51 protein-coding genes, 2 pseudogenes and 1 riboswitch (1 of these 54 running past the window's edge) are annotated in these 56411 nt (G+C 72.1%); of the genes and pseudogenes, 35 read left to right on the top strand and 18 right to left on the bottom strand.

The window, feature by feature from the left end:
* The 3 genes in view from G5C51_RS42465 to G5C51_RS01970 are tightly spaced (at most 58 nt apart) and all read left to right on the top strand, a layout consistent with a single transcriptional unit that may run on beyond the window.
* A protein-coding gene (locus G5C51_RS42465; RefSeq protein WP_206313310.1) for a hypothetical protein crosses the window boundary here: on the top strand, positions 1–309 show its 3' portion. 636 nt of this gene lie to the left of the window's left edge; the window shows 309 of its 945 coding nt (coding positions 637–945); its start codon lies off the left edge, out of view; its stop codon occupies positions 307–309.
* A 58-nt stretch (positions 310–367) separates the two neighbouring features.
* Positions 368–994 (top strand): TetR/AcrR family transcriptional regulator, encoded by a 627-nt coding sequence (locus tag G5C51_RS01975; RefSeq protein WP_165230453.1) that lies wholly within the window; start codon positions 368–370, stop codon positions 992–994.
* 48 nt (positions 995–1042) lie between these two features.
* Positions 1043–1633 carry a hypothetical protein gene (locus G5C51_RS01970; protein ID WP_165230450.1) on the top strand — a complete coding sequence of 197 codons (591 nt, stop codon included), beginning with the start codon at positions 1043–1045 and terminating at the stop codon, positions 1631–1633.
* Between the two features lie 20 nt (positions 1634–1653).
* Here the strand turns inward: G5C51_RS01970 and G5C51_RS01965 are convergent, their stop codons facing one another.
* The gene (locus tag G5C51_RS01965) at positions 1654–5121 is read right to left on the bottom strand and encodes a WD40 repeat domain-containing serine/threonine protein kinase (RefSeq protein WP_165230447.1); all 3468 of its coding nucleotides are present in this window, start codon (positions 5119–5121) and stop codon (positions 1654–1656) included.
* 82 nt (positions 5122–5203) lie between these two features.
* Here G5C51_RS01965 and G5C51_RS01960 point away from each other — a divergent pair, with 82 nt between their 5' ends.
* From G5C51_RS01960 to G5C51_RS01925, 8 genes are all read left to right on the top strand, one after another.
* On the top strand, positions 5204–5947 hold the full coding sequence (locus tag G5C51_RS01960; protein WP_165230444.1) for a TetR/AcrR family transcriptional regulator: 744 nt from the start codon (positions 5204–5206) through the stop codon (positions 5945–5947).
* An 83-nt stretch (positions 5948–6030) separates the two neighbouring features.
* Positions 6031–8364, top strand: coding sequence for an AAA family ATPase (locus tag G5C51_RS01955; protein WP_165230441.1), 2334 nt, complete (start codon positions 6031–6033; stop codon positions 8362–8364).
* Positions 8361–9722 (top strand): protein kinase domain-containing protein, encoded by a 1362-nt coding sequence (locus G5C51_RS01950; protein ID WP_165230438.1) that lies wholly within the window; start codon positions 8361–8363, stop codon positions 9720–9722. Before G5C51_RS01955 ends, G5C51_RS01950 begins: the two co-directional genes overlap by 4 nt.
* Complete coding sequence (locus G5C51_RS01945; RefSeq protein ID WP_165230434.1) at positions 9719–13150, top strand: protein kinase domain-containing protein; 3432 nt, start codon at positions 9719–9721, stop codon at positions 13148–13150. Before G5C51_RS01950 ends, G5C51_RS01945 begins: the two co-directional genes overlap by 4 nt.
* Positions 13151–13252: 102 nt before the next feature.
* On the top strand, positions 13253–13588 hold the full coding sequence (locus G5C51_RS01940) for a DUF4260 domain-containing protein (protein ID WP_240929315.1): 336 nt from the start codon (positions 13253–13255) through the stop codon (positions 13586–13588).
* Between the two features lie 37 nt (positions 13589–13625).
* Complete coding sequence (locus G5C51_RS01935) at positions 13626–14261, top strand: hypothetical protein (protein WP_165230431.1); 636 nt, start codon at positions 13626–13628, stop codon at positions 14259–14261.
* A 105-nt stretch (positions 14262–14366) separates the two neighbouring features.
* Positions 14367–15806 carry an outer membrane protein assembly factor BamB family protein gene (locus tag G5C51_RS01930; protein WP_165230428.1) on the top strand — a complete coding sequence of 480 codons (1440 nt, stop codon included), beginning with the start codon at positions 14367–14369 and terminating at the stop codon, positions 15804–15806.
* 33 nt (positions 15807–15839) lie between these two features.
* A complete protein-coding gene (locus G5C51_RS01925; protein WP_165230425.1) occupies positions 15840–17087 on the top strand; it encodes a PQQ-dependent sugar dehydrogenase in 1248 nt (415 codons plus the stop codon).
* A gap of 15 nt (positions 17088–17102) precedes the next feature.
* Here the strand turns inward: G5C51_RS01925 and G5C51_RS01920 are convergent, their stop codons facing one another.
* Positions 17103–17756 (bottom strand): TetR/AcrR family transcriptional regulator, encoded by a 654-nt coding sequence (locus G5C51_RS01920; RefSeq protein ID WP_165230422.1) that lies wholly within the window; start codon positions 17754–17756, stop codon positions 17103–17105.
* Positions 17757–17800: 44 nt separating this feature from the next.
* Here G5C51_RS01920 and G5C51_RS44225 point away from each other — a divergent pair.
* The 4 genes and pseudogenes from G5C51_RS44225 to G5C51_RS01905 form a co-directional block, all read left to right on the top strand.
* Positions 17801–17899, top strand: a pseudogene (locus tag G5C51_RS44225) (Hsp20/alpha crystallin family protein); the annotation flags it as partial.
* Positions 17900–18089: 190 nt separating this feature from the next.
* On the top strand, positions 18090–19892 hold the full coding sequence (locus tag G5C51_RS01915; protein ID WP_165230419.1) for a glycoside hydrolase family 2 protein: 1803 nt from the start codon (positions 18090–18092) through the stop codon (positions 19890–19892).
* 26 nt (positions 19893–19918) lie between these two features.
* The gene (locus tag G5C51_RS01910) at positions 19919–21706 is read left to right on the top strand and encodes an exo-alpha-sialidase (RefSeq protein ID WP_165230416.1); all 1788 of its coding nucleotides are present in this window, start codon (positions 19919–19921) and stop codon (positions 21704–21706) included.
* Positions 21707–21869: 163 nt separating this feature from the next.
* A complete protein-coding gene (locus G5C51_RS01905; protein ID WP_165230505.1) occupies positions 21870–22583 on the top strand; it encodes an NPP1 family protein in 714 nt (237 codons plus the stop codon).
* Between the two features lie 11 nt (positions 22584–22594).
* Here the strand turns inward: G5C51_RS01905 and G5C51_RS01900 are convergent, their stop codons facing one another.
* On the bottom strand, positions 22595–24214 hold the full coding sequence (locus tag G5C51_RS01900) for an alpha/beta hydrolase (RefSeq protein WP_165230413.1): 1620 nt from the start codon (positions 24212–24214) through the stop codon (positions 22595–22597).
* 281 nt (positions 24215–24495) lie between these two features.
* Between G5C51_RS01900 and G5C51_RS01895 the strand changes: the two are divergent.
* Both G5C51_RS01895 and metE read left to right on the top strand, forming a co-directional pair.
* Positions 24496–25662: pseudogene (locus G5C51_RS01895) on the top strand (Cmx/CmrA family chloramphenicol efflux MFS transporter); the annotation flags it as partial.
* Positions 25663–25665: 3 nt separating this feature from the next.
* A riboswitch (cobalamin riboswitch) is annotated at positions 25666–25889 on the top strand.
* Positions 25890–26052: 163 nt separating this feature from the next.
* The gene (gene metE / locus G5C51_RS01890; protein WP_165230409.1) at positions 26053–28368 is read left to right on the top strand and encodes a 5-methyltetrahydropteroyltriglutamate--homocysteine S-methyltransferase; all 2316 of its coding nucleotides are present in this window, start codon (positions 26053–26055) and stop codon (positions 28366–28368) included.
* A 112-nt stretch (positions 28369–28480) separates the two neighbouring features.
* Here metE and rpmF read toward each other — a convergent pair whose 3' ends face one another.
* Genes rpmF through rpmB form a run of 3 tightly spaced genes read right to left on the bottom strand, consistent with a single transcriptional unit; the run spans position 28481 to position 29205 of the window.
* Positions 28481–28651 (bottom strand): 50S ribosomal protein L32, encoded by a 171-nt coding sequence (gene rpmF, locus G5C51_RS01880; protein ID WP_165230406.1) that lies wholly within the window; start codon positions 28649–28651, stop codon positions 28481–28483.
* Positions 28652–28663: 12 nt separating this feature from the next.
* The gene (gene rpsN / locus G5C51_RS01875) at positions 28664–28969 is read right to left on the bottom strand and encodes a 30S ribosomal protein S14 (protein WP_165230403.1); all 306 of its coding nucleotides are present in this window, start codon (positions 28967–28969) and stop codon (positions 28664–28666) included.
* Positions 28969–29205, bottom strand: a complete 237-nt coding sequence (rpmB, locus tag G5C51_RS01870; protein ID WP_165230400.1) for a 50S ribosomal protein L28 — start codon at positions 29203–29205, stop codon at positions 28969–28971. The genes rpsN and rpmB overlap by 1 nt, the downstream gene beginning before the upstream one ends.
* 90 nt (positions 29206–29295) lie before the next feature.
* Between rpmB and rpmG the strand changes: the two genes are divergently transcribed.
* From rpmG to G5C51_RS01855, 3 genes are read left to right on the top strand one after another with little or no spacing between them, the layout of a single operon-like run.
* Positions 29296–29460, top strand: a complete 165-nt coding sequence (rpmG, locus tag G5C51_RS01865) for a 50S ribosomal protein L33 (protein WP_165230397.1) — start codon at positions 29296–29298, stop codon at positions 29458–29460.
* A gap of 15 nt (positions 29461–29475) precedes the next feature.
* Complete coding sequence (locus G5C51_RS01860) at positions 29476–29730, top strand: type B 50S ribosomal protein L31 (RefSeq protein WP_165230394.1); 255 nt, start codon at positions 29476–29478, stop codon at positions 29728–29730.
* Between the two features lies 1 nt (position 29731).
* The gene (locus G5C51_RS01855) at positions 29732–30898 is read left to right on the top strand and encodes a GTP-binding protein (RefSeq protein ID WP_165230392.1); all 1167 of its coding nucleotides are present in this window, start codon (positions 29732–29734) and stop codon (positions 30896–30898) included.
* 29 nt (positions 30899–30927) lie between these two features.
* Here the strand turns inward: G5C51_RS01855 and G5C51_RS01850 are convergent, their stop codons facing one another.
* Positions 30928–31185 carry a hypothetical protein gene (locus G5C51_RS01850; protein ID WP_165230390.1) on the bottom strand — a complete coding sequence of 86 codons (258 nt, stop codon included), beginning with the start codon at positions 31183–31185 and terminating at the stop codon, positions 30928–30930.
* 287 nt (positions 31186–31472) lie between these two features.
* Between G5C51_RS01850 and G5C51_RS01845 the strand changes: the two genes are divergently transcribed.
* The gene (locus G5C51_RS01845; RefSeq protein WP_165230387.1) at positions 31473–32246 is read left to right on the top strand and encodes a cyclase family protein; all 774 of its coding nucleotides are present in this window, start codon (positions 31473–31475) and stop codon (positions 32244–32246) included.
* Positions 32243–33892 carry a thiamine pyrophosphate-binding protein gene (locus G5C51_RS01840; RefSeq protein WP_165230384.1) on the top strand — a complete coding sequence of 550 codons (1650 nt, stop codon included), beginning with the start codon at positions 32243–32245 and terminating at the stop codon, positions 33890–33892. Before G5C51_RS01845 ends, G5C51_RS01840 begins: the two co-directional genes overlap by 4 nt.
* A gap of 10 nt (positions 33893–33902) precedes the next feature.
* Here the strand turns inward: G5C51_RS01840 and G5C51_RS01835 are convergent, their stop codons facing one another.
* A complete protein-coding gene (locus G5C51_RS01835; RefSeq protein WP_165230381.1) occupies positions 33903–34313 on the bottom strand; it encodes a Rid family hydrolase in 411 nt (136 codons plus the stop codon).
* Between the two features lie 96 nt (positions 34314–34409).
* Between G5C51_RS01835 and G5C51_RS01830 the strand changes: the two genes are divergently transcribed.
* Both G5C51_RS01830 and G5C51_RS01825 read left to right on the top strand, forming a co-directional pair.
* Complete coding sequence (locus G5C51_RS01830; protein WP_165230378.1) at positions 34410–34928, top strand: PH domain-containing protein; 519 nt, start codon at positions 34410–34412, stop codon at positions 34926–34928.
* Positions 34925–36442 (top strand): PH domain-containing protein, encoded by a 1518-nt coding sequence (locus G5C51_RS01825; protein WP_165230359.1) that lies wholly within the window; start codon positions 34925–34927, stop codon positions 36440–36442. The genes G5C51_RS01830 and G5C51_RS01825 overlap by 4 nt, the downstream gene beginning before the upstream one ends.
* A gap of 281 nt (positions 36443–36723) precedes the next feature.
* Here G5C51_RS01825 and G5C51_RS01820 read toward each other — a convergent pair whose 3' ends face one another.
* The 8 genes from G5C51_RS01820 to G5C51_RS01785 all read right to left on the bottom strand — a co-directional run bounded on the left by G5C51_RS01820 (position 36724) and on the right by G5C51_RS01785 (position 45424).
* Entirely contained in the window at positions 36724–38037 is a 1314-nt protein-coding gene (locus tag G5C51_RS01820) for a cation:proton antiporter (RefSeq protein ID WP_165230345.1), read from the bottom strand.
* A 10-nt stretch (positions 38038–38047) separates the two neighbouring features.
* Positions 38048–40405, bottom strand: a complete 2358-nt coding sequence (locus tag G5C51_RS01815; protein WP_165230342.1) for an arylsulfatase — start codon at positions 40403–40405, stop codon at positions 38048–38050.
* A gap of 85 nt (positions 40406–40490) precedes the next feature.
* Positions 40491–42806, bottom strand: a complete 2316-nt coding sequence (locus G5C51_RS43920; protein WP_338117977.1) for a winged helix-turn-helix domain-containing protein — start codon at positions 42804–42806, stop codon at positions 40491–40493.
* A 161-nt stretch (positions 42807–42967) separates the two neighbouring features.
* Positions 42968–43639, bottom strand: coding sequence for a GAP family protein (locus G5C51_RS01805; protein WP_165230336.1), 672 nt, complete (start codon positions 43637–43639; stop codon positions 42968–42970).
* 34 nt (positions 43640–43673) lie between these two features.
* Entirely contained in the window at positions 43674–44099 is a 426-nt protein-coding gene (locus G5C51_RS01800; protein WP_165230333.1) for a DUF7144 family membrane protein, read from the bottom strand.
* A gap of 32 nt (positions 44100–44131) precedes the next feature.
* Complete coding sequence (locus G5C51_RS01795) at positions 44132–44638, bottom strand: DUF6325 family protein (protein WP_165230330.1); 507 nt, start codon at positions 44636–44638, stop codon at positions 44132–44134.
* A 9-nt stretch (positions 44639–44647) separates the two neighbouring features.
* Positions 44648–44917 carry an SHOCT domain-containing protein gene (locus G5C51_RS01790; RefSeq protein ID WP_240929314.1) on the bottom strand — a complete coding sequence of 90 codons (270 nt, stop codon included), beginning with the start codon at positions 44915–44917 and terminating at the stop codon, positions 44648–44650.
* A 12-nt stretch (positions 44918–44929) separates the two neighbouring features.
* Positions 44930–45424 (bottom strand): DUF1269 domain-containing protein, encoded by a 495-nt coding sequence (locus G5C51_RS01785; RefSeq protein WP_165230327.1) that lies wholly within the window; start codon positions 45422–45424, stop codon positions 44930–44932.
* Positions 45425–45590: 166 nt separating this feature from the next.
* Here G5C51_RS01785 and G5C51_RS01780 point away from each other — a divergent pair, with 166 nt between their 5' ends.
* The 10 genes from G5C51_RS01780 (at position 45591) to G5C51_RS01735 (ending at position 53953) form a co-directional block, all read left to right on the top strand.
* On the top strand, positions 45591–47321 hold the full coding sequence (locus G5C51_RS01780; RefSeq protein ID WP_165230324.1) for a SulP family inorganic anion transporter: 1731 nt from the start codon (positions 45591–45593) through the stop codon (positions 47319–47321).
* A gap of 87 nt (positions 47322–47408) precedes the next feature.
* Positions 47409–47945 (top strand): hypothetical protein, encoded by a 537-nt coding sequence (locus G5C51_RS01775; RefSeq protein ID WP_165230321.1) that lies wholly within the window; start codon positions 47409–47411, stop codon positions 47943–47945.
* 185 nt (positions 47946–48130) lie between these two features.
* Positions 48131–49219: a lysylphosphatidylglycerol synthase transmembrane domain-containing protein gene (locus tag G5C51_RS01770; RefSeq protein WP_165230318.1), complete on the top strand. Its 1089-nt coding sequence runs from the start codon at positions 48131–48133 to the stop codon at positions 49217–49219.
* Positions 49216–49767 (top strand): potassium channel family protein, encoded by a 552-nt coding sequence (locus G5C51_RS01765; RefSeq protein ID WP_165230315.1) that lies wholly within the window; start codon positions 49216–49218, stop codon positions 49765–49767. The genes G5C51_RS01770 and G5C51_RS01765 overlap by 4 nt, the downstream gene beginning before the upstream one ends.
* 67 nt (positions 49768–49834) lie before the next feature.
* Positions 49835–50890 (top strand): AI-2E family transporter, encoded by a 1056-nt coding sequence (locus G5C51_RS01760; RefSeq protein WP_165230312.1) that lies wholly within the window; start codon positions 49835–49837, stop codon positions 50888–50890.
* Positions 50891–50921: 31 nt separating this feature from the next.
* A complete protein-coding gene (locus G5C51_RS01755) occupies positions 50922–51191 on the top strand; it encodes a hypothetical protein (protein ID WP_206313308.1) in 270 nt (89 codons plus the stop codon).
* On the top strand, positions 51184–52149 hold the full coding sequence (locus tag G5C51_RS01750) for a YhjD/YihY/BrkB family envelope integrity protein (RefSeq protein WP_206313307.1): 966 nt from the start codon (positions 51184–51186) through the stop codon (positions 52147–52149). The genes G5C51_RS01755 and G5C51_RS01750 overlap by 8 nt, the downstream gene beginning before the upstream one ends.
* A gap of 66 nt (positions 52150–52215) precedes the next feature.
* A complete protein-coding gene (locus tag G5C51_RS01745; RefSeq protein ID WP_206313306.1) occupies positions 52216–52710 on the top strand; it encodes a DUF6069 family protein in 495 nt (164 codons plus the stop codon).
* Positions 52711–52715: 5 nt separating this feature from the next.
* Complete coding sequence (locus G5C51_RS01740; RefSeq protein WP_165230306.1) at positions 52716–53513, top strand: hypothetical protein; 798 nt, start codon at positions 52716–52718, stop codon at positions 53511–53513.
* Positions 53510–53953 (top strand): RDD family protein, encoded by a 444-nt coding sequence (locus G5C51_RS01735; RefSeq protein WP_165230303.1) that lies wholly within the window; start codon positions 53510–53512, stop codon positions 53951–53953. The genes G5C51_RS01740 and G5C51_RS01735 overlap by 4 nt, the downstream gene beginning before the upstream one ends.
* 16 nt (positions 53954–53969) lie before the next feature.
* Here the strand turns inward: G5C51_RS01735 and G5C51_RS01730 are convergent, their stop codons facing one another.
* Entirely contained in the window at positions 53970–55373 is a 1404-nt protein-coding gene (locus tag G5C51_RS01730) for a DUF2252 domain-containing protein (protein WP_165230300.1), read from the bottom strand.
* A 150-nt stretch (positions 55374–55523) separates the two neighbouring features.
* On the opposite strand from G5C51_RS01730, the gene G5C51_RS01725 reads away from it, so the two are divergent.
* Positions 55524–55907, top strand: a complete 384-nt coding sequence (locus G5C51_RS01725) for an SHOCT domain-containing protein (RefSeq protein ID WP_165230296.1) — start codon at positions 55524–55526, stop codon at positions 55905–55907.
* A gap of 19 nt (positions 55908–55926) precedes the next feature.
* On the opposite strand, the gene G5C51_RS01720 is transcribed toward G5C51_RS01725, so the two are convergent.
* Positions 55927–56391 carry a DUF7144 family membrane protein gene (locus G5C51_RS01720; protein WP_206313305.1) on the bottom strand — a complete coding sequence of 155 codons (465 nt, stop codon included), beginning with the start codon at positions 56389–56391 and terminating at the stop codon, positions 55927–55929.
* Between the last annotated feature and the right edge of the window lie 20 nt (positions 56392–56411).

The raw sequence follows: 56411 nt of genomic DNA, 5'->3' as shown, positions 1-56411 counted from the left end.
GACGTCCCCTGGTGCGAAAAGGTCACCCTCACCGTCCGCAACACCGGCGGCCGCACCATCTCCGGCGCCGACGTCACCTTCACCTCGCACATCGTCGGCGCCATCGGCGTCGACTGGGTCACCGAGACGTCGCGCCGCGAACTGCCGGACCTGAAGGCGGACGACGACGTCACGAAGACCTGGAGGGTCTGCGTGGACGAGAAGCACGCGCCGAGGTTCCTGCTCGGCCGGCATCTGGAGCACGAGGCGGCGGTCGACTACCCGGGCCCGGGCAGTGCGGGAGAGCCGGTGCCCGTCCCGTACCCGTGAGTTCCGTACGCCAAGGGCCTCGTGTACGCGGTTGTTCTTCGACTGTTAGGGTCCGTCCATGTCCAGCGCGCCCCTGCCCAGCGGCAGGCACCATCTCTCCCGTGAGCAGGTCGTCGCCTCGCAGCGGAGCCGGATGCTGGCTGCCATGGCGGAAGCAATGATGGAAAAGGGGTATGTCGGCACGCCGGTGGCCGAGATCATCCGGCGGGCCGGCGTCTCCCGCGAGACGTTCTATCAGCAATTCCGCTCCAAGCAGGACTGTTTCATCCAGGCCCTCGACACCGGCACGGACGTGCTCGCCCGGCTGCTGGAGCTGGCCGCCGACGACCGTCTCGAGCAGGCCGCCGCCGGCGGGCCGCTCGCGCCGCCGGCGCAGTTCCGCCGCCTGCTGCACATCTATCTGCGTACGCTCGCCGACGAGCCCGCGCTCGCCCGCGTCTTCCTCGTCGAGGTGTACGCGGCCGGGCCCGAGGCGATGGAGCGCCGCCGCGAGGTGCAGGGCCGCTTCGCGGAAGCCATCGCCGACATCTTCGACGCCCGCACCCCGGACGCCCGCTTCGCCTGCGACGCCCTGGTCGCCGCCACCGCCCAACTGGTCACTACCCACCTGGTCACCGGCGACCTCGACGCCCTCCGCGCTCTTGAGGAACCCCTGGCCGAGCTGGCGGACCGGCTGCTGGGCTGAGTCTGCTCCCGGGACGGATTGCAGTAGCCTCCACGGATCTGACAGCGCATGATGGGGGACCTGTTCGTGATCGGCCTCGGTATCTTTCTCGGTCTGCTGGCCCTTGCCTTCCTTGGCATGGCCTTCGTCGACCAACGGAAGCTGTGGTGGAACTGGCGGGCGCGCTGGTACCGCAACCCCGAGGCGAACGAACCCTCGGACCTCGCGCTCGGCCGGCAGCGCCTGTCCTTCGTCGCAGCGGCGGCGATGATGGCCTTCGCCACCTATCAGGTGCTCAGCGCCGGGATCGTGGTGCATGACGAATCCAAGTGGAGTCAGGACGAGGTGCGTGCGGCAGCCGAGCAGGCGGGCCGTGACCTGGAGAGCTCCCCGAAGATGCAGCACGACGCGGTGGACGTCGGCGACGTCGAGCTGGCGCTGCCCAACGACACCGAGTTCGCGGCCGAGGAGCAACTGACGGTGGAGGAGTCGGGGGCCGACTCGTACGTCATCTCGGCGGAGGGGCAGTACCCGCAATGCCTGACCCTCAAGACCTCTCGCGGCAGTGACTCGATCACCGTCCCGAACGGGTCCGGGGACGGTGCTGAGACGGTGCCGCTGGACCGGATCAAGGCGGAGGTCGCACAGGGGGCATGCTGAGAGGTCGTAGACGGACGTTCTCAGCTTTCGTCGTCCGCGGCCAGTTCCCAGTCGAGTTCCCACAGGCGTAGCAGGCCGTCGTGGGAGCCGGTCAGCAGGTAGCGGTCGTCGGCGCTGAGGGCCAGGTCGTACAGCTCGTCGTCGTGCTCTTCCAGGGTGTGAACGCAGCGGCCGGTGGCCGTCTCCCAGATGCGTACGGTCCCGTACTCGTCTCCGGTGACCGCGAAACGGCCGTCGGAGGTCAGGCGGCCCACCCCCACCTCGCCCGACCGGTCGTCGGGGTCGTCGAGCTCGTCAGGGTCGATCACGTCGTCGAAGCCCCTGATGAACGTCCCGGTGCGGGCGTCGGCGAGCCACGTGGTGTGGCCGAGATGGTCGCCGGTGAGGAGCACCGTGCTGCCGTCGGGGCTGAGGCAGGCGGAGCCGACCCAGGAGTCCGGGTGCTCGATGGTCACGCAGGCGCCGCTGACCACGTTCCAGATGCGTACCGTCTTGTCCATGCCGAAGGAGACGGCCTGCCGCATGTCGGCGCTGACCCACAAATGCTCCACGAGCTTGCTGCCCCCGTTCGCCAGCGTCCGCAGGCATGTGCCCGTGCCGAGGTCCCACAGCCGCAGCGCGTCGTCCCCGCAGATGCCGAGCGCGACCCGTCCGTCGTAGGCGAAGCCGACCGAGCGGCGGAGCGCCGTGCCGTATCCGGCGCGAAGGTCCGGCACCCGGCCGCCGGTCTTGCGAGTGTCCAGGCGGTACAGCCACGGGCCGCCGGACGTCCGCCAGACGCCCATCAGGTGGCCGCTGCCGGCGGCCAGTTGCTCGCCGTCCGCGCTGAGCCAGAGCGAGCTCACGCTGCTGATCTTCTGCTCGCGCAGCAGGGTGCCGTCGGCGGTGTTGTACAGGCGGATCGGCCCCTGGCCGCGATCGCCCGCGCAGGCCACGATCCGCCCGTCGCCGGAGATGGCGAGCGAGGAGCCCTGGAACGCGCCGGGCCAGCTGCGGGCCGCGGATACGGCGCGCAGCCCGACGCGGCGCGTCCGCGTACCGAGCTTGCGCCAGGCGGCCAGCACCTGCGGGGAGCGCTCGTGCCCCGGCACGCCGCGGGCCTGCCGGAGGACGTCGAGCGCGGTGGCCTTCCTGCCCTCCGACATCGCCTGCTCGGCCGCGGCCACCAACTCCCGTGCCCGGCGGCCGTGATCGCCGAGTTCGCGCGGCGCCCGCGGCCGGCTGAGCAGCGGTGCCGCGGTGAACTCGGCGGGCAGATGCCATTCCCACCGGCGCACTTCGCCGCCGCCGAAGGAGACCGCCGAGCGGCCGTCCGGGGCCATCTGGACGCGGTCGACGCCCTCTTCATGCCCGTGGAAGGTGCGCAGACAGCGCCCCGTGGCCGTGTCCCATAGCCAGATGGCGGGGTGATCGTCACTCGCCGCCAGCAGGAAGCGGCCGTCGCGCCCGAGCGCAAGCGCGGAGATGTAGTGCATCATTCCCTGCGGTCCGAGCAGGGTGCGGATCAGCCGGCCGGTGTCGACGTCCCACAGCTGGATCGCGTAGCGCAGCTTGTCCGTTGTCGCCACGGCCAGGCTGCGGCCGTCGGAGCTCAGGCAGACGCCGCTGACGTAATGCACGTCGGGCACCTTCCAGATGGCCTTTCCGGTTTCCAGGTCCCATACGCGGACGCTCTCGTTCAGCTTGCCCGCCAGGGTCACGGCCCGGCGGCCGTCGGCGCTGATCTCGACGCGGGACTGGGCCTCTTGGACTTCGTTCCTGAAGGTCTGCCGCCGGCCGAAGGGGAACTCCCAGGCCGCGAGCCTGCCGTTGAACAGCGTCGCGGCCATCCCGCCGTCACCGCTCAGCCGCAGGGACTTCCACCGGGCCAGGCTCGGACTGCCCTGCGGCAGCGCGGCCCCCAGGCTCCGGCCCGCCGCGAGATCCCAGGAGCACAGCACGCCGTCCTGGTCGACGGATACGCCGAACCGGCCGTCGGCGCTGACGTCGAAGGCGACGACCTTCTTGCGGTGTCTGTCGAAGGTGTCCCGGCATGCCCCGCTGTCCAGATCCCACAGCAGCAGCGGCCCTTCCCCGCCGCTGGACAGCGCCAGTGCCCCGTCCGCGCTCGTACGGAAGTCGTCCCGCTCGCCCCACGGCAGCGGGCGCCGCTCGAGCCCGCGGACCTCGCCGCCCCAGCCCGACTCCAGCGCGTCGCGCACCGGTCCGGCCGCGTCGGCGGCGGGCCGCTCGCGCTCCATGTCCTGCAGCAGCCGCCGCGCGTTGAGGCGGTCGCCGCGCTCCAGATGCAGCTGGGCGAGCAGATTGCGGATCTCCCAGTCACCGGCACCGGTACCGGTCCCCACGTCCGCGTCCGCCTGCAGCGAGGTGACGGCCGCGATCGCCTCCGCGTCCGTGATCGTCCCGCTCCGCCAGCGATGCAGGGCCTGGTTGTACGTGGCCGCCAGATGCCGCGGGTCGGCGGCGAGGGCCGCGGCGAAGGCCTCCTCGGCCTCCGCGGTCCGGCCCAGGTCGAGCAGCGACAGGGCCCGGTTGCCGAGCTCATCGGCCCGCAGGTCGGCGGCGGTCGGGGCGGGGCGGCCGTACGGCGTGCCGGTACTCCGGGCGTAGATCCCGGTCAGCTCCCGCGCGCACTCCGCCAGCGACGCGGGGCGCTGCTCCGGCTCCTGGGCCAGGCAGCGCGCGAGCAGCCCGGCCAGTTCGTCCGGCATGCCGGGCCGCCCGTCCGCGGGACCCTCCTCCCGGTACGCGTCCAGCGCCGCCCCCGCCACCGGCCCGGCCATCCAGGTCACGCCGCCGGTGAACATCTCCAGTACGGACACGGCGTAGCTGTAGACGTCGGTGCGCCGGCCGAGGCGGTCGCCGGCGAGCTGCTCGGGGGACGCGTACGGGAGGGTCATGCCGGCGCGTGTGACGAGGGGGTCCGGAGCGGATTCCGGCGGGGCGCCGAGGCCGGCCGCGCCCCTGGCCAGACCGAAGTCGGTCACCTTCACCGTGCCGTCGGCCTCCAGCAGGGCGTTCGCGGGCTTTACGTCCTGGTGCACCAGGCCACGGCTGTGCGCGTGGTCGAGGCCCCAGGCGAGCTGGATCGCGATGTCCAGGATCCGCGGCGTCGCCGCCTCGCCGTCCGCGTACAGGCGGCCGTCCGCGATCCACTCGGCGAGGCTGCCGCCGCCGACGTACTCGGCGAATACCCGCGGCACGCCGTCGAGCAGCCGCACGTAATGGCAGCCGCAGACATGCGGATGCAGGCCCAGCGCCACCCAGTTCTCCGCCTCGGCGACGAAGCTCTCCAGGAACCCCGGCGCGGAAAGCAGCTCCGGGCGCGGTGCCTTCACCGCCAGGTCGATGCCCCACTCCCGGTGCCGCACCCGGTGGACCACGCCCATGCCGCCCTGCTCGTGCCGGTGCAGCACCTCGTAGCGGCCGGCGACGACATCGCCGACCTGCCAACTGCCACCGGCCTGGTGGCCGTACGCTTCCCGCATCGTTCGGTCTCCCCGTTCCGGTCTGTGCGAAGGTCGCCAGGCGGATGATTCCTCAACCACCGCTGGCAGGTATAACTGCGTCATGCCACGTCGTAAGGAGCCGCCGACCCGGGACCGTCTCGTCGACGCGGGCCTGCGGCTGCTCGAGGACGGCGGGCCCGAGAGCCTGTCGGCGCGCAAGGTGTGCGCCGAGATCGGGGCGTCGAGCATGGCGGTCTACACGTACTTCGACGGCATGGCCGGGCTGTACGAGGCGCTGACGCTGGAGGCGTTCGCCCGCTTCGACCGGCGGCTGGCCGAGGCGCCGCGGACCACCGACCCGGTGCAGGACGTCTTCGCCATCGGCCTGGCCTACCGGGATTACGCGCTCGCCCATCCGCAGCGCTACCGGCTCATGTTCGGTGCGACCGCGCCCGGAGCCGGGCTGCCGCCGGTGCACGACCTGACGGCCGAGCGCAGCGCGAGCCCGGCGCCGATCGCCAACGCCTCCTTCGAGCAGCTGGTCACCGTGGTCCGCCGGTCGATGGCGGCCGGCCGGCTCCGGGAGGACGACGCGAGCGCCGTCGCCGGGCAGTTGTGGACCATGGTGCACGGCTTCGTGCTGCTGGAGGTCAGCGGCTGGTTCGGCTACGACGGCCAGGGGGTCTTCGACATCCTCGCCCCGCACTGCGTCAACCTCCTGGTCGGCCTGGGCGACGAACGGGAGGCGGCCGAGGGCTCGATGGTCGCCGCCGCCCCCGACCCGGAGACCTTCCGGACGCCGGCCCCGGCGGCCGGCGCGCTTCCGGGGACCAGGCGCGGGCCTCGCCCGCGCCGCCCGGGTTGATCCCGTATCGCCGCATGACATTGTTATGTCCGCCACCGTAATGGATTACCGTGCCTCCGGGTGCGGAGAACGGGGGATCGCGAATGAGCGGGAGCGGGAGCGGCAGGGGCGGCGGCACGTACGCGGACAGCGTCGTCTTCGTGCTCGGCCGGGCGCGGCTGGAGGCCCGCGTGGGCCGGGCGGCGGCGGTGGAGCCGGACCATCTGCTGGTGGGGCTCGGCACGTTGTGCCGGCGGGACCTGGACGACGTGCTGGGGCGCCGCGGCCCGAGCGCCGCCGAGCGCGCGGCCGTCGCGGCCGATGCCGTGCGGGTACGGGAGCGCTTCGACGCCGCCGGCGTGCACCCGCGGCAGCTGCGCCGCGGTCTGCGCGACGCGCTCGCCGCGAGCGGTGCGGCCGGGGCAGGGGCGGGCGGCGTGCCGCACCGCAGCCGCGCCGCCCGCCGGGTGTTCACCCGCGCGACGGAGCGGTCCGGCGCGGCGACGGTGAGCGCGGTGGACCTGCTGCGGGCGGCGCTGGAGGCACTGACGCCCGTAGGCCTGAAGGTGCTTGCGGGCCACGGGATCAGCGACCCGGTGGCCGCCTTCTTCCCCGGCGATGCCGCTACGGACAGCAAGACCCCGCTCCTCGACCGGTACGGCCGTGACCTCACCGCGCTCGCCCGCGACGGCAAGCTGCCGCCGCTGATCGGCCGCGGCCCCGAACTGCGCGCCCTCGCCCGCGTCCTGCTCCGCCAGCGCAAGGCGAACGCCGTCCTCGTCGGCCACGCAGGCACCGGCAAGACCGGCCTGGTCGAGGGCCTTGCCGCCCGGCTGGCCGCCGCCGACGCGCCCGCGGAGCTGGCCGGCGCCCGCATCGTCGAGCTGTCCATGGCCGCGCTGGTGGCCGGCGCCCCGCACCGCGGCGACTTCGAGGACCGGCTGCAGAAGGTCCTCGCGGAGGCCCGCAGTTCGCCCGAGGTGATCCTCTTCATCGACGAGCTGCACACCGTGCTGCACGCCGGCGGCCGCGGCGCGAGCGATGCCGCGAACATCCTCAAGCCCGCCCTCGCCCGCGGCGATCTGCGCTGCATCGGCGCCACGACGCCGGGGGAGTACCGCCGCGACATCGAGGACGACCCGGCGCTGCAGCGGCGGTTCGAGGTGATCTGGGTGGACGAGCCCAGCCGGGCGGAGGCGGTGGAGATCCTCGCCGGGCTGCTGGAGTCGCTCGCCGGCCACCACGGCGTGGACATCGACGCGGAGGCGGCCGCGGCCGCCGTGGACCTGACCGTCCGCCATCTCCCGGAGCAGCGGCTGCCGGACAAGGCCATCGACGCCCTCGACCAGGCGTGCGCCGCCGCCCGCATCCGCACCCTCACCCCCGACACTTCGCCCCCACCCGCCGGGCCCGTACGCATCGGCCGGGAGGAGGTCGCCGCGGCCGTCGCCGAGCGGGCCCGGCTGCCGCTGGAGCGGGTGGCGGCGGACGAGGCGGGGCGGCTGCTGGCGATGGAGGAGCATCTGCGCCGCCGCGTGGTCGGTCAGGAGGAGGCGATACGGGCCGTCGCCGAGGCGGTGCGCACCGGCAGGTCGGGTCTCGGCGATCCGCGCCGCCCGGTCGGCGTGCTGCTCTTCGCCGGGCCCACCGGCACCGGCAAGACCGAACTGGCCAAGGCGCTCGCCGAGTTCCTCTTCGAGGACGAGCGACGGCTGGTGCGCATCGACCTGTCCGAGTACCAGGAGCGGCACTCGATCTCGCGGCTGCTGGGCGCCCCGCCCGGCTATGTCGGCCACGACCGCGAGGGGCAGCTCAGCGGACCGCTGCGGGACCACCCGCACAGCGTGGTGCTCTTCGACGAGGTGGAGAAGGCGCACCCGGAGGTGCTCGACATCCTGCTGCAGATCTGCGACGAGGGGCAGCTGACGGACGCCCGCGGGCGGCGGGTGCCGTTCAACGAGAGCGTCGTCATCCTCACCACCAACCTGGGCTCGGGCGCGGCCGCGGCGGGTGGGGCGTTCGGCTTCCTGCGTTCCGCGAAGGCCGCTGCCGAGCCGGTCATGGCCGCCCTCCACCAGGAGCTGCGGCCCGAACTCCTCGGCCGGATCGGCCGCGTGGTGGTCTTCGCGCCGCTGGACGACGCCGCCCTGGAGCAGATCCTGGACAAGCTGCTCGCCCAGGTCGGCGAGCGGCTGGCCGGCCGCCGCGTCGACCTCACCCTCACCGGGGCCGCCCGCCGGCTGTTCCTCGGCCGGGCCTCCGGGGCCCGGGCCGGTGCCCGCGCGCTGGAGCAGGCGGTCGAGCGGCTGCTGGTCCAGCCCTTGGGCCGCGCGCTGCTTGCCGGTGACCTTGCCGACGGCGCGGCCGTACGGGCCGACGCCGCGGACGGGCAGCTGGACTTCACCACCGGTCCCGTACGACCCGAAGGAGAACGATGACGTCCCCGGCCGCCGTCACCCTCACCCTCGTCAAGGGCCGCCTCGAGCCCGGCGAGTACGTCTTCGACGAGCGTACGACCTGTGTGCTCGGCCGCTCCGCCGACTGCGCGCCGCGGGTGCCGGACGACGCGCACCACAAGACCGTCTCCCGCCACCACTGCCTGCTGGACATCAACCCGCCGGACATCCGCATCCGCGACTTCGGCAGCCTCAACGGCACCTATGTCAACGGCGAGAAGATCGGCCAGCGGCGCAAGGGCCTCACCCCCGAGCAGGCCGCGGCGGAGTCGTATCCCGAGCACGACCTGGCAGACGGCGACGAGATCCGGCTGGGCGAGACCGTGCTGCGCATCGGCATCGCGCGGCAGGCCACCCTGGTGCTCGCCCAGTGCGCCAAGTGCGGCCGCGAGGTCGGCGAGGAGGCGGGCGGCCGCGCCGGTGAGATCCTCTGCGCGGCCTGCCAGGCCGAGCCGGCGGCGGTGCTGAACCTGCTGCTGGACCTGGCCCAGGGCGGGCGCCCCGACCTGGACTCGATCCGCGGCTACGTCGTGCTCCGGGAGCTGGGCCGCGGCGGGATGGGCGCGGTCTACCTCGCCCGGCACGAGTCGACCGGCGCGGAGGTGGCGCTGAAGGTGATGCTGCCGAAGGTGGCCGCGAGCGCGACCGCGCGGGCCCGCTTCCTGCGCGAGGTGGCGCTGACCCGGGCGCTCAAGCACCGGCATGTGGCGTCGCTGCACGACGCCGGGTTCGCCAACGGCACCTTCTACCTGACCACCGAGTTCTGCATCCGCGGCAGCCTGGACCGGCTGCTGGAGAAGCGCGGCGGGCGGCTGCCGGCGGGGGAGGCGGTGCGGATCGCGGTGCAGGCGCTCAAGGGCCTGGAGCACGCCCATGAGCAGGGGGTGGTGCACCGCGACCTGAGCCCGTCCAACATCCTGCTGCACGAGGAGGGCGACGGGTCCCTCACCGCGAAGATCGCGGACTTCGGGATCGGGAAGGCCTTCGACCAGGCGGGGCTGAGCGGACTGACGCGGACCGGGGCGACCGCGGGCAAGCCGACGTTCATGCCGCGGCAGCAGGTGATCAACTTCCGCAAGGCGGCGCCGGCTGTGGACGTATGGGCGCTGGCGGCCTGCCTGTATCACATGCTGACCGGGGCGCTGCCGCGTGAGTTCCCGCGCGGGAAGGACCCGTGGCACGTGGTGCTGCAGGAGCCGGCGATCCCGATCCGGCGGCGGGATTCGGGCATTCCCGGGGAGCTGGCCGAGGTCATCGACCGGGCGCTGGTGGAGCGGCCGGAGATCGGCTTCCAGAGTGCGGGGGAGCTGCGCCGGGCGCTGGAGCGGGCGGGGCGGTGAGCGACGGGCAGGTGACGCGGCCTGCCGGGTTCGCACCGGACACCGCGACCGGCGGGGGCGAGTGGCGGACCGGCGCCGTGATCGACGGCAAGTACGAGGTGCTCGGCGTGCTCGGCCGCGGCGGCATGGGCGTGGTGCATCGCGTCCGGCACCTCGGCTGGCGCACCGAACTCGCCGTCAAGAGCCCGCTGTCGGCCCCGGTGGCGCGAGACCGCTTCGCCGCCGAGGCGCAGACGTGGGTGTCGCTCGGACCGCATCCGCACGTCTGCGCCTGCCACTACGTGCGCACCCTCGGCGGTGTGCCTCGGCTCTTCGCCGAGTACGTGCCCGGGGGCAGTCTCGCGGAGCGGATCGCCGGGCGGCGGTTGTACGAGGGCGAGCCGGACGAGGCGCTCGCGCGCATCCTCGACATCGCGGTGCAGACCGCGTGGGGACTGGAGCACGCGCACGCTGCCGGGGTGCCGCATCTGGACGTCAAGCCCGCGAACATCCTCCTCGGCGACGGCGGCACCGCGAAGCTCACCGACTTCGGCCTTGCCGCCGGCGGCGGCATGACCCCGCCGTACGCCTCGCCGGAGCAGGCGGCCGGCGGCAGCGTCGGGCGGTGCAGTGACGTGTACAGCTTCGCGGTGACGGTGCTGGAGATGTTCACCGGCGGCGTGCTGTGGCCGGCCGGTCCGGCCGCGGGCGCGGTGCTGGAGGCGTACGAGGGCCCCGAGGAGGACGGCCTGCCGGTCCTGCCGCCGCTGCTGGCCCGCCTCCTCGCGCGCTGCCTGCGCCCGGACGCCGCCGACCGCCCGGCCTCCATGACCGCCGTCGCCGGCGAACTCGCCGCGGTGTATGCCCAGTTGTTCGGCCGCCCGTATCCGCGCCCCGAACCCCGCCTGACCGACCTGCGCGCCGACGGCCACAACAACCACGCCCTCTCCCTGCTCGACCTCGGCGACCCCGACGGCGCCACCCGCTCCTTCGCGGCCGCGCTCGCCGCCGACCCGCAGCATCCGCGGGCCACGTACAACGCCGGGCTGCTGCGCTGGCGCCGCGGTGAGGTCTCCGACGTCGGCCTGGTGACCGAACTGGAGTCGGTCCGTACGGCCGTGGGGGACTCGTGGCGGGCGCGGCTGCTGCTCGCCCAGGTGCATCTGGAGCGCGGTGACCTCGATGCCGCCCGCGGCCTGCTGGAGCAGCTGCCGCGCGACGAGCCGGAGGTGCGGGAGGTGGTGCGCGCGCTCGACTCCGGCCGGGTCGTGGACGCGCGCGGCGTCGAGGTCGAGGCGGCCTACGTCCCGAGCCTGCTGCCCGCCGACGGCACGGCCCGGTTCGCGACCGGGGGCCGGGGTGTGGTCCTGGGCAAGGCCAACGGGACCGTATCGCTGTGGGATCCGGCCACCGGGAAGCTGCTGCGCGCCCTCGACGGCCACCGGTCCCGGGTGCGCGCCGTGGACGTCACCGCCGACGCCCGGCTCGCGGCCTCGGCGGGCGAGGACGGCACGCTGCGGGTGTGGGACCTCGACTCCCGCGCCTGCCTGCACACGCTCGACGCCCCGTACGGCACCGGCGGCGACTGGGACACGCTCTCCCGCGCCGCGATCCGACTCGCCCCCGATGGCGGGCGGCTGCTGTGGGTGCGCGACGGCGTCGCGGTGCTGTTCGATCTGCGCACCGGGGCCCGCGCCGTGCTCGCCGAGGAAGAGCAGGGCGCGGCGGCCGAGTTCGGCCCGGACGGTACGCGGCTGGTGCTGGCGCTCACCCGGCAGCTCGCCGTCCTGGATCCGGCCGGGGGAGACCGGACCCACCTCACCGTGCTGCCCGAGCAGCACCAGCCGACGGCGCTGCGGCTGAGCCGCGACGGACGGCTCGCCGCGATCGGCACCAACCACGGCCCGATTCACGTCTGGGACCTGCCGGCCGGCCGACCCGTGCGCACCCTCAGCGGGCACAAGTACGGTGTCGCGGCGCTGTCGTTCGACGCGGACGCCCGGCGGCTGCTGTCCGGCGCGTCCGACCAGTCCGTCCGGCTGTGGGACCTGGACACCGGCCAGTGCCTGCGCACCTTCTACAAGCCCGGCAGCACGGGTCCGCCGGCGCCGCTCGGCCTCCTCGAGTCGCTGCCGGTGGCCGACGTCCGGCTCGCCGGCGACGCCCGTACGGCCATGTCCGCGGGCCGCAACAGCGCGCTGCACCGCTGGCAGCTGCCCTCCGCCTACGCCGCGCCGCCCGCCCTCGGCCGCCCCCGCGCGCAGCCCGAACTGGCCCGGCTGGCAACGCGGGTGACCGACCGCCTGGCCGAGGCCGAGGCGGAGCGGGTGGCAGGACGGCACCGCGAGGCCGTGCGGCTGCTGGCCGCGGTCCGCGCCACGCCCGGCTACGAGCGCGAGCCGGAGGTGCTCGCCGCCTGGCGGCGGCTGGCGGCGGTGCTGCGCCGCACCGGCTTGCGCGCGGCGTGGCCGGGCCGGACGCTCGGCGAAACCGGGGTGATGTCGGTAGACGTGACCGGGGACGGCCGGGTGGCCGCCACCGGCGGCTACCTCGGCGAGATCAAGATCTGGGACGCGGAAGTGGGCACCCTGCTGCGCGAGATGCGGCTCCCGGAGCGCCCGCACCCGGACCCAGAGCGGAACAAGTCCCACCCCGTTCGCCAGGTCTCCCTCAGCGCCGACGGCCGCCGGTTGCTGACCGCGTCGCGCGGCGAGGTGCGGCTGTGGGACACCGGCACCGGCGCCTGCCTTCGGGTACTGGACGGCACCGACCACCACTCCCGTACCGCCTGCTTCGCCGGCGACGAGACGCTCGCGATGATCGGCTCCGGCGACGACTCCGTACACCTGCGGGACCTGACCACGGGGGAGCTGCGCTGGTCGGCGACCGAGGAGCCGGGGGACGACCGCCTCCAGGGGCAGCCGAGCGGCATCGCCGCCACAGTCTGGGCCCAGGCGGGCGGCCGCCTGGCCGCGACCGCCGCGGGCCTGGACGGCTACGTACGCCTCACCGACCTGGCCACCGGCCGCCTGCTGCACCGCATCAAGGCCCACCTCTTCAGCGTGGCGGCGCTGTGCCTGAGCCCGGACGAGCGGCTGCTGCTCACCGCGGGCAGCACCGGCGAGGCGGTGATCCGCCTCTGGGACGTGGCGAGCGGCACCCAGATCCGCCAATTCCGCTACGACACCGACCGCCACGGCCACGACCCGGTGACGGTCCGCTTCACTCCGGACGGCCGCTTCGCGGTCACCGGCGGCCGTGACGAGACGGCGGTGGTGTGGGACGTGGTCACGGGCCGGAGCGTGCGCATCATCGAGGGCCTGACCAGCTGGGTCGAGGCCGCCGTGCCGACCGCCCACGGCCACCGCCTGCTGACCTCGGCCCGCGGTGTCGCGCCCCGACTGTGGGAGCTGGACTGGGAGTTGGCTCGGTTCCCGGCCGGCCGCTGACAAGGATTCGCTACCCCACGGGGATTGACGGCTAACGGCGTTAGCCTCATATTGGTCTCACGACAGGCTAACGCTGTTAGCCGCAGATCCGAGGAGACCGCCATGACCGCCATGACCGCCATGAACCACACCACCGCCCCCGCCCTCGCCGTCCTGACCTGGACCCGCCGCATCGCCTGGGGCGCACTCACCCTCTTCCTCGCCGCATTCGCCATTTTCGAGGCCCAGAAGTACGGGCTGCCGACCACCGCCGCGGCCATCGCCTTCTTCGCCGTGCCGGACCTCTTCCGCCGCCACCGCTGGGCGCACCTCGCCTCGCTCCCGCTCGCCGTGCTCGTCCTCTACACGGTCACCCCGGTCGTCTGGCCCCCGCTGTTCACCGCCGGCCTCGGCTGGCTCACCCGCATCGCCATCACCCGGACGCTCCGCCGCCGCTGACCACGCACCGCACCGCCCGACTTCAAGGAGAACCCGTATGAACGCCACCGCCGCCACTCCCCGCGTCGCCGGCTACACCCACGCCGCCGGCTGGCTCGCCGGAATCGCCATCGCCTGGGGCGCCACCCCTGAACTCGGCGACTCGCACACCGAGATCGCCACCGCCTACGCGGACCACTCCGCCCAGGCCATCGCTCAAGCCGTCCTCGTCCACGGATTGGCCCCCGCCGGTCTCGCCGTCGTCGCCGCCGGCCTGCTCGGCCGGGCCCGCCGCGCCGGCAACCGCACCGCCCGTATCGCCGGCTGGTCCGGCCTGGCCGCGGCCGCCCTCGCCGCCGTGCAGCTCGTCCTCGAACTGATCGCCATCTCCGGTGCCGACTCCGCCGCACCGGGCACCACGGCCGCGCTCTGGGAGACCGTCCAGCGCGTGGACGGTCTCAAGATGTTCGCCCTCGCCGCGCTCGCCGTGGCCGCCTGCCTCGCCGCCCGGGGGAGACAGCTGCTGCGCCGCTGGGAAGTGGTCGTGGGCTGGACGCTCGCCGCCGCGATAACCCTCTCCGGCATCGGCTATCTGCTCCTGTCCACCGCCCTGGCGCCTGCCGCGTATCTCTCCCTGCCCCTCCTGCTCGTCTGGGTGGTGGTGCTCGGCAGGCGGCAAGATATTGCATCCTGAGTGCGATAAGAGCATACTCGCGTTCCGCTTCGACTTCCTGCACTCCCAGTGCTGGAACTTGCACGGCCTGAGCCGCCCCCTCCCCAGGAAGGCAGGGAAGACCCCATGGGCCTGCACATGAAGACGAGGAAACCGAGGACCGTCCTGGCAGCCGTCGCCGGCGGGCTCGTGCTCGCCGCGACGACGCTGAGCGGGTCGGATGCCGCGCCGCTGCCGGATGCGCGCAGTGCCTATCCGGGGGCCGACTGGCCGTCGTTCGGGCACGACCCGGCCAACACCCGGCATGCCTCCGAGCTGGTCCTCGGGCCGACCAATGTGGGCGGCGTACGCGAGCAGTGGAACGCGCCGGGCGCGGCCGTGACGTCCACCCCGGCCGTAGCCGACGGGGTGGTCTACAACTCGGACTTCGCCGGGAACCTGGCCGCCCGCAACGCCAAGAGCGGCGCCCAGGTCTGGCAGACGAAGCTGCTGCCGGCCCAGCTGCCCGGCTCGCCCACCGTCTCGGGGAACACCGTCTACACCGCCGGGTACGGCGGCAATGTCTTCGCCGTCGACCGCGCGACCGGGGCGAAGAAGTGGGGTACGGACATCGAGGCCGCGCCCAATGATCTGATCTGGTCCTCGCCCGTCGTCGCGGGCGACACGCTGATCATCGGCAGCGCCTCGTTCCAGGTCTTCAGCCCGGCCGATCCGCCCTTCCAGGGCAGCGTCGTCGGGCTGGACGCGAAGACCGGCGCCGTGAAGTGGCGTACGCCGGTGTGCACCGGGAAGTGCGACGGGGTGTCGGTGTGGTCCACGGCCGCCGTCGACACCGAACTGGGCCTTGCCTACATCGGCACCGGGCAGTCGTACACCGACACCACCGCTCCGATGTCGGACTCGCTGGTCGCGCTCGACTACCGGACCGGGAAGATCGCCTGGTACCACCAGTACACGGCGGGCGACGTCTTCGGCGCCGAGCACCCGGAGGGCAAGGACGCCGACCTCGGCGCCGCCCCGAACCTGTTCACCGTCGGCGGCAAGCGGCTGGTCGGCTGCGGCGACAAGGGCGGCACGTATAAGGTCTTCGACGCCCGGACCGGCAAGCTGGTGTGGTCGAAGGAGCTGGTCAAGGGCACGACGCTGGGCGGCATCGAGCACACCACGGCGTACGCGGACGGCACGATCTATGCGGTCGGCAACACCGAGATGACGGCGACCAGTCGCGCCGATGCCCGCCCCACCGCGGCGAAGCTGTTCGCGGTCAACGCGGCCGACGGGCGGATCAAGTGGCAGCAGGACCTGCCGGATGGCGGCTTCGGCGGTGTCGCGGTGGCCAACGGCGTTCTGTACTTCACCACGTGGGACGGAATCCTGCGCGCCCACAGCGCCGCGACCGGCCGCACGCTGCTCGCGAAGTACATCGGCACCCCGGACGGCGCCACGGTGATCGAGAAGGGCGCGGCCGGCGGGCCGACGATCTCCGGCGGCCGGATCTACGTCGGCTACGGCTGGACCTGGGGCGCCACCGCGCCCGGCGGGCTGCGCTCGTTCGGCCTGTACTGACCGCACCTTTCCGTGTGACGCAAGGAGTCGCCCATGCGCACCACCCCGCCGACCCTCGAGCCGTACGAGAAGGGCTTCGGCTTCCCCACGTCTCTCGCCTTCGACGACCGGGGCCGGCTCTACGTGGCCGAGTCCGGGCTGCCGTTCGGCGGGGCGACGCCGGGCGGCGGCATCTGGCGGCTACGTGACGGCCGCCGCGAGCTCATCGCCGAGGGGCTGCGGGCGCCGGTCAACGGAGTCACCGTGTACGACGGTGCCCTGTACGTATCCGAGGGCGGCAATCCCGGCCGGATCCTGCGCCTCCCGCTCGACGGCGGCACTCCGGAGCCGGTGCTAGACCAGCTGCCCGGTGGCGGCAACTACCAGACCAACATGACCGCCTTCGGCCCTGACGGCCGGCTGTACTTCAGCCAGGGAGCCGCCACCAACACGGGTGTCATCGGCCTGGACGCGCTCGACATCGGCTGGCTGAAGCGGCTGCCGCATCCGCTCGACATCCCCGGGCGCGACATCGAACTGCGCGCGGTCGCCGTAGAGACCGACGACCCGCGCGAAGGCGGCGACCGGGCGGTCACCGGGCCGTTCGCGCCGTTCGGCAGCGTGCACCCGGCCGGGACCCGGATCCCGGCCGCGCTGCCGTGCACCGCTGCGGTGATGAGTTGTGCGCCGGACGGCAGCGACCTCCGGCTCGTCGCGTGGGGGCTGCGCAATGCGTACGGGCTGCTGTTCCTGCCCGACGGCCGGCTGCTGGTCACCGACCAGGGCGCCAACGACCGCGGCAGCCGCCCGGTGGGCGGGGCGCCGGAGCTGCTGTACGAGGTGCGCGCGGGCGCCTGGTACGGCTGGCCGGACTTCATCGGCGGGGTGCCGGTCACCGACCCGCGCTACCGGCCGGAGGGCAGCCCACCGCCGGAGTTCGTCCTGGCCAACCACCACGAACTCCCGCCCCCCGAAGCCCCCTTGCTCGCCTTCGCGCCGCACTCCGCCGCGGTGAAGATGACGCTGGCCCCGGACGGGTCCATCGTGGTGGCCCTCTTCGGCGACGAGATTCCGCTCACCGCCCCCTCCGGCCCGCGCTCCGGCCGCGCCCTCGCCGTCGTCGACCCCGACGACTGGAGTCACACCGTCCTGCCCACCCCCGCGCTCAAGCGCCCCATCGACGTCGCCTTCGGCCCTGACGGGCAGCTGTACGTGCTGGACTTCGGCCACTTCGAGCCCGGCGCGCGGGGCCGGCTGGCCGCCACCGCCGGTAGCGGCGGCGTCTGGCGGGCGCGGTGGTGAGCTCGGCGCGGACGGCTAGCCGACGTCCGCGCCGGTCCGGGCGAGCAGTGCGGTCACCGAGGTCACCAGCACTTCCCGCGCCGCGGGGCGGGAGAGCTTCAGGCCGGTACGCAGCGCGTCCCAGTGCTCCCAGGACCCGGCGGCCACCAGGCAGTCCAGCAGCCGCGTCCGCTCCGGCTCGTCCAGCCGGTCGAGTTCCGGGCCGAACACCGTCGCCACCTGGTCCCGGGCGAGCGCGAAGGTGCGCGCCTTGATGCGCTGCAGCTCCTTGGAGAACGGCTCCTCCAGCCGGGCCGCCCGCCAGCTGGGCGTCATCTTCTCCAGCAGCCGGGCCCGGTGCCGGGCGAAGGCCTCGATACGGGCCTCCAGGGGCTGTTCGGGGGAGATCGGCCTGGTCAGCGACAGCAGCACCTGATGGTCCCGCTCGCCCGCGTGGGCGAGCAGCGTCTCCAGGTCGGCGAAGTGCTGCCACACCGTGCGCAGCGACACCTCGGCGCGCTGCGCGATGGCCCGCGCGGTCGGCCGCAACTCGCCTTCGGCGTGCAGCGCCCGCATCGCGTCGATGATGGCCAGCCGGGTCCGGTGCGAGCGGGCTGCCCGCCCGTCGGCCGGCTCGGCGGCGGGGTTCGCGGGCTTCGTACTCGGTCTCGCTGCTCGGTCGCGTGCCACGGCCGGATACTAGCACCGGGAATGCAAATACCTCCGAGCGGCGGCTGCGAACCGACCCCTTCCGCGAGTTCGACCGCCTGGCCCAGCAGGTGTTCGGCACGATGGAGCGCCCGGTGGCCGCGCCGAATTGTGCCGGCCGGTCACGACTCCCTGATCGCGAGCCGGGAGCGGCCCTTGTGCAGCGGCCGCCACGGTCGGTACTGTCCGGGCTGTCGGCGCGATTACAACGTTGGAACGGCGTGCTCGGTGACGTCGGACCAGCGGCGCGCCGGCGGCCAGTGAGTCACGCGACCGGCGCGCTCTGCCCGTACCCACCACTCCCGGAGCTCTCGCATGCACCACACCCACCTGGACGCCGCCGGCCACCCGCGGCCGCAGCTCATCCGCGACCCGGACTTCCGTGATCTGAGCGGCCCGTGGGAGTTCGCGCACGACGACGCGGACGTCGGCCGGTCAGGGCGCTGGATGGATCCGGAGGTCACGGAGCCCTTCACCGGCACCATCACGGTGCCGTACCCGCCCGAGTCCAAGGCGTCCGGCGTCCAGGACACCGCCTTCCACCCGGTGCTCTGGTACCGGCGCACCATCGAGACGCCTAACCCGTCGGCAGGCCGCCGCCTGCTGCTGCACTTCGGTGCGGTCGACTACCGGGCCGAGGTGTGGCTCAACGGCCGCCTGGTCGGCCGGCACGAAGGCGGCCACACCGGCTTCACCTGCGACCTCACCGACGCCATCGACCGCGACGGCGAGCAGGTCCTGGTCGTACGGGCCGAGGACCAGCCGCTCGACGCCGCGCAGCCGCGCGGCAAGCAGGACTGGCGGCGCGACCCGCACGTGATCTGGTACCACCGCACCTCCGGCATCTGGCAGCCGGTCTGGCTGGAGGACGTACCCGAAGACCACATCTCCGTCCTGCACTTCACGCCCGACGTCGCCCAGGCCCGCGTGCGCTGCCGGCTGCGCCTGAGCCGGTGGCCGCGGCGACCGCTGCGCGCGACGGTCCGCCTGACCCTCGGCGACCGGGTGCTCGCCGAGCAGCGGACGCTCACCGACGGGCGGGAGTCGGTGTTCGACATCGCGGTGCCCGCGCTGCGGCACGGGCAGGCGCTCGACGAGCTCCTGTGGAGCCCGGAGCACCCGAACCTCGTCGACGCCACGGTCGAGCTCACCGACGCGACCGACGACACCCCGGTCGACCGCGTCGCGTCCTACCTCGGCCTGCGCGACATCGGCTGGGAGAAGGGAGTCTTCCTCCTCAACCACAAGCCGTACTTCCTCCGCTTCGCGCTCCAGCAGGCCTACTGGCCCGCCTCGCACCTCTCCGCCTCCGCCGACGAGCTGCGCCGCGACGCCGAGCTGGCCAAGGAGATGGGCCTCAACGGGCTGCGCATCCACCAGAAGATCGAGGACCCGCGGTTCCTGTACTGGGCCGACCGGCTCGGCCTGATGCTGTGGGAGGAGATGCCGTCCGCGTACGCCTTCGGCACCGAGACCGTCGAGCGGGTCACCGCCGAATGGACCGAGGCGCTCTCCCGCGACATCAGCCACCCGTCGATCGTCGCCTGGGTGCCGGTCAACGAGTCCTGGTCCGTACCGAATCCGGCGCTCGTCCCCGAACAGCGCCACTTCATCGACGGCCTGTACCACCTGACGAAGGCCCTGGACCCCTCCCGCCCCGCCGTCTCCAACGACGGCTGGGAGATCTCCGCCGCCGACATCTGGGGCGTCCACGACTACACCCAGCACGCATCGGTGCTGCGCGAGCGCTACGGCGACACCGCGCTGCGGCGCGGCGAGCTCCCCGAGCCGTGGCCCGGCGCGAAGCGGCTGCTGCTCGATGGCGTACGGCATGAGGGGCAGCCCGTCGTGCTGAGCGAATTCGGCGGCGCGACCTTCGAACCGGCCGACGGCGCCGAGTGGTTCGGCTACGACACGGTGGCCGGCGAGCAGGAATTCGCCGACCGGCTGACCGCCCTGGTGGGCGCCGCCGTCGACTCCGGGCTCGCCGGCTTCTGCTACACGCAGTTCACCGACACCGAGCAGGAGATCAACGGCCTGCTCACGGCGGACCGCGAACCCAAGATCCCCATGACCGAGCTGCGCGCAATCCTCACCCGCAGGAAGGAAACGCATTGAGTCAGCGACGGAACGCTCACGGAAGGGTGCGGTGGCTGACCGGCCTCCTCACCGCCTTGCTGCTGGCGCTCGTCGCCGGCGCCGTCCAGCCGCTGGGCGCCACGGCGAACAGTCCGGGCGAGAGTATGTACACGCGGCAGTCGCAGAACGAGTTCGTCGGCTCCGCACGCGTCATCCGCCTCGAGCACAGCGGCTCGGCCAACGGCACTCTGATCGGGACCTTCGAGCACGCGTCCGTCGACGGCAGCCCGTCCGAGTTCGTGCTCCGCACGTCGAAGGACGACGGCGAGACCTGGCGCACACTCACCGAGCTGCGCGACCCGCTCACCGGTGAACACCACCCCTCGGACCGGATGTGGCAGCCGTTCCTCTTCGAGCTCCCGCAGAAGATGGGCAAGTATCCCGCGGGCACGCTGCTGATGGCCGCCAACATCGAGCCCGGCGCCAACACCCGCTCGGACTTCGTGCTGTGGCGGAGCGCCGACCACGGCGCCAGCTGGGACTTCCAGTCGGTCGTGCAGACCGGCGGCGGCACGGACGGTGCACCGCACGGCGGTACGGGAATCTGGGAGCCCTTCCTGACCGTGGACGGTGCGGGGCGGCTGGCCATGTTCTTCGCGGACGAGCGCAAGCAGCCGGAGCATGCCCAGGTCATCGCCCACATCGTCTCCGAGGACGGAGGAGAAACCTGGAGCGCCAACCCCGACGGCTCGAAGAACTTCGAGCCGGGGCTGGTCGTGGATGTGCAGAGCGACTCCGCCACGGACCGGCCGGGGATGCCGACCACCGCCACGCTGCCGGACGGGCGGATGGTCCTCGCGTACGAGATCTGCGGCGCGGGCCGTAACTGCGAGGCCTACACGAAGACTTCGACGGACGGCGGCATGACCTGGGGCAGCGGGCCTTCCGACCTCGGCGAGATGGCCGTCAGCTCCGACGGCCGGTATCTGGGCAGCAGCCCTTACCTCGTCTGGAGCCCGGCCGGCGGCGAGAACGGCCGGCTGCTGATGATGGGCATGCGCACCCGCTACGCCGGCACCAATGAGTTCACGCCCGAGGACCGGCAGGCGGTCTTCGCCAAGGATCCGGACGCATCGGGACCCTGGTCCTGGGCGCCGGCACCGTTCCAGCCGGTCGAGGGGCCCGACCCGAACTGCAAGACCAGCTACAGCCCGCACATGCTGCTGGACGACACCGGCAGGTCCGTCCGCCTCACCACGCCCACGGCCACCGGCGGGCCGACCGACTGCATGGTCGGCACGGGCGCGGCGAACAGCGGCGTGCTGCCGTACACGAGCACCTTCCAGGACGGGACCGCCGGCTGGATCGACTACGGCGGCTGCTGGAAGACCGCGGGCGGCGTCCTTTCCGAGACCTGCGGCGGCAGCGGCGGCAACAAGTCCGTGGCCGGCTCCACCGGCTGGACCGACTACCGCCTCGACGGCGAGGTCCGTATCGACAGCGGTGACCAGGCCGGATTCCTGGTGCGGGCCTCCGACCCGCGCAAGGGGACCGACGCGCACAAGGGCTACTACGTCGGCGTCACGTCGAAGAACATCGTGCTCGGCAAGCAGGACGGCGGCTGGCAGCAGCTGGAACAGGCAGCCATCCCCGGCGGCCTGAAGACCGGGAAGTGGTACCGCCTCACGGTGGACGTCGACGGCTGCGACATCAAGGTCACCGGCCGCGCCGCGGACTCCGCCCCGGTCGCCTTCGCGCACACGGACTGCTCCTTCACCAGCGGCGCGATCGGCGTCCGCGACCAGGCGGGCACCGGCAGCTGGCGCAAGATCAGCGTTACGGAGAGCCGCTAGCCGCTCGACTACCGTGGGGGCCGCCGACGGGGGAGCGGCCCTCACGGTTCATCTCCTGTGCAAACGCTCCCTCTTGTGGGTGGCGTGCGCATGACAGCATCCTCGTGAGGTGAAGACAAAGAGGCTCGTCCGCAGCACCTCCGTCATCGGTGGCGCCCTCGCCATGGTCATGGTCTTCGCCGGACCGGCCTTCGCCGCCCCGCCACCGGCCCTGCCCGGCAATGCCGACGGCACCGAGCAGACCTACCAGCCGGCCTACGACTACGACACCGACGGCTGCTATCCGACGCCGGCCATCGGCCCGGACGGCACCGTCAACCCGGGCCTCGACCCAGGCGGCGCGCTCAACGGCCAGTGCCACGACGCGGCGGACCTGGCCAACACCAACGGCTACGCGCGCAGCAAGTGCAACAACGGCTGGTGCGCCATCCTCTACGGCCTGTACTTCGAGAAGGACCAGGCGGTGTTCGGCAGCGGCCTCGGCGGTCACAAGCACGACTGGGAGCACGCGGTCGTCTGGGTCAAGGACGGCGGCGCCGCGGAGTACGTGGCCACCTCGGCGCACGGCGACTTCGACATCTATGCCCGCGACCAGATCCGCTGGGACGGCACCCACCCGAAGGTCGTCTATCACAAGGACGGCATCGGCACCCATGCCTTCCGGCCGGCGAACGCCAATGACGAGCCGCCGGAGAACCACGCCGGCACCTGGCAGTTCCCGAGCCTGATCGGCTGGAACGGCTACCCGGCCGGCCTCCGGGAGAAGCTGAGCGCGCACGACTTCGGCAGCGCGCACTTCGGCCTGAAGGACGCGAGCTTCGCCGCCCATCTCGCCGCCGCGAAGCCCGCGGGCATTCCCTTCGACCCCAACGCCTGACTACCAGAACGTCAGTTGCACTTGGTTCCTGCCTTCGGCAGCTTCCCGTCGAAGAGGAAGTCCTCGACCTTGCTGTGCACGCAGCGGCTGTTCGTCACGTACGCGCCGTGGCCGTCGCCGGTGTAGGTCAGCTCGACCGAGTCATTGCCCAGCGCCTTGGCCAGGGCCACGCCGCCGGGATACGGGGTGGCCGGGTCGTTCACCGTGGCGACCAGGAGGGCCTTCGGGGCTCCCTCGGCGTCCACCCGGTGCGGGTCGTTGTCGCCGGCGACCGGCCAGTCGGTGCACTGCAGCAGCTCGTTGGCGACGAGCTTGCCGAAGAGGGGGGAGGCCTTGGTGAAGTCGGCGAGGGCCGCGGTGTAGTCCTTGGGGCCGTAACGCTTGCTGGTGTCGCGGCAGTTGATGGCGCGGAAGGCGTCGTCGCTGTTGTCGGCGGCCTGCTCACCGGCCCCGCCGTCCGCGGTGCGCAGCCCATTGCCGGGGGTGGCGCCGCCGAGCGCCGCCAGCGGGGCGCCGTCATCGTCGTCGAGCAGCGCGCCGAACGCCCGGCGCAGGGCCGGCCAGCCGTCGCCCTTGCTGTACATGGCGTTCTTCATGGCGTTGACGAAGACGTCCTGGTCCAGGCCGCCGGCGTCCGTCGGCAGCGTCTTGCCGTCGAGGGCGGTGAAGAGCGCCTCCAGGCCCTCCTTCGCCTCCTTCGGGTCGGTGCCGAGCGGGCACTGCCGCGCCCCACGCTGTGCGCAGTCGGCGAGGAAGTCGTCCATGGCGTGGTCGAACGCCTTGGCCTGGCTCTCCAGCTCCTCGCGCGGGGTCTGGGTGGGGTTCTCGACGCCGTCCAGGACCACGCGCCCCGCGTTGCCGGGGAACTTGTGCAGGTAGTTGGCGCCCAGGAAGGTCCCGTACGAGAAGCCCAGGTAATTCAGCTTCTTGTCGCCCAGCGCGGCACGCAGCACGTCCAGGTCGCGGGTGGAGGCGACGGTGCCGACCCAGGGGAGAAGGCGGCCCGCGGAGCGGCGGCACGCCTCGTTGAGGGTGCCGTTGACGGCGGCCAGGACCTCGGCCTCGGTGGGGTTGTCCGGGGTCCGGTCCGTCTCCTCGAACCCCTCCAGGTCGGCCTCGTCGGGCTGCGCGCACTCGACCGGCGCGCTGGCGCCGACGCCGCGCGGGTCGTGGGCCACCAGGTCGTAGCGCTGATTGAGGGTGGCGAACTTAGCGCCCATCTCGCGCAGCCCCTCCATGCCGGACTCGCCGGGGCCGCCGAAGTTCAGCACCAGCGAGCCGGGGCGCTCGCCGTCGCCGGTCTTGGGGAGGCGGACCATGTGGATCTCGACGTCGCCGCGGCCGGGGGAGGCGTAGATCCTGGGCGCCTTGACGGAGCCGCACTGCAGCCGCTTCGCGTAGGCCGGTGGAGTGAAGCCGGCCTCCCTGAGCTCCTTGGACTGCTGCGCGGCACAGTTCTTCCAGGAGATCTTCTGGCCGTAATACGGAGCGAGCTCGCCGTGGGACGTATCGGCGGCGACGGTGGTGGGGAGCACCACCGGCTGGACGAGCGCCAGGGCCGCGACGGAGGCGAGCAGGGCGGTGGCGCCGCGACGCGGCCCTCGTGCCCATATAAGAGGTTTGTCGCGCATGTGAGTCACGGTACGGTCGGGCGGCGCCCGGCGCAGGTCCGCCGAAGTCGCCCCCGGAAACCGACGTGCTTCGCCCGGCACCCGTCAGGTAGCGTGCGCCGCATGTCGAGTCCTGAGTCAGACAAGGTGGGGGCTTTCGGTCACGCCGTCAGCCCCCTGAACCTCTGAGTTCGTAGCCCCGCCGTCCGCCGCGCTTCGCGGCCGGACGCGCGCACCCCCGGGGTGCTGGCCGCGGTGACGAGATGTCCCTCTCGTGCTTCTCCTCACCTCGGAGCCACTCGATGCCTTTCCCGCTGTATCTGCTTGCCCTGGCGGTCTTCGCCATGGGCACCTCGGAATTCATGCTCGCCGGCCTGCTGCCGGCCATCGCCGCGGACGTGGACGTCACCGTCGCGACCGCCGGCCTGCTCACCCCGGCCTTCGCGGTCGGCATGGTCGTCGGCGCCCCGCTCATGGCGGCCCTGGCCCGCGGGTGGCCCGGGCGCGCGAGCCTGCTCGGGTTTCTGCTGGTCTTCGCGGCCGCCCACGCCGTGGGCGCCGCCACCTCCAGCTTTACGGTCCTGTTCGCGACCCGCGTGCTCGCCGCCCTCGCGAACGCCGGCTTCCTCGCCGTAGCGCTGACGACCGCCGCCACGCTCGTCCCGTCCGACAAGAAGGGCCGGGCCCTCGCCGTCCTGCTCTCGGGCACCACGCTGGCCACCATCGCCGGCGTGCCCGGCGGCTCGCTGCTCGGCACCCTGCTCGGCTGGCGCGCCACCTTCTGGGCGGTCGCCGCGCTCTGCCTGCCCGCCGCCCTCGGCGTCCTCACCGGCATCCCGGCGCGCCGGGCGGAGCAGAGCGCCGCCGCCGGGCCGGGCCTGCGGGCGGAGCTCGCCCAGCTCCAACGCCCCCGCCTGCAGCTGGTGATGCTGCTCGGCGCGCTGGTGAACGCGGCCACCTTCGCCGGCTTCACCTACCTCGCACCGGTCGTGACCGACACGGCCGGTCTCGACGAACTGTGGGTCTCCGTCGCCCTGGTGACCTTCGGCATCGGCTCCTTCGCCGGGGTCACCGCCGCCGGCCGCTGGTCCGACCGGCACCCCGGCCGGATCCTCGCCGCCGGCGGCCCGCTGCTGCTTCTCGGATGGCCGGCGCTCGCCGTGCTGGCGGACCACCCGGCCGCGCTGCTGATCCTCTTGCTCGTCCAGGGCGCCCTGTCCTTCGCGCTGGGCAGCACGCTGATCACCCGCGTCCTTTACGAGGCCGCGGGCGCCCCCACCATCGCCGGCGCCTACGCGACCGCCGCGCTCAACACCGGCGCCGTCGTCGGCCCGCTCATCGCCGCGACCACGCTCAGCACCGCGGCCGGTGACCTCGGACCGTTCTGGGCGAGCGGACTCCTCGTCCTGCTCGCGCTGCTCGTCGCCATCCCGTTCCGCAATGTGGTCGCGGCGGGTGGAGCCCCTGCGCGTAAGGTGGTTGCCGCAGCTGGTTCGCCCCGTCCGCCAGGCGGGACGCGTCGTAAGAGGGAACCCGGTGGGAATCCGGGACTGCCCCGCAGCGGTGAGTGGGAACGACCGCCGTCATCAAGCACTGGGCCCGAAGCAGTGGGTCCGGGAAGCGACGGCCAGTAGGACGGCCCTGGCAAGGGCTGGTGCCCGCGAGTCCGAAGACCTGCCCGCTGTCCGCGCACGGACCCCCGTGCGCGGATATCCCGGTGACCTCGAGGGCGGGTCGGCGTACGGACAGGCGGACGGCCGCGCGGCATTGCGCGCGGATCGCTTCCGCCCGGCCGGCACCCTTCGCGTTCTCGTCCCGGCACCGGGATCTCAGGGATACATCTCGCGAAGGAGATCTCCGTGACCACCAGGACCGCAGCCGCGGCAGCACGGGCCACCGTGTACGGCTACCCCCGCCAGGGCCGTAACCGGGAACTGAAGAAGGCGATCGAGGGCTACTGGAAGGGCCGCGTCAGCGCGGATTCGCTCCGGACCACCGCGGCCGGGCTGCGCGCCGGCAACTGGCGGCAGTTGGCCGACGCCGGCCTCCACGAGGTCCCGACCGGCGACTTCTCGTATTACGACCATGTGCTCGACACCACCGTCATGGTCGGCGCCATCCCCGCGCGGCACCGCGCCGCCGTGGCCGCCGACGCACTGGACGGCTACTTCGCCATGGCCCGCGGCACGCAGGACGTCGCGCCGCTGGAGATGACGAAGTGGTTCGACACCAACTACCACTACCTGGTCCCGGAGCTCGGCCCGGACACGGTCTTCGCGGCCGACTCCACCAAGCAGGTGGGGGAGTTCACGGAGGCGCTCGCCCTCGGCCACACGCCGCGCCCGGTCCTGGTCGGGCCGATCACGTATCTGCTGCTGGCCAAGCCCGCGCCGGGCGTGCCCGCCGGCTTCGACCCGCTCACGCTCCTGGACCGGCTGCTGCCCGTATACGCCGAGGTCCTCGCCGACCTGCGGGCGGCCGGTGCCGAATGGGTGCAACTGGACGAGCCCGCCCTGGTGCAGGACCGCACCCCGGCCGAACTCAACGCCGCCGAACGCGCCTACCGCGACCTCGGCGCGCTCACCGACCGTCCGAAGCTCCTGATCGCGTCGTACTTCGACCGCCTCGGCGCGGCCCTGCCGATGCTCGCCAAGGCCCCGGTCGACGGCCTCGCCCTCGACTTCACGGAATCCGCGGCCGCGAACCTGGACGACCTCGCCGCCGCCGGCGGCCTGCCCGGCAAGCGCCTGGTCGCCGGAGTCGTCAACGGCCGCAACATCTGGGCCAACGACCTGGAGCAGTCCCTCGCCCGTCTCGGCACCCTCCTCGCGCTCGCCGACCGGGTCGACGTGGCCGCGTCCTGCTCGCTGCTGCACGTGCCGCTCGACGCGGCGGCGGAACACGGCATCCAACCGCAGATCAGGCGCTGGCTGGCCTTCGCCGTCCAGAAGACCGCCGAGGTCGCGACCCTCGCCAAGGGCCTCACCCACGGCACCGGCACCATCACCGCCGAACTGGCCGCCAACCGCGCCGACCTGGCCTCCCGCGCCGCCTCCCCGATCACCCGCGATCCGGCGGTACGGGCCCGCGCCGCGGCCGTCACCGCCGCCGACACCCGCCGCGCGCAGCCGTACGCCGAGCGCTCCGCCGCCCAGCGCGCCCATCTCGACCTGCCGCTGCTGCCGGTCACCACCATCGGCTCCTTCCCGCAGACCACCGAGCTGCGCACCGCGCGCGCCGATCTGCGGGCGGGCCGCATCGACGCGACCGCGTACGAGGACCGCATCACCGCCGAGATCCGCGAGGTGATCTCCTTCCAGGAGAAGGCCGGCCTGGACGTGCTGGTGCACGGCGAGCCGGAACGCAACGACATGGTCCAGTACTTCGCCGAGCAGCTCACCGGCTACCTCGCCACCCAGCACGGCTGGGTCCAGTCCTACGGCACCCGCTACGTCCGCCCGCCGATCCTGGCCGGCGACCTCTCCCGGCGGGAGCCGATGACGGTGCGCTGGACGCGTTACGCCCAGTCGCTCACCGACCGCCCGGTCAAGGGCATGCTCACCGGCCCGGTGACCATGCTCGCCTGGTCCTTCGTCCGTGACGACCAGCCGCTCGCCGACACCGCGCGCCAGGTCGCCCTCGCCCTGCGCGACGAGGTGAACGACCTGGAGCGGGCGGGCACTTCAGTGATCCAGGTGGACGAGCCCGCGCTGCGCGAGACCCTCCCGCTGCGCGCGGCCGAGCGTGCCGCGTATCTGGCCTGGGCCACGGAGGCCTTCCGCCTCACCACCGGCGGGGTGCGTCCGGACACGCAGATCCACACTCACATGTGCTACGCCGAGTTCGGCGACATCGTGCAGGCCATTGACGACCTCGACGCCGACGTGATCAGCCTGGAGGCGGCCCGCTCCCACATGCAGGTCGCCCGCGAACTCGCCGCCCACGGCTATCCGCGGGAGGCAGGACCCGGCGTGTACGACATCCACTCCCCGCGGGTGCCGAGCACCGAGGAGGCGGCGGCGCTGCTGCGCACCGGCCTCGAGGCGATCCCGCCCGAGCGGCTGTGGGTCAACCCCGACTGCGGCCTGAAGACCCGCGGCTGGCCGGAGACGCGCGCGTCGCTGGAGAACCTGGTGGCGGCGGCCCGTACGGTCCGGGAGGAACTGCCTAGTTGATGATCTCGGCGCGGTCACCGACGCGGATCGCGGCCGTCCGCTCTCGCCACATCCGGAGAGCTTCGGGCAGCTGCCGCGTCCAGTCGGTGACCGCGCCGACGATCCGGAGCGGTCAGCCCTCAAAGCGCAGCAGGCCGCGCTGGTACGCCCGGACCAGGTGCGGCGGCACGCGGTATGTGGAGCCGTCGATGGTCACGGGCACCAGCTGCGGCGCGGTGGCCTTCCACTGGGCGCGGCGGTGGCGGGTGTTGGAGCGGGAGAGCTTGCGCTTGGGTACGGCCATGGTCGGGTCCTTTCACCAGCTGGCCTTGCGGACGCCGGGCAGGTGGCCGGCGTGGGCGTGGATGCGGAGGTTGATGCGGGAGAGGCCGAAGGCGCGCTGATAGCCGCGCGGGCGGCCGTCGACGGCGTCGCGGTTGCGTACGCGGGTGGCGCTGGCGTCGCGCGGCTGGGCGCGCAGCTCGCGCTGGGCGGCCGCGCGCTCCTCGGGCGGGGTGGAGGGCTTGCGGATGAGTTCCTTCAGCTCCGCCCGGCGGGCGGCGTAGCGGGCGACGACGGCCCGGCGCCTGGCGTTCTTGGCGATCTTGCTGGTCTTGGCCATCAGATCTTCTCCCCGCGGGCGCGCATCTTCGCCACGGCCCGCTCGATGCCCATCGCGTCGATGGCCTTGATGCCCTTGGCGCTCAGCGTGAGCCGGATGTGGCGGCCCTCGCCGGGCAGCCAGTACCGCTTGCGCTGGATGTTCGGGTCGAAGCGGCGCCGGGTGCGGCGGTGGGAGTGGGAGATGTTGTTGCCGAAGCCGGGCGTGCGGCCGGTCAGCTGGCATCGGGCCGACATGTGCGGGTCCCTCCAGGTGGGTTGGTGGTGGCAAGGTGTCGCCGACACCCTACCTGATAATGAAAACCGTGTTCATGTATGCTGTGGGGCATGGCCAGCAACGAACTGCGGCCGGTGATCAAACTCCGCTCCACCGCGGGCACCGGCTTCACCTACGTGACCCGAAAGAACCGCCGCAACGACCCCGACCGGCTGCAGCTGCGCAAGTACGACCCGGTCGCAGGCCGGCATGTGATGTTCCGCGAAGAGCGCTGAAAGGAGCCGACAGACATGAAGCCCGGCATCCACCCGCCGTACCGTCCCGTCGTCTTCCGCGACCGGTCGGCCGGATTCGCCTTCCTCACCCGGTCCACCGCCACCAGCGGGCAGACCGTCGAGTGGGAGGACGGACAGACCTATCCCGTCATCGACGTGGAAATCTCCTCCGCGAGCCACCCCTTCTACACCGGCCGGGCCAAGGTCCTCGACGCCGCCGGCCGGGTGGAGCGCTTCGAGCGCCGCTACGGGCGGCACCAGGAGCGCTGAGATGGGGGAGCGCGAAGCAGGGAAAGCAGCACCGGTGCCGGTCGTCATCGTCGCCGGGCTGCACAGCGAGGCGCGTACGCAAGCCGTCGAGCAGCTGCTGCGCGAGGTGCCCGGGGCCGTCGCCGTCCACCACGATCTGCGCGCGCCCGAGGACGGCCGGGTGCTGCGCACCGTGCGCGACGCGGGCGGGGTGCGGGACTGGGGGCGGCCGCGGATGCGGTCCGACTGCACCTGCTGTGCCGTACGCGACGATCTCGTGCCGACGCTGCTGTCGCTCACCGGCGGGGCGTACCCGCTGATCGTGGTCGACCTGTGGGACTCCGTGGAGCCGCAGGGCATCGCCGAGTTGATCGCGGGAGCGCCGGAGGGGAGCGTCGAGCTGGTCGGGGTGGTCACCGCCGTCGATACCGATTCGCTGCTGCCGTTTCTGACCTGCGGTGACGATCTCGATGAGCAGGGTCTGGCGCTCGGGCCCGGGGACCGGCGTACGGTCGCCGACACCTTCGCCAGGCAGCTCGAATATCCGCCGGTGCTCGCGGTCGGGTGCGCCGGGGTGGCTGAACCGGCCGACGCGGTACTGCTGGAGCAGCTGCATGGGACCGCGCGCCGGTATCGCCTCGGCTCGGCCGGGCTGGTCCCGGCGGCGCTGGGCGGCTTCGACGCCGAGGCGGCCGCGGAGCGGCAGCATCCGGCGTGCGCGCTGCTGCCGCAGCCTGCCTACGCCTTCGGGGTGGGCACGGTCGTATGGCAGCGGCGCCGGCCGCTGCATCCCGGGCGGCTGTACGCGGCGCTGGAGGACATCACCTGCGCCGCGGTGCGCAGCCGGGGGCGGGTCTGGCTCGCCGACCGGCCGGACACGCTGCTGTCCTGGGACGCCACCGGCGGGGCGCTGTGCATCGAGCAGGCGGGGCCGTGGCTGGCCGCGCTGCCGGACGGCGCCTGGCCGCTGGAACCGCCGGCCCGCACCGTGGCCGCCGCCCTCGACTGGCATCCGGAACACGGCGACCGCGCCCAGCACCTGACCTTCACCGGCCCCGACCTCGACCGCGAGCAGCTGCTGCGCCTACTGGACTCCTGCCTGCTCACCGACACCGAATACGAGGCCGGCCGCGCCAGCTGGCGCACCCTGTCCACCGCCTTCGACGAACTCCTCGGCACACCCGCCTGACCGACCCCTCCGGCCTCACCCGCGCCGGATCAGCGTCCCAGGTCGTGGACGGCTGCCTCGATCGCGCGGTGGAGGTCGCGGGTGCGCATTGCGGCGATGAGGGTGGCGCGTTGGGCCTCTTCTGTGGCGGCTTCGACGGTGGTGGGGTCCGCGGTGGGGTCGGCCTTCAGGACGGCGGCGCGCAAGGTGGCGCGGGCGGCGTGGGCTTCGGCGGCGTCGGCGGCTTCGAGTTCGTCGGCTATGCGCCGGCGGATTTCTTCGCGGGCTTGCTCGGAGGCTTTCATCATCCGCCGGCCTCCTCTGGCCCGCCGGGCCCCGGACGGGCCGACCCATGACGCCGTCCGGGGTGTCCTCGGGATGTGCGGCAGGTCACTTACCTACCTCAACCTGAGCTTTACGCCTGTGCGTCGTTGGCCGGGTAGGGCCGAGCGGTGCATGTGAGGTGACCCCTTCGGCCCCTGGCGCCGCGCGGCGGTCACCCGTGCGGGATCGGCTTCGCGCCCCATCCCCATTGCGGTGCCCCGGTGTTACGTTCGTGGCGGCCCTCGACCCGGCCCGTTCACGGGAGGCAGCCATGTCCGTGCTCGCACAACTCACCGCGGCGCTCGCCGACGGATCGGTGGAGGTGGTCGACCTCACCGCACCGCTGTCGGAGACGACGCCCGTCCTGCAGCTGCCGCCGCCGTTCGCCAACACGCAGCACTTCGCGCTGCACGAGCTGAGCCGTTACGACGAGCGCGGGCCCGCGTGGTACTGGAACGACATCACCACCGGCGAGCACACCGGCACCCACCTGGATGCCCCGATCCACTGGGCGACCGGCCGTGACGGGCTGGATGTGTCCGCCGTCCCGCCGAGCCAGCTCATCGCCCCGGCCGCGGTGCTGGACGCCTCCGCCGAGGCCGCGGCCGACCCGGACTTCCTGCTGCAGATCGATCACGTACAGGAGTGGACCAAGACCCACGGGCCGCTGCCGGACGGCGGCTGGCTGCTCTATCGCACCGGCTGGGACACCCGTTCCGGCGACCAGGAGGACTTCCTCAACGCCGACGACAGCGGGCCGCACACCCCGGGCATCGCGGGGGAGTGCGCCCGCTGGCTCGCGGAGGAGACGGGTCTGGTGGGCGTCGGGGTGGAGACCGTCGGGACGGACGCGGGGGCCGCGCACGGCTTCGACCCGCCGTTCCCGTGCCATGCGCATCTGCTGGGCGCCGGCAAGTACGGCCTCACCCAGCTGCAGAACCTGCGGCTGCTGCCCGCGCAGGGCGCCGTCGTCGTGGTTGCGCCGCTGCCGATCGTCGGCGGCTCGGGCAGCCCCGCCCGGGTCCTGGCCCTCGTCGAGCGGTGAACGTCGCCGAGGCGGTCGGCGCCGCCCTCGCAGGGCTCGGCGTGCGGCGCGTCTTCGGTGTCGTCGGCAGCGGCAACTTCCATGTCGTGAACGCCCTCGTGGCGGGCGGCGCGGAGTTCACCGCCGCCCGCCACGAGGCCGGCGCGGCGGTGATGGCCGACGCGTACGCGCGGGTCTCCGGCGAGGTGGGCGTGGTGTCGGTGCACCAGGGCCCGGGGCTCACCAACGCGCTGACCGGGATCACCGAGGCGGCCAAGAGCCGGACTCCGCTGCTGGTCCTGGCCGCGGAGACCGGGGCCGCGGCCGTACGGTCCAACTTCCGTATCGATCAGGCGGCGTTGGCCGCCGGGGTCGGCGCGGTGCCGGAGCGGATCCACAGCGCAGGGAGCGCCGCGGCGGATCTGGCCCGGGCCTGGCGTATGGCGGCAGAACAGCGCCGCACCGTGGTGCTGAACCTGCCGCTGGATGTACAGGCGGCCGAGCTGCCCGGCCCGTTGGCGCTGCCCGCGGCGGCCCGGGCGACGGTACCGGCGCCGACCGCGGAGGCGGTCGCGGCGCTTGCGGACGCGCTCGCCGCCGCCCGCCGGCCGGTGTTCGTCGCCGGGCGCGGCGCGCAGCTGTCCGGCGCCGGTCCGGGGCTGCGCCGGCTGGCCGAGCGGGGTGGCGCGCTGCTCGCCACCTCCGTGATGGCCCGCGGGCTGTTCCTCGGCGACCCGTACGACCTCGACGTCAGCGGCGGCTTCGCCACGCCGCTCGCCGCCGAGCTGATCAGCGGCGCCGACCTGCTCGTCGGCTGGGGCTGCGGGCTGACCATGTGGACGCTGCGGCACGGTCGGCTGGTCGGGCAGGACACCGTCGTGGCGCAGGTCGACGCCGATCCCGCGGCGCTCGGGGCCCATCGCCCCGTCGACCTCGCCGTCACCGGCGACGCGGCCGCCACCGCGGAAGCCGTCGCGGCCGAGCTCGAACGCCGCGGTCACCGTACGACCGGCTACCGCCTCCCGGACCTCGCCGACCGGCTGCACCGCGAGGGCCGGTGGCGGGACATCCCGTACAAGGACGCCTCCACCGATGAGCACATCGACCCGCGGACGCTGTCCGTCCTGCTGGACGACCTGCTGCCGGACGAGCGCCAAGTCGCCGTGGACTCGGGCAACTTCATGGGCTATCCGGCGGTGTACCTGGCCGTGCCGGACGCCGGCGGGCTGGTCTTCACCCAGGGCTTCCAGTCCATCGGCCTCGGGCTGGCATCCGCCATCGGCACGGCGCTCGCCCGCCCCGACCGGCTCACGGTCGCGGCGCTGGGCGACGGCGGCGCGCTCATGGGCGTCGCGGAGCTGGAGACCGCCGTGCGCCTGGGGCTGGGGATGCTGATCGTCGTGTACGACGACGCCGCGTACGGCGCCGAGGTGCACCACTTCGGTCCCGGCGGCCATCCGCTCGCCACCGTGCGCTTTCCGGACACGGATCTCGCCGCGATCGGCCGCGGCTTCGGCTGCGCGGGGGCGACCGTGCGCCGGGCGGAGGACCTGCGGGTCGTACGCGACTGGCTCGCGGGTCCGCGGGAGCGGCCGTTGCTGCTGGACGCGAAGGTGACCGCGGACGAGCCGGCCTGGTGGCTGGAGGAGGCCTTCCGCGGTCACTGAACGGCTGGGTTCAGGCGTCCAGGACGGCGGCCACTGCCTCGATCTCCACGAGCTGGTCGTCGTAGCCGAGCACGGTGACGCCCATCAGCGTGGACGGCACGTCGTGGTCGCCGAAGGCGTCCCGGACCACCTCCCATGCGGTCACCAGGTCCGGCTGACGCTGGGAGGCGACGAGGACGCGGGTGCTGATGACGTCCTCCAGGGTGGCGCCGGCGTCAGCGAGAGCGGTCCGCAGATTCTCCACCGCCTTGGCGGCCTGCCCGGCGTAGTCCCCGATCGCCGCGGTGGAGCCGTCCTCGTTGAGGGGACACGCGCCGGCCGGGAAGATCAGCCGGGCCTCCGCGGGGGCGGTGGCCGCGTAGGCGTACTCGGCGACGTCGGACAGCGAGGCGGAACGGATCAAGGTGACGGCGCGGGGCACGGGCACTCCTTTTCGTGACAAACACGGTGCTGGCACGGCACTCTTTCAAAGATCGATTCGGGAATCGACGCATTTTCCGCACCGGAAGGAACCGCCTTGCCTGCCGATCCACGCCCGCAGCTGCGCCCGCCCCGCCACCGGGTCGACCCGAAGGCCCGACGCTGGTGGACCGTGCAGGCCTTGCTGGTCGTCAGTGGACCGCTGCTGCTCGTCGCCGCCGCGCTGCTCGCCCTGTCCGTGCTCTTCTTCCCCGGCGCGCTGCCGTGGCTCGCCCCGCTGGTGCTGGTCGTGCTGGTGCTGCCCTCGGTCGGCTATCTGATCGCGATGCCGCGGTGGCGGTACGCCGTGCACGCCTGGGAGCTGGGTGAGCAGGCGGTGTACGCGGCGAGCGGCTGGCTGTGGCAGCAGCGGCGGATCGCGCCGCTGTCCCGGGTGCAGACCGTGGACGCGGTGCGCGGCCCGGTGCAGCGGCGGTACGGGCTGGCGACAGTGACCGTCACGACCGCCTCCACGGCCGGTGACATCAAGATCGCTGGGCTGTCCGACGCCGACGCCGAGGAGCTGTCCCGGCGCATCTCGGACGCGGCGCAGGTGGTCCCCGGTGATGCCTCATGACCGCGTCCGCGGACGACGGTTCCGGCGACTGGCGGCGGCTCGATCGCCGTACGCTGCTGGTGCACTGCCAGTGGCTGGGTGCCCCGCTGGGCTCCATCGCCCTGGCCGCGCTCGCCACCGGCGGGCAGATTCCCACCGGTTCATGGATCGCGCTCGGCTGCATCGCCGCCGCCTTCGTCGCGATCACGCTGGGCGGGCTGGTGCACTGGGCCCGTACCGAATTCAGGGTCGACGCGGAGGCGCTGGCGGTGCGCAGCGGGCTGTTCACCCGGCGGCTGCGCACCGTGCCGCTGCGCCGGATCCGCAGCGTCGACCTGACGGCCTCACCGGTGCACCGGCTGCTGGGGCTGACGGTGCTGCGGGCCGGCACGGCCGGGTCCGGCACCGGGCTGAGCGAGATGTCGCTCAATGCGCTCCGGGTGCGGGACGCGGAGCGGCTGCGTACCGAGATCCTCGCGCATGTCGACCGCAGCGCCGTCGCCGACGACCCGCTCGTCTCCCGCATCAACTGGCGCTGGCTGCGCTACGCGCCGCTCACCTTCTGGGTGATCGGCGGCGTCTTCACGGTGGCCGGGGCTGCCTCCCGGATCCTGGACGGGGCGGGCATCCAGGCCTGGCGGCTGCCGTTCGTCCGGCGGGCGTTCAGCGAATTCGGGTCCAGCATGCTGTGGCTGACCGTCCCGGCGCTGCTGCTGGCGATCCTGGTCGTGGGGTCGTTGGGGGCACTGGTGGTCTACGCCGAGAACTGGTGGAACTACCGCCTGGAATGGACCGACGCCCGCATGCTCCGGGTGCGTCGCGGCCTGCTCACCACCCGCTCGGTCACCATCGAGCGGGACCGGCTGCGCGGCGCGGTGATCCGCGAGCCGCTGCTGCTACGGGCCGGCGGCGGCGCCCAGGTCAGGGCCGTGGCCGGCGGCCTCGGCAACCGCGAGGACAACCGGCGGCGCAGCGCGCTGCTCCCGCCGGCGCCTCGGGGTGAGGCGGTGCGGGTGGCCGCGGGGGCGCTGCAAGCGCCGTTCCCGGAAGCCGACTTGATCGCGCATCCGCGGGCGGCGCTGCGGCGGCGGCGGACGCGCGGGCTGGTGCTCGCGGTGCTGCCGGGTGTGGTGGCGCTGGCGGTGCTCGGCGCGGTCTTCTCCTCGGGTGTGCTGCTGCATGCCGCCTGGGTCTACGGTCTCGTCGCCACGCTCGCGGTGCTGTGGCTGGCGCGCGACGCGTACCGCAGCCTGGGCCACACGATCGCCGGCCCGTATCTGCTGGCCCGCTCCGGGACCTTCCACCGCGACACCGTCGCCCTGCAGCGGGAGTCCATCGCGGCCTGGACCTTCACCACGTCCCCGCTCGGGCGCCGGGCGGGCGTCGTCACCCTGACGGCGGCGGTGGCGGCGGGGGAGGAGGGCTATCGCATCCCGGATGCCGACGCCGTGGAGGCGCCGTCCTTCGCCGCGGAGGTATCACCGGGCATCGTCGAGGAGTTCCTGGAGCCGGCGCCGACGTCGTCCGGTGGCTAGGGAGTGTCGCTGCCCTGTCTGATCAGCAGGACGAGTCGCTCTGCTTGAGTGGCGTCGGTGGTGGTCAGGGCGATCCCGCATCGTGGCGTCCGCGCGACGATCCCGATGTTGTCGACCACCGGGGGCGTGATGCCTGGCGGCAGAAGTGGGGGCAGGCGGGCGCGGCGGCGCGTTCCACGACGTCTCGGTGACGATCGAGCAGAACGTCGTCTCCGGCGTTGAGCACTAGGCCCTGCGTGACGAAGACGCGATACGCGACCAGTTGGGCCTGTGAAACCGGCTCACTGCTCGGGTCGGTGCAGCGGGCCGAGCCGGTGGCGTGCGGGGCTGTCGGGTACGGGGGTGCCCTCGCGCAGGTCGGGGGTGGTCGCCGCGGTCTCCTCGTGCCAGCGGCCGTAGCGCGCGGCGAGGGCCACCGCCGAGACGCCGTGCAGCAGGACGCTGAGGCCGACCGTGATCGCGACCACCCGGCCGAGGAGTTCCATCCCCTGGACGTTCTCCTCCACCACGAGCAGCACGAGGACGACGGACGCGAGACCACGCGGGCCGAACCAGCCGACGTACGCGACGGTGGGCGGACGCAGTCTGCTCCCGGCAAGCGCCAGGGCCACCGGCAGCATTCTGACGACGGTGAGGCTGAGCACCGCGTAGAGGACGATCCGCCAGCTCAGCTGCTCGAGCGCGGGACCGAGCAGCACCGCGCCGAAGACGAGGAGGCTGATCGACGCGAGGAGGCCGCCCAGATTCTCGGTGAACTCGGCCGTGCGGTCCGGGTCTTCGTGCTCGCGGCCGGTGGGGTGGCGGCGCAGCGCGAACCCGAAGGCGAACCCGGCCACCCAGGCGGCGATGAAGCCGCTGCCGTCCGTCACGACGGCGAGTCCGTAGGCCGCCGCCGCGACGGCCGGCGGGTAGACCTGCAGCCACTCCCGCGTGACCCACTCCCTGGCCCGCGACCACTGCAGCAGCCGGCCGCCGAACCAACCGATGAGCAGACCCAGCGCGGTGCTCAGCAGGAGGGCCCGCCAGAAGATGCCCGACATGCCCTCCTCGGCGTAGTGCGTGCCCGGGATCGCCGCCAGGAACAGGACGAAGAAGGGCAGCACCATGCCGTCGTTCAGGCCGCTTTCGACGTTCAGCCCGTGCCGTACCAGCGGTGGAACGCGCGGGCTGGACATGGCGGTCTTGCCGAGGGCGGCGTCGGTGGGGGCGAGGATGGCGCCGACGAGGGCGAGCTCCCACATCGTCAGGCCCGGCAGCAAAGGCCACGCCAGCAGCCACCCCGCGCCGATGCTCAGCGGCAGTCCGATGCCGAGGAGGCGGCCCGGCAGATAGCCGCCGGACACCAGGTCCCGGCGGCGTACCGCCATCGCATCGGTGAACAGCACGAGCGCCAGGGTGGCTTCGAGCAGCACGATGATGAATTCGGCATCCTGCTGCAGGCTGACGATGTCGAGCACCGCCGGCCCGAGCAGGATCCCGGCGCCGACGAACACGATCGCCGACGACAGCGGCGTCGAGGACAGCCGGCGCGAGCCCAGGGCGTAAGCGGCGGTCACGCCTGCGACCGCCACTCCCGCCCAGACCGCACCGCTCATGCCGGCCCCGCTACTCGCGGGAGAGCATGGCGGCGGCTTCGCGCTCCAGGTCGACGAACGGTTCGCCGCTGACGTCGACCGCCACCCGGTGCAGGGTGCCGCCGGTGAACGTCCAGGGACGGGTGCCGGGGTAGTCGTCGGTGACGGCATCCGCGCCGTCCCGGCCGACGTTGAGGCCCTCGCCCGCGATGCTGAACTTGCCGGGCTGCGTCCTGATGCGGCCTTCGCCGACCTTGCGGTCGCCGTGATAGAGGCTGAGGGCGCCCTGGGCGATGCCGGACGGGTCCCCGTCGTCCCGGTCGAAGGACGCCGCCAGGATCAGGTTCTCACCGGTCGGCAGATCCACGGTCGCGCTGATCCGCTGCTCCTCGCTGCCGAGGAAGTTGTAGACGTAATGCAGCCGGTTCTCCTTGATGTACAGGGCGTGCCCGCCGAACCGGCCGCCGTGCGAGAACAGCACCCCTGCCGCACCCGGGCCTGGCAGGTCGACCAGCGCTCCGATCGAGTACGAGCGGTTGCGGACGTTCACCGCGACGGACTCGGGCACCTCGGCGCCGCCGGGGCGGTACACGTAGCGGTTGCGCGGCGGGGCGAGCTGAGGACGCGGCGTCGTGATGATCTCGACGCCGGAGCGGTCGTCGAGCGGCAGCGCCTGATGGGCGCCTGCCTCGTGGAACCACAGGCCGACGAGTTCGGCGAGCCTGCCCGGCTCCTCGGCGGCCAGGTCATGCATCTCGGCGCGGTCCTCCTGGGTGTTGTAGAGCTCCCAGTTGTCCTCGTTGAAGTGACCCCATCCGCTGAGCGTGGGGTGGGTGGTGACGGCCTTCCAGCCGTCGTGCCAGATGCCCCGGGAGCCGAGCATCGAATAGAACTGGGTGTGCTTCGCGGTCGGGATGTTCTCCGAGTCGAAGCTGTAGCGCATGCTCACGCCCTCGATCGGGTGCTGGGTGTGACCCTTCACCGTGTCGGGGAGTTCGATGCCGATGCAGTCGAGCAGGGTCGGCACCACGTCGACGGCGTGGTGATACTGATCCCTGGTCTCGCCGCGCGCCGCGATGCCGGCCGGCCAGGAGATGACGCAGGGGTCGCAGGTGCCGCCGTTGAAGGAGTAGCGCTTCCACATCTTGAACGGGGCGTTGAAGGCCATCGCCCAGCCGTTCGGATAGTGGTTGTACGTCTTGGTGCTGCCCAGGTCGTCGATCATCGCGAGGTTCTCGGCAAGGTCGTCCGGGACGCTGTTCGCGATCTTGTTTTCGTTGACCGAGCCGTCAGGACCGCCCTCGCCGCTGGCTCCGTTGTCGGAGACGACCACGATGATGGTGTTGTCCAGCTGCTCGGTCGCCTCGAGGTAGTCGAGGAGGCGGCCGATCTGGTCGTCGCAGTGGGAGAGGAATCCCGCGTACACCTCGGCCATACGGGCGAAGAGCCGCTGCTCGTCCTCGGAGAGGGTGTCCCAGGGGCGGGTGTAGTCCAGCGGCGGGAACTGCTCTCCTCCCGGCCCGGTACGGGACTCGGGGGTTCCGATCGGGTTGAGCGACGGCAGTTCGGTGTTCTTGGGGATCAGCCCGATGTCCTTCTGCCGGGCCATGGTCTGCTCGCGCATGACCTCGTAGCCCTCGTCGAAACGGCCCCGGTAGCGGTCGATCCATTCGCGCGGCGCCTGATGCGGCGCGTGCGCGCAGCCCGGCGCGTAATACATGAAGACGGGCCGCTCCGGTGCGATCGCCTTCACGTCGCCGATGAATTCCAGCGCCTTGTCGGTGATGTCGACGCTGAAGTGGTAGCCGTCCTCGGGCATGGCCGGCTGCTCGACGGGGTGGTTGTCGTGCACCAGGTCCGGATACCACTGGCTGGTCTCGGCCCCGAGGAAGCCGTAGAAGCGCTCGAAGCCGCGGGCGACCGGCCAGTTGTGCTTGGTCGAGGCGAGGTTCATCTCGTCCTCGGCACATAGGTGCCACTTGCCGACATGGGCGGTGCTGTAGCCGCGCTCGACCAGGATCTCACCGAGCGTGGCGCACTCCGGCGGGATGTGCCCGTTGGCGCCGGGGAAGCCGACGGCGCACTCGCTGATGCAGGCCATGCCATTGGTGGTGTGGTTGCGGCCGGTGAGCAGGCAGGAGCGGGTCGGTGAGCACAGCGCGGTCGTGTGCCACTGGCCGTAGCGCAGGCCGTTCGCCGCGATCCTGTCGATGTTCGGGGTGTCGATCGGGCCGCCGTAGCAGCTCATGGCGCCGAAGCCGACGTCGTCGAGCACGATGTACAGGATGTTCGGCGAGCCGGGCGGCGCCTTCGGCTGTTCGTACGGGGCCCAGTCCGGGACCGAGTCACGGATATCGAGGTTCACGACACCTCGGAATGGCTTGGTCATGGCAGCTCTCCTCCCAGGTCGTCCCTCAGTTTCGGGAGCTGCCGGGACGCGCACATCACCCGTACCAGGTGACGCGACGTCCAGCTCAGAGGAGCTTGAGTTCGCGGGCACGGCGTACCGCCGCGGTCCGCTGGGACACCCCCAACTTGCGGTAGACGCTCTTGAGATGGGTCTTCACCGTGTTCGCCGACAGATACAGCTGAGCGGCGATTTCCTCGGTGGTCATCATCTGGGAGAGATTGACCAGCACCTCGAGCTCCCGCTTGCTGAGCCGCTCGGTCACCCGCGGCCCCGGGTGGCGCTCGGGGCTCGCGGCCGCCCTGCCCGCGGCACCGGCCGGCGTCGGTGCCGGAGCGTGCCGTACGGGGGTGGCCCGGGCGCGCGCCACCTCGCTCTCGAACAGCTCCACGAGCCAGGGGGCCGGCAGGTCACCGCCGGCCTGCGCGACCGCCTGCGGGTCGGGAAGCGGGCGGCCCTCGGCGATGCCGGTGAGGAAGTCCACGAGTGAGCGCAGCCCGCTGACGAACGGGTCAGGGGCGGTGCGCAGTGCCGCGCCCGCGACGGAGAGCTCCTCCCGGGCTTCCGTCGGCCGGCCGCGGGCGAGATGCACCCAGCCGCGGAGCACGTGGGCCGGAGCCGATGAGCCGGCGGTGGCCGCCCGGGGCACCACAGAGAGCAGTTCCGCCTGGGCCACGAGTTCGGACGCTTCCCGGAACCGGCCGCGCAGCGCCTCGATGAGCGCCAGACCGATCAGGCAGTCGTGGCGCAGCTCGCTGTTCCCCGCGGCGATGGCCGCTCTGAGCGCCTTGCCCAGGGTGGTCTGCGCGGCGTTCAGGTGGCCACTGCGCAGTTCCCCGTCGCCGTGCGCCGACAGGACGAGGGCCCGCAGTTCGGGGCGGTCGGCCAGCACGCCGGACGGGATCAGCCGGAAGAGCCGCTTGGCCTCCGCGGCCGCGCGCAGTGCATCGGGGGTGCCGCGGTTCCGCTCGCTCTGCAGGCGGATCACCGCGTGCGTCAGCTTCGCCTCCGCTGTCCGGCCGGGCGAGCTGTCGTCGTCCGCCAGCAGTTCCCCGGCCTGCGTCAAGGCCTCGGCGCTGAGCCGGTGCTCACCGCGTGCCAGGGCGCTGGCGGAGGCGACGAGCATCAGCTCGGGCTCCGCACCGTCCGGCGCCGCGGCCAGGACGTCCGTGGGAATGTGCTTGAAGACCTCGGTCAACTGGCCACCGGTCAGCCCCAGGACGTGGCCGACCGCGAGTCGGTGGATGACCAGGGAGCTCATGTACTGCCAGTCCCCGGCGGCCGCGGCATGCGACACGGCCTCGACCATGTGGTCCCGGCCGCCGAACCAGGTGGCCGCCCGCCGGTGCAGTTCGATGACCTGGTCCGGTGCTTCATGCCGTAGCCGGAGCCGCAGGACGTCGCGGAACATCTGGTGGCAGCGGTACCAGCCGTGTCCCAGGGACTGGAGGAAGGAGTTGTTCTCGACCAGGGCGGCGAAGTGGCCGGCGGTCGCCTCTCCGGCGAGCTCCGCGGCGAGCTCGGCGTTGACCTGTTCCGGGAGGCTGGTGGTCAGGAGCAGCTGGCGCATGTCGGACTTCTGGGCGTCCAGGACCTCCTCGACCAGATAGCTGACGACGGCCTCGTCGTCGCCGGCGAACTGCGCCACGAACCGTTCCGGATAGGGGTGTTCCACCATCGACATGGCGGCGAGCCGCAGGCCGGCGGCCCATCCTTCGGTACGGCGGGTGAGGGCGCCGATCGCGGTGCGCGGCAGGGAGACATCGTGCTGCGCCAGCAGCGCCTGGGTCTCGCTCTCGCTGAAGGCCAGGTCCTCGGTGCGGATCTCGGTGAGTTCGCCGGCCAGCCGCAGGCGGTGCAGCGGCAGCGGCGGATCCCGCCGGGACGTGACCATCAGGCGCAGCGCAGGACCCGCGTGCTGCAGCAGATACGCCATGCCCTCGGCGGTCGGGGACCGGGCCGCGGGCTGGAAGTCGTCCAGGACGAGCGTCACCGGTTCATCCCGGGCTGCCAGGTCGGCCGTGAGCCGCGCGACGAATCCGGGGACGAAGTCGGCGCTGTCCGGCGACAGCGTGCCGAGCCAGGCCGTATCCACGCCCGCCCGGCACAGCGCCTCCACCACGCAGGTCCAGAAGATGCCGGGCGGCTCCTCGCTGCCGTAGCAGCTCACCCAGGCCAGCGGTCCCTGTGCCGTGCCGGTGTGCGCCCACTCCAGGGCCAGCGCGGACTTGCCCGCACCCACCGGGCCGACGATGACGGTCAGCGGTCCGTGCACCCCGCGGGTCAGCCGGCTCACCAGCTGCGGCCTGCTGACCAGCCATGTCGGCTTGGGCGGCACGGTGATCTTGGAGACGAGGGTGGGGAAGGCGGGCGCGATTTCCACCCATGGGCGTGTCACCACCACGCCTGGATCCGACATCAATACCCCCCAGGGTGAGCCCAGTTCGAGTCTCACCCCGGCATCCGGGAAGTGAACCCGTGTCAGTTGTCATCTCACCCGGGTGAACTCCTGTGCGTATCCGGCCGGTCGGTGCCGACCGGTGATCAGAACTCCGAAATCGCGTCGCCGATGAGCTTGGCGCCCAGCACCAGCAGCAGCACCGACATGACGGCGGCATTGTGGGCGGCCAGCCATTCCTTGAGAGTGCCGAGGATCTCCTGGGCGCCGGCTCCGGCGAGATAGTAGATGCCGAGCGGGGTGAGAATGGTCAGCGTCCCGAGGAGCACGAAGACACCCAGGGTCACCGCCTGTTGGCCCCCCGGGATGCCGGTCTCGGCGATCGCGGTCATCGCGCCGAGGTTCAGCGCGAGGTTCTTCGGGTTGACCCCGGACAGCAGCGCGCCCATCCCGAAGGACTTCACCGGGCTGAACTGATCGATCGCGCTCATCCACTTCGGCATCCGCGCCTGCTGCCCCTCGGCCGGGCGCCCACGCCACGCACGCGCGGCGAGAAGCAGCAGGAATACGCCGATGAGCAGGGCCAGTACGGTCACCCAGGTGGCCTGCTCACCCTGGTCAGAGGACGCCGGCCCGCCGGTGAGCAGCAGCACCAGCGCGCCCACCAGTGTCAGCCCGGAGATCCAGCCCAGCGTGAACGACGGGCCGTTCGAGCGGGCACGGGGTGTGCCGAGCATGAGGATGATGGCGATGACCGGCATCGGGCTCAGCGCCACCCCGAGCGCCATGGGCAGCATGCTTCCCATCGCGTTACCCATCAGCCTCGTCCCTCTCGTAACGGCCCGGTGGCACCTATGCGGTGCCGGACTGCTCCGCCTCGCTCCGTCCGTACACGCACAGCGCCCAGATCACGAACACGTCGAGCGCGATGATCAGCATCGACCAGAGCGGGTAGTAGGGGATGAAGAAGAAGTTCACGATGGCGCTGAGCACCGCCAGGGCAATGCCGACCATGCGGCCCCACAGCGCTCCCGTGATGACTCCCCAGCCGGCCAGGCCGAGGACGAGGCCCAGGATGAGGTGTATCCATCCCCAGGCCGTGACATCGACTTCGAACGCGTAGTTGCGCACGTTCACGTAGAACTCGTTCTCGAGGATCGCCGCGAAGCCCTGGATCGCCTGGAAGAGCCCGACCGTGATCATCATGATGCCGGCGAAGAGCACGAGCCCTACGGTCCAGCCGCTTACCTCTCTTGCCGCGTACGTCTTTTGTGCCATGAGATACCTCCCATCGGTGTGTCTGTCGGTCCTTACGCGCGATCCGGGGGTGCGGGAACCGAATCTGTCCGGTCCCCGCCCACCGCCACGAGATCCGCCGGGTGCACCCAGCCGTCGGCGAGACTGGCCCCTCCCGCCCGGTGCACCATGTCGCGCATCGGTATGGCCCAGCGGTGCTCGAGCAGTGCGACCGCCGCGGCCGATCCGACCGGGATGGTGTCGGCCACGGCCCACCGCTCCGCGTCGGTGAACACCCCTTCCCGCTGGGCCTCCGGGCCCGCTTCGACACCCTCGTCCCCGTCGGCGGCGAAGCCGATCAGCGCGCCGACGACCGAACCGAGTTCGCGGGATTCCTCCTGGGACAGATCGCTCATCTCCACGGTGGACAGGCTTCCGTCATCGGCCTTCGACACCACCAGCAGGTCGATCAGGCGGACGATGTCGTGCTCGCGCAGCCGGCGGAGTTCGGGAAGGATCTCGCCGGTGAACTTGGGATCTTCGAAGGCGACCACGAGAATCTGCACGGGGCCGAATTCCATGACGCGTCCCTACCCCTCGAGGATCTTCTGCTTGGCGGCTTCGAACTCTTCCTGGGTGAGCACGCCCTGGTCGAGCAGCGCCTTGAGGCGCTCCAGGTCGGCGACGGTGCCGCCGCCGGCCGGAGCCGGCGCGGCAGCCGGCGGTGCCGCCTGCTGCTCGTACGCTCCGCCGGCCGCCTGGTCCTGCTGCCGCTGACCGGCCTTGTACGCGACCGCGCTCGCGCCCGCGAGCATCGCGGCACGCGCCAGCGGCCGCCGGCGCCGGAACATCAGTCCCATGACCCGTCCCTTCTAGGTCGTGGGCTGACCGTGCAGGGCCTCCTGCAGCTGGCGCTCGGTGTCCTCGGAGAGCGAGGACTTGAGCACGGTGCCGCCGTACTTGCTGAGCGCGGCGACTGCCTTGTCCGGCGTGACCTTGTGCACCACGAGGAACAGGGCGGACGTGCCCGGCTGCAGCAGGTTGCGGACCTGCTTCTGGAAGGTCTTGTCGATGCCCGACTTCTCGATCTTGCCCATCAGGGCACCCATCCCGGCGCCCAGCGCCATCCCGAAGAACGGGATGAAGAACAGCACGCCGAACAGCAGCCCCCAGAACATCCCCCACGTCGCGCCGCCGGCCACCGCGTGGTGGTTGGTCGTGACCCGGAACTTGCCGCCCTTGTCCCGCACGATCACGGCGACCGCGTCGGGCTGGATGACGAGGTCCTCCGTCAGCCGGTGGACTTCCCGCTCGGCCTCGGCCGCGGTGGTCTCGTCCGGGTAGCCGATCGCTATCAGATTCGCCATGTCCAACGCCTCTCTTTGCGTTTCGGGTTGGCGAACTCATGCAAGTGCGGACTGCCCTCGGTCGGCATCACCCGGAACGGATGAATTGAGCGGGCCGGTACGGCTGGTGCGGGTCACACCTGCCGGGTGATGTGCCGGACCATGGACACCGGGACCGTGTTCGGCGATGAACACTCGGGGCGCGACGGGCGGCAAAAAGGTTCTCCACCGGGCGACAGGTGCGGCCGGCCGCCGACTGCGCTCCCTGCGCCCCCGGCCACGCGACCTGCGCGCCGACGCGATCGGAAGTCTGCCGGTCGCGGTCGGCGCCGTACCCGACGGGATGGCCGCGTCGGTGCTCGCGGGCGTAAATCCGGTGTACGGGCTGTACGCCAACTTCGCGGGCACGTTCGCCGGCGGCCTGTCGACGCGGACCAAGCTCATGGTCGTCAACACGACGAGCGCGGCGGCGCTGGCGGCGGGCTCGGCGCTGCAGGGCATGAACCCGGCGGACCGCCCGGGGGCGCTCTTCCTCCTCACCCTGCTCGCCGGCGCGGCGATGATCATCGCCGGGCTGCTGCGTCTCGGCCGGTACACGCGCTTCGTGTCGCACTCGGTGATGATCGGCTTCCTGACCGGGATCGCCGTCAACATCATCTGCGGTCAGATCCCCGACCTCACCGGTGCGTCAGCGGAGGGCCCGTTCGCGCTGGCCAAGGCGCTCGACGTACTGACCCACCCGGCGCGCATCGACGTGCCTTCGCTGCTCACCGGGCTGGCTGCGCTGGCCATCATCGTCGGTCTGGCGCGCACCCGCTGGCCGGTCGCGGGGACGCCGCTGGCGCTGGCCGTGCCCACGGCCGGAGTGATCCTCTTCAGCGCCGGAAGCGTCGAGCAGGTGGCGGACATGGGCGAGATCCCGGACGGCTTTCCGCTGCCGCATCTGCCCGAGTTCGACCAGCTGTCCTTCTCGCTGGTGACGGGCGCCCTCGCGATCATGGTGATCGTGCTCGTCCAGGGCGCCGGGGTGGCAGAGGCCGCCCCGAACACCGACGGGACCCCGCCGGACCCCAACCGGGACTTCGTCGCGCAGGGCGTGGGCAATCTGGCCGCCGGGCTGTTCCGCGGTCTGCCGGTGGGCGGTTCGGTCGGTCAGACCTCGCTCATGGTCGCAAGCGGCGGCCGTACCCGGTGGGGGCCGATGCTGGCCGGGGTCTGGATGCTGCTGATCCTCGTCCTCTTCTCCGGACTGGTGGGCAAGGTCGCGATGCCGACGCTCGGGGCCGTGCTGATCTTCGCCGGGGCGAGCGCGCTGCGGACCGGGCAGATCGTCACGATCATGCGTACGGGGATGACCGCGCGGATCGGCATCGTCGTCACGTTCACCGCGACGCTGGTGCTGCCGGTCGCGGCCGCGGTCGGCATCGGCGTGGCCCTGTCGCTGCTGATGCAGGTGAACAAGGAGGCCATGGATCTGAAGGTGGTGGAGCTGGTGCCGGACGGCGAGCGGACGTGGACCGAGCGCCCGGCGCCGCACGAGCTGACCGGCCACCCCGTGACCGTACTGGACGTCTACGGCAGCCTGCTCTACGCCGGCGCCCGCACCCTCAGGGCCCGGCTGCCCGATCCGGCCGGCGCCGAGTCGCCCGTCGTGATCCTGCGGCTGCGGGGCCGCACTTCGCTGGGCGCCACCTTCGGGCACGTCACGGCCGACTACGCCAGAACCCTGGCCGCCGTGGGCGGGCGGCTGTACCTGAGCGGCCTGGACGGCGACATGGCCGAGCTGCTGCGCCGTACCGGACGCCTCGACGTCGCCGGGCCGATCCGCACCTTCGAGGCGACGGACAAGGTGGGCGAGTCGACATGGGCCGCCTACGCCGCCGCAGAGGCGTGGGCGGTCAGCCACCGGGATGGCTGACCGCGCTACGTCACCCCTGACAGGTGATTCGGTGCCGCGCCGGCAGCTGGCACGGTGCCCGGGATGGAAACAGAGAAGGGGACTGCCATGACGATCGGACCCGTTCAGCTCATCGTCCTGGGGTTCAACCACCCCGAGTTCCACGGCGAGATCATCGCCGAGCTGGAGCGCCTGCGACAGAGCGACACCGTCCGCGTGATCGACGCGCTCGCCGTCCACAAGGACAAGAGCGGAGAACTGGAGGTCGCGCACCTCAGCAACCTGACCGAGAAGGAGGCGGTCGAGTACGGCAGCAAGATCGGCGCACTGATCGGCCTCGGCTTCGAGGGCGAGCAGGGAGCCGAAGAGGGCGCGGCCATCGGCGCGGCGATAGCCGAGGAGGGGCTGGAGGTGTTCAGCGACGACGACGCGTGGGATGTCATCGAAGAGATCCCGAACGACTCGGCCGCCGCCCTGATCCTGATCGAGCACCACTGGGCGGTGCCGCTGCGCGACGCGGTCATGCGCGCCCGCGGCTACCGGCTCAACGACGCCTTCATCAGCCCGCTCGACCTCGTGGCCATCGGCATGCACACCGCCGAGGAGGCCGCCGAACTGCACCGGTTGGAGAAGGCCGCCGAGTAACCGGATCACATTGGAGGCAGGACATGTTCGGAAGCCGCAGAGTAGCCCGCCGCACCGCACGTCGCACCGCGCGCCGCACCTCGCGCCGCGTCTCCCGCCGCCGTTCCTGACGGCGATCCACTGCCGGCCCGTACCGCGCCTCACCCGGCGGGGGTGAGGTGCGGTCAACGGTCATGAGGGTGGCCATGGCGACAGAAGTGCTGACGGGCGAAGCGCCGCAGAGGTCACGATGGTGGGCGATCGCGCAGGGCTTGCTCACCCTGGTGCTCGTGGGGCTGCTGTTCGGTGTGGCGATCCCGAACTTCGGCAGCTACGCGGACATCTGGGCAGCCATCACGAAGCTCACCTGGGTCGCCTTCGCGGCGCTCATCGCCCTGACCCTGGCGATGGAGATGATGAAGGCCATGGCGGCGGCCGTGCTGATCGGCCCGCTGAGCCTGCGCCGCGCTTACGTGGTCCAGGCGACCGCGTCCCTCGTCTCCCACACCATTCCGGGCCCGTCCGGCATGGCCATGCGCCGCCAGGCGTACCGGCGCTACGGCCTGAGCCCCGCCGACACCAGCCGGCCCATGCTGGTGAACAGCCTGTGGAACAGCGCCGTTCTGATGCTGCTGCCCAGCATCGCGATCACTCTGCTCGCCTTCCAGGACTCGATCCCGTCGCGGGTGCTCTGGCTGACCCTCATCGGCCTGGTCGGCACCCTCCTCGGACTCGGCCTGATCACCTTCGTGATGCGCCGCGAGGACACCGCGTACCGGGCCGGGGCCATCGCCAACCGGGCGGTGAAATGGGGGCTCGAGGTCGTGAAGCGGCCCGGGTCCGTGGACGTGGGCACGGGAGTCGTCCGGCTCAGGACCGACGCGCTCAGCGTGGTCCGCCGCCACTGGGGCCGCCTCACCGCGGTGGTGGTGGCCAAGGAGCTCACCGTATTCCTGATCCTGCTGGTGGCGCTGCGCTCGGTCAGCGCGGAGCGCGGCCTCCTCATGCCCATCGAGATCTTCGCGGTGTACGCTATCGTCCATCTTGCCACTATTGTCCAGATAACTCCGGGCGGCATCGGCGTGACGGAAACGCTGTACATCTCGGCCCTGCTGTACGCCTCGCAGGGCGCCGCCGAGAACGAAATCGTCGCCGGAGTGTTCGTCTTCCGGCTGTTCTCCTACCTCGGCCCGATCCTCATCGGCCTGGTGTGCTGGCCCATCCTGGCCCGGCACCTCGGCCGCACGGCGAACGCGCGGCGCACCAAGTCGGTGGAGAGCGGCGGTGCGGCATGACGGAGGCGCGGTACGAGGACCTGCCGCGAGCATCCCGGCGCCGGCTGCTCCGGCGCGCGGTACTGCGCCCGGCGCTGACCGTCACCTGCATCCTCGGCCTCTACTTCGCGGCACCGTCGGCCGATCGGTTCACCGCCGGCACCGCGCTCATGCTCGGCGGTGGACTGCTGCTGCTCGCCGGGATCATCGCGTGGCAGACGCGCGCGATCAGCCGGTCCCCGTATCCGCGGCTGCGCGCCATCGAGACGCTCGCGCTGGCTGTCCCCGCGTTCCTGGTGCTGTTCGCCGCGGCCTATTTCCTGATGGGTGACAGCGATCCGAGCGCGTTCTCCGAGCGCATGTCCCGGACGGACGCGCTGTACTTCACGATCACCGTGTTCGCCACCGTCGGCTTCGGCGACATCGTTCCGCGCTCGGATCCGGCACGCATCCTGACCATGGTGCAGATGCTGGGCAACCTCGTCGTGCTCGGGCTGGTCGTCCAGATAGTGCTCGATGCCGTCAAGCGCGGCCTGCGCCGGCGGGCGGACGGCGCCGCCGAGGAGTGACCGGCCCTCCGCTATCACCCGTCAGGGAGGATGCCGGGAGCACCGGCGGCCACGGATCCTGGCGGGCATGCGTGGAGCACCCGGCCGTCTGAACACCGCGGGCACCGCGGCCTGGATGTTCACCGGGCTGGTGGCCGCGAGCGGCCTCGTGCTCTTCATCCTGACCGTGCTCCGGCCGCTGCTGCTCCCGTTGGTCATCGCCGCCGCCCTCGCCACCGTGCTGCTGCCGCTCGTGGACGCGCTCGCGGCCCGGCGCGTCCCCAGGGCGGCAGGCGCGCTGCTGGGCTGCCTGCTGGTGATCGGCATCCTCCTCTTCTCCGCCATCGTGTTCGTGGCCGGGCTGGTCGACCAGACCGACGACATCGGCGCCATGCTGGACGAGGCCGGCACCAACCTGGCCGAGACCGCGGGCGATCTGGGCATCGGCGAGCAGCAGGCCACGGACGTCCACCAAGCCATCGAGAAGGCCGCGCCCACCGTGCTCTCGGCGATGCTCAGCGGGCTGGCCGACGGCGCGGCCGCCACGCTCCAGCTCGTCCTCGGCTGCACGCTGGGCCTGTACATGTTGTTCTTCCTGCTCAAGGACGCGGGAGCGGTACGGAAGACGGTCGTCCAGGTGATACCGCTGCGGCCGCCGCTCGCCGACCAGGCCGTCACCCGCTCGGCGGCGCTCGTCCGCCGCTACTTCGCAGGGATGACCCTGATCGGCCTGGTGAACGCCGTCCTGACCGCCGTGGGGGCGCTCATCCTCCAGGTGGAGTCCGTCCTGGCGATCGCCGTGCTGACCTTCATCCTGGCCTACGTCCCGTACATCGGGGCGCTCGTGTCCGGTGCCTTCGCCGTCCTCCTCGCGCTCGGCTCCGGCGGGACCACCACGGCGATCTGGATGCTGCTGATCGTGCTGCTGGCCAACGGGGCCCTGCAGAACATGATCCAGCCATTCGCCCTCGGCGCCGCACTCCGCATGCACCCGCTCGTGGTGCTGCTCGCGACGGTCGCGGCCGGCGTGTTCGCCGGCGTCGCCGGGGTCATGATGGCCGCGCCGCTGACCGCGATCGTCCTGGACATCCGACGGCTGATCCGGCAGGCGAGCAGCCACGACAGCCCGCCTCAACGACCCTGAAGCGCGACCGGAGGAATCCACGATGGGCTGTGTGTTCGTGCTCTTCGCCGCACTGTTTCCGAGGCTCGCCCTGCTCATCTTCTGGATGGCCCGGCCGAACGCGGTCGACGACGCCTTCAGCAGCTGGGCCTGGCCAGTGCTCGGTTTCTTGTTCTTCCCCTTGGGGACCCTGGTGTACGTGCTCCTCCATCAGTCGGGCCTCGGCCTGACCGACTGGGAATGGGCCTGGGTGGCCATTGCCCTGCTGCTCGACGTCGGCCACTGGGGAGCCGGTGCGCGGCAGCGCACACGGCGTGCCTGACCGCCTGGACCGAACCTGGCACCGCGTCGACCGGGTGCAGCAGCGCCACCGGGCGCTCGGCTTTCCGTACGCGGTGCTGCGGAAGTACTCCGACGACAACGGGGGCAAACTCGCGGCGCTCCTCACGTATTACGGCTTCCTCAGCCTCTTCCCCCTGCTGCTGTTCGCCGTCGGCATCCTCACCGAGGTGCTCAGAGCGCATCCGGCCCTGCGCGAGGACCTGGTCACCGAGCTTGTACCGCATTCGCTGCGAACGGACGTGGAGCAGGCATTCCACCAGCTCCCGCCGAGCGGCATCCCCTTGCTCGTCGGCGGCCTCGGCCTGCTGTGGTCCGGCACCGGTGGCGTATTGGCCGGGTCCAACGCGCTCAACCGGATCTGGTCCGTGCCGTATCGCGACCGCCCGGCCCTGCCGAGCCGGTACGGCCGGGTGCTGCTCACCCAGCTCGTGACGCTCCTCGGCGCCTTCATCGCGGCCGGACTCGCGGCGCTGTCCAGCGAGTTGCTGCATCCGGCGTGGAAGCAGCGGCTGGGCAGCGCCGTCGGCACCTTCACCGTGATCTTTATCGTCCTGGTCCTGGCGCACAAGCTCCTGACCGCGAGGCCGCGCCCGGTCCGCCAGATCTGGGACGGGGCGCTGGCGGCCACCCTCGTGATGACCGCCACGCTGGAGGTGAGCGCCTCGCTGCTGCCCTTGCTGATCGCCCGGTCCGGGCCCGTTTACGGCAGCTTCGCGACCGTCGTCGGGATCTTCGCGTTGCTGTACATCGTCAGCCAGGCACTGGTCTTCAGCGGCGAGATATCGGCCGTACGGGCCTTCCGGCTCTGTCCGCGCAGCCTCTGGCACGACGAACCCACCCCCGCCGACGAGAAGGCGCTCACCCTGCTGGCCCGGGAACAGGAACGACTGCCCGGCCAGCGCGTCAGCGTCGCCTTCGATATCACCCACGACGGATGAGGTGGACCCGGCGCGGGCGCAGCACCATCGCGGGATACCACCACCCCCCGTGAGAGGAAGTCCACGATGGACGGACCGACGAACCAGCAGGGCCCACCACCGGCCATGGCCGAGAAGCCCGCAGTCGACGCGGGCCGGCTCTGGGGAGGCGGCCTGGCCACCGCCGTGGTCGCCGCACTGGTGGCGCTGGTCGGCGTGCTCATCGCCCGGGGAGTGTTCGACGTCGCGCTGCTCGCCCGCAATACGGAGGGGGCGTTCGGCGACTCGAGCACGACCGCTTATGTGGTCACGGCCGCGCTCGCCGCGATCATCGCCACCCTGATCCTGCAGATCCTGGTCGCGCTCACGCCGCAGCCGCTGGGCTTCTTCTCGTGGATCATCGGACTGACGACACTGATCTTCGCCGTCGTGCCCTTCACCACGGACGCGAAGCCGGCCACCCAGTGGGCCACCGCGCTCATCAATCTGGCGGTGGGGCTCGTCATCGTGATCCTGCTTCCGCAGATCGGCTATTCGGCCCTGCAGCCCCGTACCGAGCAGCGCACCCAGCCCCGGACTTGATGTGAATGGACGCAGCCGGGCCGGAAAGCGGCCATGACGACTTGGTGGTGCAGGCATCGCGGGTGGTGCTCGGCCTGGCCGGGCTCGGTGCCTCCGTCGTGCGGCGGCTGCTGGACCCTGCGGATTCCGGAGAGCCGGCCCGGGACGGGCCCGCGGATCTGCTGCACCTGGTGTCGTGGTCGGCCGTCGGGCTGGGGCTCGCGGCCCAGCGGCACTCGCTGCGGGTGGTGAGAGGGGCCGGTGCACGGCTGAGCCCGCTGGCCGGATTCGTGGCGCAGCCCTTGGTGGCGCGGTGGGGCGAGCGCGGCCGGGCCGAGCAGCTCCGCAACCGGGCGGCGGCCGAGGAGTTCGTACGGGCGCTGGTCCGGGACGCGACCATCGCGGTACTCGACGAAGTCGACCTCAACGGTGTCGCGGAACGCATCGACCTCGATCGCGCGGCCGGGCGGCTCGACATGAACCGGGCCGCGGAACGGATCGACGTCGACCGTATCGCCGCACGCGTGGACGTGGATCGCGTCGCGGCACGGATCGACGTGAATACGATCGTCGCGCGCGCGGACATCGACGCGGTGATCGACCGCCTCGATCTCGCGGACCTCGTGCAGCGGGTGCTCGACGAGATCGACTTCTCGCGGATCGTACGGGAGTCCAGCGGCACCATGACGGTCGAGGCGGTGGACGCCTTCCGGGACCGAGGGGTGAGCGCGGACCGGTTCCTGAGCCGGGTCGCGGACCGGCTCCTGAACCGGTCGGCGGTGCGGGACACGACCGGTCCCGCGCCGCTGGCGGAGGAGTCATGACGCCGCCGGCCGTCCAGGGGCAACGGGCCGGAATCGCCTCCCGGGCGGCGGCGGATCTGATCGATCTGGCGCTGGTCGGCGCGATCTGCGGTGCTGCCCTGCTGGCGTACGGCCTGGCGGACTTCCTGCTGACCGGTCCCGCGTTCGAGCTGCCGCGGATCTCACGGCCCGGTGCCGTCGTGGGCGGTTACCTCGTCTGCGTCGGCTATCTCACGGTCGGCGGGGCGATGGCGGGCCGCACGGCGGGCAAGCAGGTCGCAGGACTGCGCTTGGTGGGCGCCTCCGGGCGTCCGCTGAGCATCGGCAGGTCGGCGCTGCGCGCCGTGCTGTGCGTCCTCTTTCCGCTGGGCCTCGCCTGGGTGCTGGTCGACCGCCGCAACGCCTCGGTCCAGGACCGGCTCGTGCGCACCGTGGTCCTGTACGACTGGGGCATGAAGTGACGGCGGCCGGGCCGCGCTACAGCTGTCCTGCCCTCACCCTCCCACTGCGCACCGCCGCGCCCAGGGCGTCGAAGTCGCGCTCGTTCTGATCCGCGTAGGCCTCGGCGAACTCCGCCAGGGCGAGGTCGAAGGCGTCCCCGCGACCGAGATAGGCGGCGATGGCGATGCGGTCTCCTGACCGGGCGTGCGCCCGGGCCAGGCTGGCGCCGCAGACCCGGCCGAAGAGCTTCAGGGTGGGCGGCTTCATGGAATCGACCAGCGCGATGCCCTTCCAGTCGTGCAACTGCCGGACGTAGAAGTCGCGTTCGCGGCCGTCGATCCCCTCGGTGCGCTCCCAGCCGAGCAGGATGTCGCTCGAGGCCTGCATCAGCCGCTGACCGGCGACGACACGCTGCCCCTGGCTCTCGAACTCGCTCGGTCCCGCGTACTCGGCGAGGACGGAGTTCTGGGCTTCCTTGGCCTGCAGCAGCAGCGGATCGTGATCATCGCGGCCGAGCATCAGAATGATCCAGCAGCGGGTGCCCACACTGCCGACGCCGACGACCTTGCGGGCCATGTCCACCAGCCGGAACTGCCGCAGCAGCGCCCGGCGGTCCGACGGCAGGCTTTCGCCGTACTGGTCGACCAGCCGGCGCATCTGCTCCTCCAGCGAGGCCCGCTCGGCATCCGGGAGCAGGACATCGATCGGGGTGATCAGCGGATGGTCGGGAGTGATCCTGCGCTCTCCCTTGACGAGGTGGGTGAGCTTCTCGAAGGCGTGCAGATGGTCCTTGCCGCGTGCCTTGGCCAGGGACCGGGACGTCCGCGCGGTCACCCCCTCCTCGCTGCGCTCGGTGAGGGTCCGGTAGAGCTCGTCGGCGTCGATCCGCGCGTACCAGACCTCGAGATTGCGCATGCCGGCGAAGCGGCCCATCCAGGTCCGGTACGAGCCGACGGCCGCGCGCACCACGCCCGACCGTTCCGCGTCGGTGAAGCCGTTGCTGCGGCCGGCCATGGCCAGGCTCGCCGCGAGCCGCTTGACGTCCCATTCCCAGGGGCCGGGGAGCGTCTCGTCGAAGTCGTTGATGTCGAACATCAGATGGCGCTCGGCGGAGGCCAGCAGCCGGAAGTTGAGCAGGTGCGCGTCGCCGCACAGCTGCGCCCGGATGCCCGTGCTGGGGGTGCGGGCCAGATCGGCGGCCATGATGGCGGCGGCGCCCCGGTAGAACCGGAACGGCGACTCCAGCATCCGCCCGTAACGCACCGGGATCAGCTCCTGCACCCGGGTCGCCGACTGCGCCTCGAGCAGGCTCACGGGATCGGCGCGATCCGGTGGCGGCGTGAACTCGGCGTGCGCGGAGCGGGGCACCGGGCCGCGCGCCGCCTTCCCGCGGGCAGCCCGCTCCTCCGGGGTGAGATGCACTGTCCGGCTTCCGGTCATCGTCAGGCCCTCCTCCTCCGGCGCACCGCTCTTCGCGCAGGGTCACCAACACTCGTGCGGATGCGGCGGGCGGGCATCACCCCCGCCGGGTGATGTGACGCCCCGCGGTGGGGGTCACCGTGCACCTCATCGACTACCTGGGAGGCGGCAATGGACTATCCGCTGCTGAACGTGTTTCTGACCATGCTGTGGTTCTTCCTCTGGGTGCTGTGGCTGGTGCTGGTGTTCAAGACGATCGTCGACATCTTCCGCAGCTACGACCTGAGCGGCTGGGCGAAGACCGGCTGGCTGGTCTGCGTCATCGTGCTGCCCTTCGTCGGCGTCTTCGCCTACCTCGTCGTCCGCAGTCACGCGATGAACGAGCGGGAGATGCGTGCCGCGCAGGCGCGCGACGACCGGTTCGGGCACGGCGGCCCGGCGGGCGCGGGGAACGGCGAAACGAGGCAGCTTTCCCAGCTCGCCGAGCTCCGCCAGACCGGTGCGCTGACGGATCAGGAGTATCTGCAGGCGAAGACCAAGGTGCTCTCCATGTAGGGCTGCCGGCCGGCCCGGTTCACCCCTGCCGCGGCCGGCCGTTGCTGCCGTACACCGAGAGCGCCCAGATCGCCACCACGTCGAAGGCGATGATCAGGATCGCCCACACCGGGTGGTACGGGATGAAGAAGAAGCTCTCGACGGCGCTCAGCCCCGCGACGGCGATGCCGACGACGCGTGCCCAGGTATGGCCGCCGAAGATGCCGCCCGCCGTAACGACGAGGACGAGCCCGGAGATGAGCTGCAGCCATCCCCATGTGGTCGTATCGAACTCGAAGCTGTAGTTGGCCGTGGCGACGAAGAACTTGTCGTCGATGATCGCGGCCAGCCCGACGATGGCGTGGTAGATGCCGGTCAGCAACATCATGCTGCCGGCAAGCACCGAGAAGCCGACGGCCACGGGATTCGGCCCACTCTCCACTTCCGCCGCGCGGGGCGGCGCCACGCTTCCGGCGGACCGTTCCGGTGAAGTCTGATCAGTCATTTCTGGCTCCTCCTCTACGG

Origin of the sequence: Streptomyces coryli (assembly GCF_011044975.1) — a bacterium.
Lineage (GTDB): Bacteria > Actinomycetota > Actinomycetes > Streptomycetales > Streptomycetaceae > Streptomyces > Streptomyces coryli.
Note: the sequence above shows the minus strand (reverse complement) of the source record. Positions and strands in the feature narration are given on the sequence as shown.

Bases quoted from the DNA above. Each gene is read 5' to 3' on its own strand.
- G5C51_RS01725 (WP_165230296.1), top strand. From the start codon at position 55,524: ATGGACTATCCGCTGCTGAACGTGTTTCTGACCATGCTGTGGTTCTTC.
- G5C51_RS01930 (WP_165230428.1), top strand. From the start codon at position 14,367: ATGGGCCTGCACATGAAGACGAGGAAACCGAGGACCGTCCTGGCAGCC.
- G5C51_RS01795 (WP_165230330.1), bottom strand. From the start codon at position 44,638: ATGGAATTCGGCCCCGTGCAGATTCTCGTGGTCGCCTTCGAAGATCCC.
- G5C51_RS01820 (WP_165230345.1), bottom strand. From the start codon at position 38,037: ATGAGCGGTGCGGTCTGGGCGGGAGTGGCGGTCGCAGGCGTGACCGCC.
- G5C51_RS01760 (WP_165230312.1), top strand. From the start codon at position 49,835: ATGCGTGGAGCACCCGGCCGTCTGAACACCGCGGGCACCGCGGCCTGG.
- G5C51_RS01940 (WP_240929315.1), top strand. From the start codon at position 13,253: ATGACCGCCATGACCGCCATGAACCACACCACCGCCCCCGCCCTCGCC.
- rpmF (WP_165230406.1), bottom strand. From the start codon at position 28,651: ATGGCCGTACCCAAGCGCAAGCTCTCCCGCTCCAACACCCGCCACCGC.
- rpmG (WP_165230397.1), top strand. From the start codon at position 29,296: ATGGCCAGCAACGAACTGCGGCCGGTGATCAAACTCCGCTCCACCGCG.
- G5C51_RS01850 (WP_165230390.1), bottom strand. From the start codon at position 31,185: ATGATGAAAGCCTCCGAGCAAGCCCGCGAAGAAATCCGCCGGCGCATA.
- G5C51_RS01780 (WP_165230324.1), top strand. From the start codon at position 45,591: ATGAACACTCGGGGCGCGACGGGCGGCAAAAAGGTTCTCCACCGGGCG.
- G5C51_RS01900 (WP_165230413.1), bottom strand. From the start codon at position 24,214: ATGCGCGACAAACCTCTTATATGGGCACGAGGGCCGCGTCGCGGCGCC.
- G5C51_RS01785 (WP_165230327.1), bottom strand. From the start codon at position 45,424: ATGGCGAATCTGATAGCGATCGGCTACCCGGACGAGACCACCGCGGCC.
- G5C51_RS01825 (WP_165230359.1), top strand. From the start codon at position 34,925: ATGACCGCGTCCGCGGACGACGGTTCCGGCGACTGGCGGCGGCTCGAT.
- G5C51_RS01735 (WP_165230303.1), top strand. From the start codon at position 53,510: ATGACGCCGCCGGCCGTCCAGGGGCAACGGGCCGGAATCGCCTCCCGG.
- G5C51_RS01970 (WP_165230450.1), top strand. From the start codon at position 1,043: ATGATGGGGGACCTGTTCGTGATCGGCCTCGGTATCTTTCTCGGTCTG.
- G5C51_RS01935 (WP_165230431.1), top strand. From the start codon at position 13,626: ATGAACGCCACCGCCGCCACTCCCCGCGTCGCCGGCTACACCCACGCC.
- G5C51_RS01965 (WP_165230447.1), bottom strand. From the start codon at position 5,121: ATGCGGGAAGCGTACGGCCACCAGGCCGGTGGCAGTTGGCAGGTCGGC.
- G5C51_RS01950 (WP_165230438.1), top strand. From the start codon at position 8,361: ATGACGTCCCCGGCCGCCGTCACCCTCACCCTCGTCAAGGGCCGCCTC.
- rpmB (WP_165230400.1), bottom strand. From the start codon at position 29,205: ATGTCGGCCCGATGCCAGCTGACCGGCCGCACGCCCGGCTTCGGCAAC.
- G5C51_RS01805 (WP_165230336.1), bottom strand. From the start codon at position 43,639: ATGGGTAACGCGATGGGAAGCATGCTGCCCATGGCGCTCGGGGTGGCG.
- G5C51_RS01770 (WP_165230318.1), top strand. From the start codon at position 48,131: ATGGCGACAGAAGTGCTGACGGGCGAAGCGCCGCAGAGGTCACGATGG.
- rpsN (WP_165230403.1), bottom strand. From the start codon at position 28,969: ATGGCCAAGACCAGCAAGATCGCCAAGAACGCCAGGCGCCGGGCCGTC.
- G5C51_RS01845 (WP_165230387.1), top strand. From the start codon at position 31,473: ATGTCCGTGCTCGCACAACTCACCGCGGCGCTCGCCGACGGATCGGTG.
- G5C51_RS01800 (WP_165230333.1), bottom strand. From the start codon at position 44,099: ATGGCACAAAAGACGTACGCGGCAAGAGAGGTAAGCGGCTGGACCGTA.
- G5C51_RS01815 (WP_165230342.1), bottom strand. From the start codon at position 40,405: ATGACCAAGCCATTCCGAGGTGTCGTGAACCTCGATATCCGTGACTCG.
- G5C51_RS01960 (WP_165230444.1), top strand. From the start codon at position 5,204: ATGCCACGTCGTAAGGAGCCGCCGACCCGGGACCGTCTCGTCGACGCG.
- G5C51_RS01925 (WP_165230425.1), top strand. From the start codon at position 15,840: ATGCGCACCACCCCGCCGACCCTCGAGCCGTACGAGAAGGGCTTCGGC.
- G5C51_RS01915 (WP_165230419.1), top strand. From the start codon at position 18,090: ATGCACCACACCCACCTGGACGCCGCCGGCCACCCGCGGCCGCAGCTC.
- G5C51_RS01740 (WP_165230306.1), top strand. From the start codon at position 52,716: ATGGACGCAGCCGGGCCGGAAAGCGGCCATGACGACTTGGTGGTGCAG.
- G5C51_RS01775 (WP_165230321.1), top strand. From the start codon at position 47,409: ATGACGATCGGACCCGTTCAGCTCATCGTCCTGGGGTTCAACCACCCC.
- G5C51_RS01745 (WP_206313306.1), top strand. From the start codon at position 52,216: ATGGACGGACCGACGAACCAGCAGGGCCCACCACCGGCCATGGCCGAG.
- G5C51_RS01790 (WP_240929314.1), bottom strand. From the start codon at position 44,917: ATGGGACTGATGTTCCGGCGCCGGCGGCCGCTGGCGCGTGCCGCGATG.
- G5C51_RS01905 (WP_165230505.1), top strand. From the start codon at position 21,870: ATGGTCATGGTCTTCGCCGGACCGGCCTTCGCCGCCCCGCCACCGGCC.
- G5C51_RS01975 (WP_165230453.1), top strand. From the start codon at position 368: ATGTCCAGCGCGCCCCTGCCCAGCGGCAGGCACCATCTCTCCCGTGAG.
- G5C51_RS01860 (WP_165230394.1), top strand. From the start codon at position 29,476: ATGAAGCCCGGCATCCACCCGCCGTACCGTCCCGTCGTCTTCCGCGAC.
- G5C51_RS01855 (WP_165230392.1), top strand. From the start codon at position 29,732: ATGGGGGAGCGCGAAGCAGGGAAAGCAGCACCGGTGCCGGTCGTCATC.
- G5C51_RS01765 (WP_165230315.1), top strand. From the start codon at position 49,216: ATGACGGAGGCGCGGTACGAGGACCTGCCGCGAGCATCCCGGCGCCGG.
- G5C51_RS01955 (WP_165230441.1), top strand. From the start codon at position 6,031: ATGAGCGGGAGCGGGAGCGGCAGGGGCGGCGGCACGTACGCGGACAGC.
- G5C51_RS01720 (WP_206313305.1), bottom strand. From the start codon at position 56,391: ATGACTGATCAGACTTCACCGGAACGGTCCGCCGGAAGCGTGGCGCCG.
- G5C51_RS01730 (WP_165230300.1), bottom strand. From the start codon at position 55,373: ATGACCGGAAGCCGGACAGTGCATCTCACCCCGGAGGAGCGGGCTGCC.